Source organism: Stenotrophomonas sp. CASM110, assembly GCF_049384345.1.
GTDB lineage: Bacteria > Pseudomonadota > Gammaproteobacteria > Xanthomonadales > Xanthomonadaceae > Stenotrophomonas > Stenotrophomonas muris.
The window spans coordinates 1-56486 of the sequence record NZ_JBMRGI010000030.1 but is presented as its reverse complement, the minus strand read 5'-3'; the positions used below and the strand labels follow the sequence as shown (position 1 = coordinate 56486).

At 67.4% G+C, this 56486-nt stretch carries 46 protein-coding genes and 1 riboswitch; of the genes, 28 read left to right on the top strand and 18 right to left on the bottom strand.

Annotation, left to right across the window (positions count from 1 at the left end):
- Positions 1 to 168 precede the first annotated feature (168 nt).
- Positions 169 to 2217, top strand: a complete 2049-nt coding sequence (locus VG561_RS19705; RefSeq protein WP_423179912.1) for an ATP-dependent DNA helicase — start codon at positions 169 to 171, stop codon at positions 2215 to 2217.
- 9 nt (positions 2218 to 2226) lie between these two features.
- Entirely contained in the window at positions 2227 to 2940 is a 714-nt protein-coding gene (gene tsaB / locus VG561_RS19700) for a tRNA (adenosine(37)-N6)-threonylcarbamoyltransferase complex dimerization subunit type 1 TsaB (RefSeq protein ID WP_423179911.1), read from the top strand.
- A gap of 578 nt (positions 2941 to 3518) precedes the next feature.
- On the opposite strand, the gene VG561_RS19695 is transcribed toward tsaB, so the two are convergent.
- The gene (locus VG561_RS19695; protein WP_014648095.1) at positions 3519 to 4403 is read right to left on the bottom strand and encodes an energy transducer TonB family protein; all 885 of its coding nucleotides are present in this window, start codon (positions 4401 to 4403) and stop codon (positions 3519 to 3521) included.
- Complete coding sequence (gene gshB / locus VG561_RS19690; RefSeq protein WP_032959093.1) at positions 4403 to 5350, bottom strand: glutathione synthase; 948 nt, start codon at positions 5348 to 5350, stop codon at positions 4403 to 4405. Before gshB ends, VG561_RS19695 begins: the two co-directional genes overlap by 1 nt.
- A gap of 240 nt (positions 5351 to 5590) precedes the next feature.
- Between gshB and pilG the strand changes: the two genes are divergently transcribed.
- From pilG to VG561_RS19655, 7 genes are all read left to right on the top strand, one after another.
- Entirely contained in the window at positions 5591 to 5992 is a 402-nt protein-coding gene (pilG, locus tag VG561_RS19685) for a twitching motility response regulator PilG (RefSeq protein ID WP_005418455.1), read from the top strand.
- 18 nt (positions 5993 to 6010) lie between these two features.
- Entirely contained in the window at positions 6011 to 6373 is a 363-nt protein-coding gene (locus VG561_RS19680) for a response regulator (protein ID WP_005410717.1), read from the top strand.
- Positions 6373 to 6903 (top strand): chemotaxis protein CheW, encoded by a 531-nt coding sequence (locus VG561_RS19675; RefSeq protein WP_014648092.1) that lies wholly within the window; start codon positions 6373 to 6375, stop codon positions 6901 to 6903. Before VG561_RS19680 ends, VG561_RS19675 begins: the two co-directional genes overlap by 1 nt.
- A gap of 41 nt (positions 6904 to 6944) precedes the next feature.
- Positions 6945 to 8981 (top strand): methyl-accepting chemotaxis protein, encoded by a 2037-nt coding sequence (locus tag VG561_RS19670; protein ID WP_014038185.1) that lies wholly within the window; start codon positions 6945 to 6947, stop codon positions 8979 to 8981.
- A gap of 100 nt (positions 8982 to 9081) precedes the next feature.
- Positions 9082 to 15819, top strand: a complete 6738-nt coding sequence (locus VG561_RS19665; RefSeq protein ID WP_423179910.1) for an Hpt domain-containing protein — start codon at positions 9082 to 9084, stop codon at positions 15817 to 15819.
- On the top strand, positions 15806 to 17143 hold the full coding sequence (locus tag VG561_RS19660; RefSeq protein ID WP_049441322.1) for a chemotaxis protein CheB: 1338 nt from the start codon (positions 15806 to 15808) through the stop codon (positions 17141 to 17143). Before VG561_RS19665 ends, VG561_RS19660 begins: the two co-directional genes overlap by 14 nt.
- Positions 17140 to 17604 (top strand): chemotaxis protein CheW, encoded by a 465-nt coding sequence (locus VG561_RS19655; protein WP_014648089.1) that lies wholly within the window; start codon positions 17140 to 17142, stop codon positions 17602 to 17604. The genes VG561_RS19660 and VG561_RS19655 overlap by 4 nt, the downstream gene beginning before the upstream one ends.
- A 103-nt stretch (positions 17605 to 17707) precedes the next feature.
- Here VG561_RS19655 and VG561_RS19650 read toward each other — a convergent pair whose 3' ends face one another.
- Both VG561_RS19650 and bioA read right to left on the bottom strand, forming a co-directional pair.
- A complete protein-coding gene (locus tag VG561_RS19650) occupies positions 17708 to 18445 on the bottom strand; it encodes a 16S rRNA (uracil(1498)-N(3))-methyltransferase (protein ID WP_014648088.1) in 738 nt (245 codons plus the stop codon).
- Complete coding sequence (bioA, locus tag VG561_RS19645; protein WP_049441317.1) at positions 18436 to 19827, bottom strand: adenosylmethionine--8-amino-7-oxononanoate transaminase; 1392 nt, start codon at positions 19825 to 19827, stop codon at positions 18436 to 18438. The genes VG561_RS19650 and bioA overlap by 10 nt, the downstream gene beginning before the upstream one ends.
- A 77-nt stretch (positions 19828 to 19904) precedes the next feature.
- On the opposite strand from bioA, the gene nudE reads away from it, so the two are divergent.
- The 8 genes from nudE to VG561_RS19605 all read left to right on the top strand — a co-directional run bounded on the left by nudE (position 19905) and on the right by VG561_RS19605 (position 25997).
- Complete coding sequence (gene nudE / locus VG561_RS19640) at positions 19905 to 20468, top strand: ADP compounds hydrolase NudE (protein WP_005418435.1); 564 nt, start codon at positions 19905 to 19907, stop codon at positions 20466 to 20468.
- Positions 20465 to 21268, top strand: coding sequence for a 3'(2'),5'-bisphosphate nucleotidase CysQ (gene cysQ / locus VG561_RS19635; protein ID WP_014038179.1), 804 nt, complete (start codon positions 20465 to 20467; stop codon positions 21266 to 21268). Before nudE ends, cysQ begins: the two co-directional genes overlap by 4 nt.
- 13 nt (positions 21269 to 21281) lie before the next feature.
- Positions 21282 to 22121, top strand: a complete 840-nt coding sequence (mazG, locus tag VG561_RS19630; protein ID WP_014648086.1) for a nucleoside triphosphate pyrophosphohydrolase — start codon at positions 21282 to 21284, stop codon at positions 22119 to 22121.
- Positions 22118 to 22447 carry a YnfA family protein gene (locus VG561_RS19625; RefSeq protein ID WP_014648085.1) on the top strand — a complete coding sequence of 110 codons (330 nt, stop codon included), beginning with the start codon at positions 22118 to 22120 and terminating at the stop codon, positions 22445 to 22447. Before mazG ends, VG561_RS19625 begins: the two co-directional genes overlap by 4 nt.
- Positions 22448 to 22665: 218 nt before the next feature.
- Entirely contained in the window at positions 22666 to 22968 is a 303-nt protein-coding gene (locus VG561_RS19620) for a DUF962 domain-containing protein (RefSeq protein ID WP_014648084.1), read from the top strand.
- A gap of 157 nt (positions 22969 to 23125) precedes the next feature.
- A complete protein-coding gene (gene gcvT / locus VG561_RS19615; RefSeq protein ID WP_014648083.1) occupies positions 23126 to 24238 on the top strand; it encodes a glycine cleavage system aminomethyltransferase GcvT in 1113 nt (370 codons plus the stop codon).
- Positions 24239 to 24331: 93 nt separating this feature from the next.
- Positions 24332 to 24727, top strand: coding sequence for a glycine cleavage system protein GcvH (gcvH, locus tag VG561_RS19610; protein WP_014648082.1), 396 nt, complete (start codon positions 24332 to 24334; stop codon positions 24725 to 24727).
- 775 nt (positions 24728 to 25502) lie between these two features.
- Complete coding sequence (locus VG561_RS19605) at positions 25503 to 25997, top strand: hypothetical protein (RefSeq protein WP_014648081.1); 495 nt, start codon at positions 25503 to 25505, stop codon at positions 25995 to 25997.
- 124 nt (positions 25998 to 26121) lie between these two features.
- Here the strand turns inward: VG561_RS19605 and VG561_RS19600 are convergent, their stop codons facing one another.
- On the bottom strand, positions 26122 to 27015 hold the full coding sequence (locus tag VG561_RS19600; RefSeq protein WP_032960844.1) for a LysR family transcriptional regulator: 894 nt from the start codon (positions 27013 to 27015) through the stop codon (positions 26122 to 26124).
- A gap of 114 nt (positions 27016 to 27129) precedes the next feature.
- Between VG561_RS19600 and VG561_RS19595 the strand changes: the two genes are divergently transcribed.
- Entirely contained in the window at positions 27130 to 27888 is a 759-nt protein-coding gene (locus VG561_RS19595) for an SDR family NAD(P)-dependent oxidoreductase (RefSeq protein WP_197574648.1), read from the top strand.
- Positions 27889 to 27990: 102 nt separating this feature from the next.
- Here the strand turns inward: VG561_RS19595 and VG561_RS19590 are convergent, their stop codons facing one another.
- On the bottom strand, positions 27991 to 29391 hold the full coding sequence (locus VG561_RS19590) for a serine hydrolase domain-containing protein (RefSeq protein ID WP_126411272.1): 1401 nt from the start codon (positions 29389 to 29391) through the stop codon (positions 27991 to 27993).
- Positions 29392 to 29675: 284 nt separating this feature from the next.
- Here VG561_RS19590 and VG561_RS19585 point away from each other — a divergent pair, with 284 nt between their 5' ends.
- Entirely contained in the window at positions 29676 to 31004 is a 1329-nt protein-coding gene (locus VG561_RS19585; protein ID WP_197574649.1) for an NTP/NDP exchange transporter, read from the top strand.
- Between the two features lie 76 nt (positions 31005 to 31080).
- Positions 31081 to 31431 carry a DUF1304 domain-containing protein gene (locus VG561_RS19580; RefSeq protein WP_014648076.1) on the top strand — a complete coding sequence of 117 codons (351 nt, stop codon included), beginning with the start codon at positions 31081 to 31083 and terminating at the stop codon, positions 31429 to 31431.
- A 485-nt stretch (positions 31432 to 31916) separates the two neighbouring features.
- Here the strand turns inward: VG561_RS19580 and VG561_RS19575 are convergent, their stop codons facing one another.
- The 3 genes from VG561_RS19575 to VG561_RS19565 form a co-directional block, all read right to left on the bottom strand.
- On the bottom strand, positions 31917 to 32384 hold the full coding sequence (locus VG561_RS19575; protein WP_197574650.1) for a hotdog fold domain-containing protein: 468 nt from the start codon (positions 32382 to 32384) through the stop codon (positions 31917 to 31919).
- A gap of 75 nt (positions 32385 to 32459) precedes the next feature.
- Positions 32460 to 34937, bottom strand: coding sequence for an acyl-CoA dehydrogenase (locus VG561_RS19570; RefSeq protein WP_014648074.1), 2478 nt, complete (start codon positions 34935 to 34937; stop codon positions 32460 to 32462).
- A complete protein-coding gene (locus tag VG561_RS19565) occupies positions 34934 to 35851 on the bottom strand; it encodes an alpha/beta fold hydrolase (RefSeq protein WP_014648073.1) in 918 nt (305 codons plus the stop codon). The genes VG561_RS19570 and VG561_RS19565 overlap by 4 nt, the downstream gene beginning before the upstream one ends.
- Before the next feature lie 153 nt (positions 35852 to 36004).
- On the opposite strand from VG561_RS19565, the gene VG561_RS19560 reads away from it, so the two are divergent.
- The gene (locus VG561_RS19560; protein WP_005418411.1) at positions 36005 to 36607 is read left to right on the top strand and encodes a TetR/AcrR family transcriptional regulator; all 603 of its coding nucleotides are present in this window, start codon (positions 36005 to 36007) and stop codon (positions 36605 to 36607) included.
- 139 nt (positions 36608 to 36746) lie between these two features.
- Here VG561_RS19560 and VG561_RS19555 read toward each other — a convergent pair whose 3' ends face one another.
- The 3 genes from VG561_RS19555 to VG561_RS19545 all read right to left on the bottom strand — a co-directional run bounded on the left by VG561_RS19555 (position 36747) and on the right by VG561_RS19545 (position 41877).
- Positions 36747 to 39635 (bottom strand): TonB-dependent receptor plug domain-containing protein, encoded by a 2889-nt coding sequence (locus VG561_RS19555; RefSeq protein WP_053496147.1) that lies wholly within the window; start codon positions 39633 to 39635, stop codon positions 36747 to 36749.
- A gap of 383 nt (positions 39636 to 40018) precedes the next feature.
- The gene (locus VG561_RS19550) at positions 40019 to 40867 is read right to left on the bottom strand and encodes a hypothetical protein (protein ID WP_014648071.1); all 849 of its coding nucleotides are present in this window, start codon (positions 40865 to 40867) and stop codon (positions 40019 to 40021) included.
- Between the two features lie 116 nt (positions 40868 to 40983).
- Entirely contained in the window at positions 40984 to 41877 is an 894-nt protein-coding gene (locus VG561_RS19545) for an Hsp33 family molecular chaperone HslO (RefSeq protein WP_014648070.1), read from the bottom strand.
- A 77-nt stretch (positions 41878 to 41954) separates the two neighbouring features.
- Between VG561_RS19545 and mtgA the strand changes: the two genes are divergently transcribed.
- The 3 genes from mtgA (at position 41955) to VG561_RS19530 (ending at position 44179) form a co-directional block, all read left to right on the top strand.
- On the top strand, positions 41955 to 42704 hold the full coding sequence (gene mtgA, locus VG561_RS19540; RefSeq protein WP_049441304.1) for a monofunctional biosynthetic peptidoglycan transglycosylase: 750 nt from the start codon (positions 41955 to 41957) through the stop codon (positions 42702 to 42704).
- A 64-nt stretch (positions 42705 to 42768) separates the two neighbouring features.
- Positions 42769 to 43788 (top strand): glycosyltransferase family 2 protein, encoded by a 1020-nt coding sequence (locus VG561_RS19535; protein ID WP_014648068.1) that lies wholly within the window; start codon positions 42769 to 42771, stop codon positions 43786 to 43788.
- Complete coding sequence (locus VG561_RS19530) at positions 43748 to 44179, top strand: CBS domain-containing protein (protein WP_012511858.1); 432 nt, start codon at positions 43748 to 43750, stop codon at positions 44177 to 44179. The genes VG561_RS19535 and VG561_RS19530 overlap by 41 nt, the downstream gene beginning before the upstream one ends.
- Positions 44180 to 44350: 171 nt before the next feature.
- Here the strand turns inward: VG561_RS19530 and VG561_RS19525 are convergent, their stop codons facing one another.
- The 4 genes from VG561_RS19525 to VG561_RS19510 form a co-directional block, all read right to left on the bottom strand.
- A complete protein-coding gene (locus tag VG561_RS19525) occupies positions 44351 to 46324 on the bottom strand; it encodes an AsmA family protein (protein ID WP_075077174.1) in 1974 nt (657 codons plus the stop codon).
- An 82-nt stretch (positions 46325 to 46406) separates the two neighbouring features.
- Positions 46407 to 47045 (bottom strand): PAQR family membrane homeostasis protein TrhA, encoded by a 639-nt coding sequence (trhA, locus tag VG561_RS19520; protein WP_134809177.1) that lies wholly within the window; start codon positions 47043 to 47045, stop codon positions 46407 to 46409.
- Positions 47046 to 47204: 159 nt separating this feature from the next.
- Positions 47205 to 48809, bottom strand: a complete 1605-nt coding sequence (locus tag VG561_RS19515) for a peptide chain release factor 3 (RefSeq protein WP_014648065.1) — start codon at positions 48807 to 48809, stop codon at positions 47205 to 47207.
- 66 nt (positions 48810 to 48875) lie between these two features.
- Complete coding sequence (locus VG561_RS19510) at positions 48876 to 49760, bottom strand: M23 family metallopeptidase (RefSeq protein ID WP_046432023.1); 885 nt, start codon at positions 49758 to 49760, stop codon at positions 48876 to 48878.
- Positions 49761 to 49908: 148 nt separating this feature from the next.
- Positions 49909 to 50027: riboswitch (SAM riboswitch) on the top strand.
- Between the two features lie 77 nt (positions 50028 to 50104).
- Here VG561_RS19510 and metX point away from each other — a divergent pair.
- The 3 genes from metX to VG561_RS19495 are packed head-to-tail and all read left to right on the top strand — an operon-like array spanning position 50105 to position 53432.
- Entirely contained in the window at positions 50105 to 51136 is a 1032-nt protein-coding gene (gene metX, locus VG561_RS19505; protein WP_100450473.1) for a homoserine O-succinyltransferase MetX, read from the top strand.
- Entirely contained in the window at positions 51133 to 52368 is a 1236-nt protein-coding gene (locus VG561_RS19500; protein ID WP_046432019.1) for an O-succinylhomoserine (thiol)-lyase, read from the top strand. Before metX ends, VG561_RS19500 begins: the two co-directional genes overlap by 4 nt.
- A complete protein-coding gene (locus VG561_RS19495; RefSeq protein ID WP_423179909.1) occupies positions 52365 to 53432 on the top strand; it encodes a homoserine dehydrogenase in 1068 nt (355 codons plus the stop codon). Before VG561_RS19500 ends, VG561_RS19495 begins: the two co-directional genes overlap by 4 nt.
- A gap of 110 nt (positions 53433 to 53542) precedes the next feature.
- Here the strand turns inward: VG561_RS19495 and VG561_RS19490 are convergent, their stop codons facing one another.
- Positions 53543 to 54538: an alpha/beta fold hydrolase gene (locus VG561_RS19490; RefSeq protein ID WP_014648060.1), complete on the bottom strand. Its 996-nt coding sequence runs from the start codon at positions 54536 to 54538 to the stop codon at positions 53543 to 53545.
- A gap of 203 nt (positions 54539 to 54741) precedes the next feature.
- On the bottom strand, positions 54742 to 56124 hold the full coding sequence (locus VG561_RS19485; protein ID WP_134809179.1) for an L-serine ammonia-lyase: 1383 nt from the start codon (positions 56122 to 56124) through the stop codon (positions 54742 to 54744).
- A gap of 99 nt (positions 56125 to 56223) precedes the next feature.
- Here VG561_RS19485 and VG561_RS19480 point away from each other — a divergent pair, with 99 nt between their 5' ends.
- The gene (locus tag VG561_RS19480) at positions 56224 to 56454 is read left to right on the top strand and encodes a glutaredoxin family protein (protein ID WP_049441297.1); all 231 of its coding nucleotides are present in this window, start codon (positions 56224 to 56226) and stop codon (positions 56452 to 56454) included.
- Positions 56455 to 56486 lie beyond the last annotated feature (32 nt).

The following is a 56486-nucleotide window of genomic DNA, read 5'->3' as shown; positions in this document are numbered from 1 at the left end:
CCATGGATGGCGCCATCGAGCCCCCATGGATGGGTTTACGGCGTGTCCTGCCTGCCCCTCCCGGCCTGCCCAGTACGTAAAAATCCAGAGCCATGAACACCGCTGTTGCTGTTGCCCTGGCTTGAAACGGGTGCCGGGCAGCGCCCGGCCGGGTATCCTCTCCCTCTGATGTCCGACCTTGTCCATGCCAGCCGCGAAGCCCTCAGCGAAGGCGGCGCGCTCGCCTCGCATCTGGATGCCTTTGTCCCGCGTCCGGCACAGCTGCACCTGACCGACGCCATCGCCGAAGCGCTGCAGCAGCGCGACCTGCTGCTGGCCGAGGCCGGTACAGGCACCGGCAAGACCTTCGCCTATCTGGTGCCGGTGCTGCTGTCCGGGCTGCGCACCATCATCTCCACCGGTACCCGCGCGTTGCAGGACCAGCTCTACCACCGCGATCTGCCGCGCGTGCGCCAGGCACTGGGCGTTGGCCTGCGCAGCGCGCTGCTGAAGGGACGCGCGAATTACCTGTGCCGCTACCGCCTGCAGCAGGCGCGGGGCGAACCGCGTTTTTCCAGCCCGGAGCAGGCTGCGCAGTTCCAGCGCATCCTGGCCTGGTCCGGCCGTTCGGAGTTCGGTGACATCGCCGAACTGGAAGGCCTGGCCGATGACTCGCCGCTTCTGCCGATGGTCACTTCCACGGTCGACAACTGCCTGGGTACCGATTGCCCGTTCTGGGAAGACTGCTTCGTGGTGCGCGCGCGCCAACGTGCGCAGGCTGCCGACGTGGTGGTGGTCAACCACCACCTGCTGCTGGCCGACCTGGCACTGAAACAGGACGGCTTCGGTGAGTTGCTGCCGGGGGCGCAGGCCTTTGTCATCGACGAGGCGCATCAGCTGCCCGAGTTGGCCGCGCAGTTTTTCGGCGAAGGCTTTGGCATGCGCCCGTGGCAGGAACTCGGCCGCGACTGCCTGGCCGAGGCGCGCGGCGTAGGCGGCGCGCAGTCGGCCCTGCAGGAACCGGTCGACCAGTTGCAGCAGGCGTTGCTGGCGCTGCGCTCGGCGATGGAGGGGCTGCCGCCAAGGGGTACGCAGTGGCGTGCGCTGGCGATGCCACAGGTGCGCGATGGATTCGATACGGTGATGGCCGGCCTGGTGACGCTGGAGCAGGCACTGCAACCGCTGCGCGAGGCGGCGGCGGGTCTGGATGCCTGTCATGCGCGGGCACGCGAGGCGGTGTCGCGGCTGCAGCGCTGGCTGGGCGATGATGAGCCCACCCTCGATTTCGATACCGATCCGGCGGAGACCCCCCGTGCCGCCGATGTGCTCTGGTATGAGCTCACCCCGCGTGGTTTCCGCTGCCAGCGCACGCCGATGGATGTGTCCGGCCCGCTGCGCGAGCATCGCGAGCGCAGCCGCGCGGCATGGATCTTCACCTCGGCCACGCTGACCGTGGGCGGTGGCTTCGACCACATCGCCACGCGCCTGGGCCTGGACGATCCGCACACGCTGGTCCAGCCGAGCCCGTTCAACTGGCCCGAGCAGGCGTTGTGCTACCTGCCCGAAGGCCTGCCCGATCCGGCGGCGCGCGGGTTTGGCACCGCGCTGATCCAGACCTTGCGGCCGGTGTTGCAGGCCTCGCAGGGCAGGGCGTTCCTGTTGTTCGCCTCGCACCGTGCATTGCGCGAGGCCGCCGAGGCACTGCGCGACGGGCCGTGGCCGTTGTTCGTGCAGGGCGAGGCGCCACGCGCGGCGCTGCTGCAGCGTTTCCGCGAATCGGGCAATGGCGTGCTGCTGGGCTCGGCCAGTTTCCGCGAGGGCGTGGACGTGGTCGGCGAAGCGCTGAGCGTGGTAATGATCGACAAGCTGCCGTTCGCGGCACCGGATGACCCGGTATACGAGGCGCGGCTGGAGGCGATCCGCAGCCAGGGGGGCAACCCGTTCCGCGACGAGCAGCTGCCGCAGGCGGTGATCGCCCTGAAGCAGGGCGTTGGCCGCCTGATCCGCAGCGAAAGCGACCGGGGCGTGCTGGTCCTGTGCGATCCGCGCCTGCTCAACCGTGGCTATGGCCGGGTCTTTCTTGAGTCGCTGCCGCCGTTCCGGCGCACCCGCAGCCTGGCCGATGTGCAGGCCTTCTTTAGGCCACAATGGCTGCCCGTGGCCGATGATGCGGGTGCCCCGGCCGCCGTTGCGGCGGGCCCGGAGCCTGCTCCCGGTGCTACGTTCCCCTTGTTCTGACCTGATCCAATGAAACTGCTCGCCTTTGAAACCGCCACCGAAGCCTGTTCCGTTGCCCTGCATGTCGATGGGCAGGTCCTGGAACGCTTCGAGATCGCCCCGCGCCGGCACGCCGAGTTGAGCCTGCCGTGGGCCGAGGCGCTGCTGGCCGACGCCGGCGTCAGCCGTCGCCAGCTTGATGGCATCGCCCTCAGTCGCGGTCCGGGTGCGTTCACGGGCGTGCGCCTGGCGATTGCCATTGCCCAGGGCATCGCACTGGCACTGGACCGCCCGCTGCTGCCGGTCTCGACGCTGCAGGTGTTGGCGCTGCGCGCACCGGCGGAAGAAACGCAGATCCTGTCGGCGATCGATGCGCGGATGGGCGAACTCTACGTCGCCCGCTTCGAGCGCGTGGACGGCCTGCCGGTCGCGCGCGATGCCGAGCGCGTCTGCGCGCCGGCAGCGGTGGCGCTGCCGGAAGGGCTGTCGGCCTACGGTGTCGGTACCGGGTTCGCCGCAGCCGAGGGTGCGCTGGTCGCGCAGCTCGGTACAGGTTTGCGCGGATTCGACGCCACGGCATTGCCGCGTGCGTCGGACGTGCTCGCACTGGCGGTGCCGGCGTTCGCGCGCGGCGAAGCCATTGCACCGGAGAAGGTCGAGCCGGCCTACCTGCGCGACAACGTGGCACTGACCCTGGTCGAGCAGCAGGCCGCGCGCGAGGCGAAGGCGAAGGCCAACGGCTGAGCCCCTCGTGGCGGGATTGGTTGATCGCATAAACCCAAAGCCGCGCTTGGCCGGGCGGGGTGGGTTCGCGGGGGACGCCGTAAACCCCGCTCCGCGGTCCGGCCCAGCCGCTGGCGGCTGTGCGTTCGGGCGCTTGCGAAGCAGTGCTTCGCAAGCAAAGCGCCCTCACCCATGGGGGCTTGGCCGCGGCATCCATGCCGCGGACACCCCCGCGAACCCACCCCGCCCGACCTCTGACAGTTTCCGTGTGCGTCCGCCACGGAAAATCAAAAGAAAATCAAAGTCAACAGCGGATCGCTTCGCTCGCATCCACGCGTAGCGTGGATGTGTGTCGACCAAGGTCGACACCTACCAACAGCAATGATGCGTCGGGATCTGTCAGAGGCGGGGCGGTATGGGCTTGCAGGACCGTTGGCGCCATGGATGGCGCCATCGAGCCCCCAGGGATGGGTTTACGGCGTGTCCTGCAAGCCCATACCGCCCCGCCAAACCCAAAGCCCAACCGCAGCTCTTGTTCCTGCTGTTGCAGTTGCCTGGGCTTCCAGCGGGTCCCGGGCCGCAGGCCCGGGCAACAACCCCTACCGGTCGTCGTGCAGGGTGCCACCCGGCAGGAACACCCAGGTGCGGGTGACCTGCAGGATGTCGATCTCGTCCTCGGTCTTCGGCAGCGGCGGGAATGGCTGCGCAAGCTGCACCACCCGCAGCGCCGCCTCATCCAGCAACGGCGTCCCGCTTGAACGCAGGATCCGGCTGCTTTCCACGCTGCCATCGCGGCGCACGCCCACGCTGATCACCACCTGGCCGCCGAGCCGGCGCTGCCGGGCCTCGTCCGGGTAATTCAGGTTGCCGACGCGCTCGGCGCGGTCGACCCAGGCGCGCAGGTAATTGGCGTAGGCATATTCGCGCGTGCTGGCCGACACGAACTTGCGGTTCGGGCGCTTGGCGTACTGCGCCGAGCGCAGATGCACCTCGGCCGCCAGCCGTGCCATCTCGGCGTCGCGCTGTTCGCGCGCGGTCAGCGGTGCATCCGGTTCGGGCTGCTCCGGTGTCGGGCGTGCCTGCGCCTGGGCCACTGCCTCTTCGCCGTTGCGGCTGCTGACCACCCGCGCCTGCGGCGGGGGCGCCGGCGCGGCCGACTGCTGCTGTTGCGGCACCGGGCTCAGCCCGGCCTGGGCCTGCGGAACGATGCCGGCCTGGTTGTCGCGCGGGCGCTGCGCACGGTCGTGCTCGCCGCCACCTTCCTGGCTGGCGGCGGCAAGGAAATCGGCCTGCTTCGGGGTCAGTGCGGTGCGGGTCTGGCTGAAGATCACCTCCAGCGTCGGCACCAGTGGTGCGTCGCCTTTCACCGCAAAACCCACGCCCAGGATCAGCAGGGCGTGGACCACGATCGACAGCGCGATGGTCGCGCCCAGCCGTTGCGCTTCGCGCGCCGGCGGGGGCAGGACGGCAGGTGCGGCCGCCATCAGCGCAGGCCGGCCTCGAGCGCGTCGAACAGGGTGCCGGCGATGTTCAGGCCGTACTGCGCGTCGAGCTCGCGCACGCAGGTCGGGCTGGTCACGTTGACCTCGGTCAGGTAATCGCCGATCACGTCCAGGCCGACGAAGCGCATGCCACGGCGCTTCATCTCCGGGCCAACCTGGCCGGCGATCCAGCGGTCACGCTCGCTCAGCGGGCGCCCTTCGCCACGGCCGCCAGCCGCCAGGTTGCCGCGGAACTCGTCACCCTGGGGAATGCGCGCCAGGCAGTAGTCGACCGGTTCGCCGTCGACCAGCAGGATGCGCTTGTCGCCGGCCGTGATGTCGGGAATGAACTTCTGGGCCAGCGCCAGCTTGCGGCCGCCGTCGGTCAGGGTTTCCAGGATCACGTTCAGGTTCGGATCGCCCTGGCCGCTGCGGAAGATCGAGCGGCCGCCCATCCCATCCAGCGGCTTCAGCACGGCCTGGCCGTGCTCCAGCGCGAAGGCCTTCAATGCCTTGGCATCGCGGCTGACCAGGGTCGGCGGGCAGCACTGCGGGAACAGCAGGGCGGCCAGCTTCTCGTTGTAGTCGCGCAGGCCCTGCGGGTTGTTGACCACGCAGGCGCCGGCAGCGGCAGCCACGTCCAGCACCTGCGTGTCGTAGATGTACTCGGCGTCGACGGGCGGGTCCTTGCGCATCAGCACGATCTGGCCGGGACCGAACGCGGTACGGCTGAACGCGCCCAGCTCATACCAGCCGGCTGGGTCGTCGCGCACCTGCAGCGGTGCGGTCTGGGCCACCGCCACGCCACCTTCCAGGGCCAGCCCGCCGGGCCGCACGTAGTGCAGGGCATGGCCACGGCGCTGGGCTTCCAGCAACATGGCGAAGGTGGTGTCCTTGGCGATCTTGATGTGGGCGATGGGGTCCATCACCACGATGACGTTCAACGGCATGGGCGCACCTGTCAGGCAAGGCGTTGATGGTAGCGGCAACGCCGGCCGTGTGCCTCCCCGCCGTAGCGCAACGCAGCGTCCGCCTGCCGGCAGCGCAGTCATTGCGAACCCGGTCACGTTCAGCCCGGTGCTACCCCCTGCGCGGCAGGCCGGCCTTGAAGCGGGCGCGGGAAGTGCGATATAGATACGCTTTCGCAGCGGCTCCCGCCAGAGATTGGGCCGTGCGCTTGGGGATAGGCAATGACTGAAAACACGACTGCGGGCGGGGAACTCGCAGGACTCCGGGTGATGGTCATCGATGATTCGAAGACCATCCGCAGGACTGCGGAAACGCTGCTCAAGCGCGAAGGCTGCGAGGTGGTCACCGCCACCGACGGCTTCGAAGCGCTTGCCAAGATCGCAGACCAGCAGCCGCAGATCATCTTCGTCGACATCATGATGCCGCGCCTGGATGGCTACCAGACCTGTGCGCTGATCAAGGGCAACCAGCTGTTCAAGGCGACCCCGGTGATCATGCTGTCGTCCAAGGATGGTCTGTTCGACAAGGCGCGGGGGCGCATCGTCGGCTCGGAGCAATACCTGACCAAGCCTTTCACGCGCGAAGAACTGCTGGGTGCCATCCGCACATACGTCAACGCCTGACCAGGGGGGAAAGGCACAATGGCTCGTATCGTCCTGATCGAGGATTCACCGACCGACCGCGCGGTGTTCACCCAGTGGCTGCGCCGTGCCGGCCACGAGGTGCTGGAAGCGGACAATGCCGAGGATGGCCTGCAGCTGGTCCGCGACCAGGTGCCGCAGCTGGTGCTGATGGACGTGGTCCTGCCCGGCATGAGCGGGTTCCAGGCCACCCGGGCGATGGCCCGCGATGCGGCGATCAAGCACATCCCGGTGATCATCGTCAGCACCAAGGCGATGGAAACCGACAAGGCCTGGGGCCTGCGCCAGGGCGCAGCCGATTACATCGTCAAGCCGCCGCGCGAGGATGAACTGATCGCGCGGATCAACGAACTGGTGGCCTGATGCGCTCGCCCTTCGACATCCTTGAAGCCTACGAACGACGCAGCCTGGCCCATGCAGTGCAGCTGCCCGGGCGGCAGTTCGCCCAGGACCTGTGGCGTGGCGTCGGTTACCGCGTCGGCCAGCGCCGGCTGGTGTCCGATTTCCGCGAAGTGGTGGAAATCGTGCCGATGCCGCCGGTGACCCCGGTGCCCTGCGCGCAGCCCTGGCTGCTGGGCGTGGGCAACCTGCGTGGCAACCTGTTTCCGGTGGTCGACCTGAAGTACTTCCTGGAAGGCACGCGCACCGTGCAGCAGGAAGGCCAGCGCGTGCTGATCATGCGCCAGGCTGGCGGCGACGTCGCACTGACCATCGATGAACTGTTCGGCCAGCGCAGCTTCGAGCTGGACCAGCAGATCGACGCGGGCACGTTGGCCGAAGGCCGCTACGGCCATTTCGTTGACCGTGCCTTCCATGCCGACGGCCATGACTGGGGCGTGTTCTCGCTCTCGCTGCTGTCGCGCACCCCTGAATTCCGGCAAGCCGCGGCCTGAGGCCGGGCATCGCCCCCTGCATTGAAGATCGAGGTTGAACGATGAGTACTGCTTCGGACGCCACCAAGACCGGCAAGCTGCGGCTGGGCGGCAGCAACCTCTGGCTGTTCCTGCTGCTGGCATCGATGATCCTGTTCGGCGTCAACACCGGCGTCGCCACCTGGCAGGGCAGCCGCCTTGCCGACGCCGGCTCCAAGGCCGCCGACCTGCAGGTGCTGTCGCAGCAGCTGGCCAACCAGGGACGTGACGCGGTCGGCGGCAACGCCCAGGCCTTCACCGCCTTCAAGGCCACCCGCAACGCGATCGAACAGAACGTGTCGACGCTGCAGGGCCGCTATGGCAAGGAGCCGGGCGTGTCCGGCGCCATCGCCACCCTGGGCGAAACCTGGGCGCCGCTGGGCAAGCAGGCCGGGCAGCTGGTGGCCAGCGAGCCGGCGGTGCTGGCGCTGGCCGGCAATGCCAACAACTTCACCGGCGCGGTACCGGGCCTGCAGGCCCAGCTGAACGAGCTGGTGCGCGCGATGTCCGCCTCCGGCGCCCCCTCGTCGCAGGTGTACAGCGCACTGCAGCAGGTCGTGGTGGCCGGTTCGATGGCCCGTCGGGTGACCGAAATGCGTGCCGGTGGCAGCGCCGCAGCGACCTCCGGGGATGCGCTGGCGCGTGACATCACCGTGTTCTCGCAGGTGCTCGACGGCCTGCGCAACGGCAACGAGGAACTGGGCATCACCGCCGTGCGCGGTGCTGCCGCCGTGGCCGCACTGGAGCAGTCGCAGCAGAAGTGGGAAGCGATGAAGCAGGACGCCGATGCGATCCTGGCCAGCTCGCGCCAGCTGTTCGCGGCGCAGTCGGCGGCGACCGCGCTGGGCCAGGGCTCGGCCCACATGCTGGACGACAGCCGCAAGCTGTTCGATGCGTTCTCCTCGTTCGGCTCGGTGTCCGACACCCGCCTGTTCCCCAACTTCTGGATCGGCGTGGTGTCCGGCGCGCTGTCGCTGATCGCGATCATCGGCTTCGTCTCCACCAACGTGCGCAGCCGCTCGCGCGAGCAGGAACTGCGTTACCAGACCCAGGTGGAATTCAACAGCCGCAACCAGCAGGCGATCATGCGGCTGCTGGACGAAATCTCCTCGCTCGGTGAGGGTGACCTGACGGTGAAGGCCTCGGTGACCGAGGACATGACCGGCGCGATCGCCGACGCGATCAACTATGCGGTGGACGAGCTGCGCCACCTGGTGACCACCATCAACGACACCTCGGCCAAGGTCGCGATGTCCACCCAGGAAACCCAGGCCACCGCGATGCAGCTGGCAGAGGCGGCGGGCCACCAGGCCAACCAGATCACCTCCGCCTCGGACCGCATCGGTGAAATCGCAGCGAGCATCGAGCAGGTGTCGCGCAACTCGGCCGAGTCGGCCGACGTGGCACAGCGCTCGGTGGTGATCGCCGCCGAAGGCGCCGGCGTGGTGCGCGAGACCATCCAGGGCATGGACCAGATCCGCGACCAGATCCAGGAAACCTCCAAGCGCATCAAGCGCCTGGGCGAGTCGTCGCAGGAAATCGGCTCGATCGTGGAACTGATCAATGACATTTCCGAGCAGACCAACATCCTGGCGCTGAACGCGGCGGTGCAGGCGGCGTCGGCGGGTGAAGCGGGCCGCGGTTTCGCGGTCGTGGCCGACGAAGTGCAGCGCCTGGCAGAACGTACCTCGGGTGCAACCCGACGCATCGAAAACCTGGTCCAGGCCATTCAGGCCGATACCAACGAAGCGGTCACCTCGATGGAGCAGACCACGGCCGAAGTGGTGTCCGGTGCGCGCCTAGCCGAGGACGCCGGTACCGCGCTGACCGAGATCGAGCGCGTGTCCAACGCCCTCAATACCCTCATCAAGAACATCTCCATCGCCGCCCAGCAGCAGTCGGCCGCGGCCTCGGACATCACCCGCACCATGGGCGTGATCCGGCAGATCACCGGCCAGACCTCGCAGGGTGCCGGGCAGACCGCAGAGTCGATCGGCCACCTCGCGCAGCTGGCGGCGGACCTGCGCCGTTCGGTCGCCGACTTCAAGCTGCCGGCGTGACGCGGGCAGGGCGGCGAGCAAGGAACCAGTCGATGAAGCATTTCCATTCCCCACGCCAGAATCCGCGCGGCCACCGCGCGGCGGCGAACGGAGCGCGTCCATGAGCAGTCTGCGCGATGCGATGAGCCACGCAGCGCTGGGCTGGGTCAAGCCCGAGCTGGACGAGACCCTGCGCCAGGTGCGCAACGAGGTCGAGTACTACGCGGAAGACCCGAGCGATGCCAGCCGCATGCGCATCTGCGCCGGCTACCTGCACCAGGTGCAGGGCACCCTGCGCATGGTTGAACTGTATGCCCCGGCGATGGTGGCCGAAGAGCTGGAGCAGCTGGCCAATGCCATCGGCGCCGGCCAGGTGGCCGACCGGGATGAAGCCTGTGCGACCCTGATGCGTGGCAGCGTGCTGCTGCCGGACTATCTGGAGCGCCTGCAGAACGGCCATCGCGACATTCCGATCGTGCTGATGCCGCTGCTCAACGAGATCCGCGCGTCGCGTGGCGAAGAAGGCGTCAACGACAGCGTGCTGCTGGCCTTTGCGCCGGACAGCATCACCGCCACCGAGGCCGAACTGGACCATGCCCGGGGCAGCCTGAGCGGGCGCAACCGCGAGCTGCTCGATACCGTCGGCAGCGCAGTGAAGGAAGAACTGCTGCGCATCAAGGATGCGCTTGACCTGCACCTGCGCACCGGCGGTGCACCGGAACAGCTGCAGACCCAGGCCAACGAACTGGGCGCCGTGGCCGACACGCTGGGCATGATGGGCCTGGGCGTGGCCCGTGGCGTGGTCGTGCAGCAGCGCGACGCGCTGCGTGGCGTGGTCGAGGGGCGCCAGCAGATCGACGAGAACCTGCTGCTGGATATCGCCGGTGCGCTGCTGTACGTCGATGCCTCGCTGGACGACCAGGTTGCCCATCTGGGCGCCGGCGGCAGTGGCGAGGACGATCCGAGCGCGGTGGAGAACCGGCGCACGGTGGAAGTGCTGGCCCATGAAGCCATCGCCAACTTCGCTGCCGCCCGCGAGCATTTCGTCGCCTTCATCGAAACCAGCTGGAACCATGCCGAGCTGCAGGATGTACCGCGCCTGCTGGGCGATGTGTCCGGCGCGCTGCGCATGCTCGACCTGGGTACCGCCGCCGATTACCTGCGTGGCGTGCAGCAGTACATCGAGGCCGAGCTGATCGGCCGCCAGCGCGTGCCCAGCGGCCGCCAGCTGGACACCCTGGCCGATGCCATGGCCAGCCTGGAGTACTACCTGGAAGCCCTGCGCGATCGTCGCCCGGGCCGCGAAGACATCCTCGAAATCACCCGCAGCAGCCTCGAGGCACTGCGCTACTGGCCGCTGCCCGAACGCAACGCCGCCGCACCGGAAGCGCCGGCAGCGCTTGCGATCGAACGTGAGCCGCTGCCGGTGCAGGTCGAGCCGCTGCAGCCCGAGCGCATCGAGGTACCGGTGCAGCCTGCTGCGCCCGCGGCCGGCGACGTGCCGGTATCGCTGCCGGACTTCACCTTCGATCCGCCGCCGGCCACACCGGCACCGAGGGTGCCCGACAACAGCCTGATGTTCGGCGCGCTGGGCACCGCGGGCGTCGTGGCCGCCAGCCCGTTGGATGCTGGCGCCTCGCCGCTGCCAACACAGGATGATGCCGAGGCATCGCTGGTCTTCGCCGCGTCCAGCGCACCTGCGCCTGATGTCCCGCAGTGGGAGCTGGCGCCGTTCTACCCCGAAGCCGAGGCGGCCGCGCCCGCCGGCGACGAACGCGCGCCGACGTTCGCCAGTTTCGATCCCGTCAGCTTCGAACTGGCCGACAGCGATCATGCCGATGCACCGCAGTGGTCGCTGTCCGAGGCGCCGCAGGTGCTCGAGGAAAGCGCAGCGCCTGCGATCGACGAGACGACGGACAGCGTGGTTTCGCCCGTGACCGGATTCGATGCTGCGCCGGTGTTCGATCCGGTAGCGGCCGAACGGGGCGCGGTTGCCGAGGCCGACGACGTGGTGTTCCGCTTCGACGCCGATGCATTGGACAACGCTGACGATGTGCTGTCGCTGCACGCGATGGAAACGTTGTCGCTGGACGATGACGCCGGGTTGCATCCGTCGCTGGAGATCGTCGATGCCGTGGCGCCGCCGCTGGCCGATGCATCGCCTGCGGCGGAGGTCAGGGTGGACGAGGCTCCGGATGACCTGCCGGCATCGTCGATCACGCCGCCGTCGATCGAAGCGCCCGCCCCGGCAGCGGAAACGTCGGCGCCGGCCGTGTCGGTGATCGATATCGACACCATCGCGCCGATCGATTTCAGCGAAGCCGATGCCCAGTTCTTCGCCGAGCTGAGCGCAGCCGCTGCCGGCTTCAATCCGCAGGCGATGCCCACCGCGACGGCACCGGAGGCGGTCGTTGCGACCGGCGCCGACGCCAATGCCGACGCGACTACGGGCTTCGACGCCGGCTTCGACGACGACGCCGAGAACATCGACGAGGACATCCGCGAGGTGTTCCTGGAAGAGTTCGACGACGAGCTCGCCAATCTGGGCACGCTGCTGCCGGCGTGGCGCATGCAGCCGGACAACATGGACCGGCTGCGCCCGATCCGCCGCATCTTCCATACCCTCAAGGGCAGTGGCCGCCTGGTTGGCGCACGTACGCTGGGCGAGTTCGCGTGGAAGATCGAAGGCATGCTCAACCGCGTGCTGGATGGCAGCCGCGCCGCCTCGCCGGCGGTGCTGGCGATGGTCGACAACGCACATGCGGCGCTGCCACAGCTGAACGCAGCGCTGCGCCACGGCCAGCGCATCAGCGTCGACCTGCAGGCCATGCAGGCCATTGCCGATCGTGTCGGCGCAGGCGAGGAAACCTACTACGTACCGCTGCCGGGTGCGGCTGCGCCGGTTGTACCGGTTGCTGAAGCTGACGGCGAAGACGAGATCAGCCGCATTCTCGATGTGGAGGCTGCCGCCTCGGCGCCGGCCGATACCGACGTGGAGGCCGAAGTGGCCGGTACGCCGGCCAACATCGACAGCGTGCTGCGCGAGATTCTCGAGGCCGAGGTGGAAGTCCACCAGGCCACCCTGCAGGACTGGCTGCGTTCGGCGCAGCAGGCGCCGCAACCGGTCAGCGATGCACTGCTGCGCGCGGTGCACACCATGAACGGCGCCTTCGCGATGACCGAAGTGCCCGAGATCACGGCGGTGACCGGCGGCGCGGAGTCCTACATCAAGCGCGCACTGGCCGCCGAGGTGGTCCCGGGTGATGAAGGCGTAGCCGCCCTGGATGCGACTGCGCAGGCGATCACCGCCACCATGGAAGCGTTGCAGGCCGAACAGCCGCGCATCGCGCCGCAACAGGTACTCGCGCAGCGCCTGCAGGCGCTGGCTGGCGCGTTGCCGGAAGCGCGCTGGCCGATGGTGGGCCTGGAAGACGAAGAAGACGATCTGGCGCTGGATGACGAACCGCCGGTGGAACTGGACGCGGATGCATCGACAGCCGTCGCGCCTGAATCCGATGCGGTGCCGCATTCGTTTGCCGCACCGGAGCAGGACGCGGAAGCACGTGCCGATACTGTCGAAGCCCCGGTCCCCGACGTGGCGATCGAGGCCGGGCTGGAGGTCGGTGAGCTGACGGCCAGCGATGATCTTTCGCGCTACTTCGATGCCGGATGGCCGTCCGTACCGGGTGAGGAGGATGCGTCGCTGCCGGTGGTCGAATCGATCCAGGTGGCCGACGACGTTCCAGCCGTTGCCGTTGCCGTAGCCGGTGTCGAGGCGGAGGCCGAAGGCGTGCTGCGGTTGTCCGACGATGCCGGTTTGACCGTCGTGGATGATCTGTCGCCGTACCTGGATGCCAGTGCGCTGCCGGTTGACGACCGCGACGCCGAAGAGACTCCGGCCACTGTCGAAGCCGTCGCATCTGACCTGAATGCGCCCTCGGCCGATCACGCGCACGTCGCTGATGCCACGGCGTTCGAAATGCCTGCTGCACTGCCACTCGACAGCGAGCTGTCGAGCCTGCAGGATGAAATGGCTGCGCCGGGGTTTGCAGAACCGGTCTCGCTGGAAGCCGCGCTCGAGGCCGGCCTGCACGTGATCGACGAAGAGCAGCCCCTGGCCGACGACGGGCAATGGCCCGTGCTCGGCCTGCAGGCCAGCGAACTCGCGCCGGGCGAGGCGGAAGCCTTTGCCGAGGATGCGGACGTCGGCGGGGAGGCGGCGATCGGTGAAGGAGAGAGCGCCGATCAGCCGTCCCCGGCGACGGTGAATGAGGAGATCGCGGAGGCCGCAGCGCAGGCCACCGCCGAACCGGTACGCTTCTTCGAACTGGAAGACGCGCCGGGCCAGGCGGAGGTCCACGCCGAAGCTGCCGGCGTCGACGCGGTTGCGGTGTCGGATGCCGTGGCAGCCAGCGCGCCCGAAGCCGACGTGCCTGAAACCGTGACACCTGACATCCTTGCCATGCCGGTGCCGGAAGACAGCACCGATACGCTCGACTTCAGCGTCTACGATCGCGAGCTGGTCGACATCTTCGTCGAGGAAGGCAAGGACCTGCTCGACCACTGCGATGGCCTGATCAGCGAGCTGCGTGATGCACCGCAGGACCGCGAGGTGCTGGCCGGCCTGCAGCGTGACCTGCACACCCTGAAGGGTGGCGCACGCATGGCCGGCATCAACGCCATCGGTGATCTCGGCCACAGCATCGAATCGTTGCTGGAGGCGGTCGCCGCCGGTCGCACCGAGATCGAACGCCGCGATGTGCAGTTGCTGGAGCGCGGATTCGATCGCCTGCACCAGTTGCTGACCCGCACCGGTAACCACCGCGTGGTGGAACCGGCGCAGGATCTGGTCGATGCGTTCGAAGTGCGTACCACCACCGATATTGCCGCAGCAGCAGCGGCTGCCGCAGGCGCAGCGGACGTGGCGAGCGTTGCAGAAACCGCGTCGGCAGCGGTCGCCGGCCCTGCGCCGGCACTGCTCGATGCGCCGTTGTCGGCACCGCTGCCGGCCGAAGGCGTGATCGATGAAGATCCGCTGGCGCGCCCGCAGCAGGAACAGGTGCGCGTGCGCGCGGATCTGCTCGACCGCCTGGTCAACCATGCCGGTGAAGTGGCGATCTACCGCTCGCGCCTGGAACAGCAGCTTGGTGCCTTCCGCGGCGCGATGGGCGAGCTGGAGCGCACCAATGCGCGACTGCGCGACCAGCTGCGCCGACTCGACCTGGAAACCGAGGCGCAGATCGTCGCCCGCTACCAGCGTGAGCAGGACCAGGCCGATCAGAAGTTCGATCCGCTGGAACTGGACCGCTTCTCCACGCTGCAGCAGCTCAGCCGTGCACTGAACGAGTCGGCGGCCGATCTCGGGGGCCTGCAGGGCGTGCTCGACGATCTGTCACGCCAGTACGATTCGTTGCTGCAACAGCAGTCGCGCGTCAGCTCCGAGCTGCAGGATGGCCTGATGCGCGCGCGCATGGTGCCGTTCGATGGCCTGGTGCCGCGCCTGCGCCGCGTGGTCCGCCAGTCCGGAATGGATACCGGCAAGCAGGTGCACCTGACCCTGGAGGGCACCCACGGCGAACTGGACCGCAATGTCCTCGATCGCATGGTCGCGCCGCTCGAACACATGCTGCGCAACTCCGTGGCCCACGGCCTGGAGGCGCCGGAACAGCGTCGCGCAGCCGGCAAGCCGGAGGAGGGCGAAGTCGCCATCCGCCTGCACCGTGAAGGCTCGGAAATCGTGCTGGAAGTGGCCGATGACGGTGCTGGCCTGGACCGCGAAGCGATCCGCCGCCGCGCCATCGATCGTGGCCTGTTGGCCGCCGATGCGCAGCCCAGCGAGCAGGAACTGGACAACCTGATCTTCGCCTCCGGTTTCTCCACCGCCGACCAGGTCAGCCAGCTGGCGGGTCGTGGCGTGGGCATGGACGTGGTGCGCAACGAAGTGCGCCAGCTCGGCGGCTCGGTCGACATCCAGTCGGTGCGTGGCCAGGGCGTGCGCTTCACCTTGCGCCTGCCGCAGACGCTGGCCGTCACCCAGGCGGTGTTCGTGCAGATCGGTGAAACCACCTTCGCCGTGCCGGTGGCCTCGGTCAGTGGTATCGGCCGCCTGTCACGCGAACGCTTCGAGGCCGCCGACAGCAGCTACCGCTACAGCGGCGAAGACTATCCGCTGTATGACCTCGGCAGCCTGGTCGGGCAGGCCCCGGCACGCGCCGATGGCCAGGACCAGGTGCCGCTGCTGCTGGTGCGTGCCGGTGACCTGCGCGCTGCCGTGGCGATCGACCAGGTGCTGGGCAACCGCGAAATCGTGGTCAAGCCGGTCGGCCTGCAGATCGCATCGGTACCGGGCATCTACGGTGCCACCATCACCGGCGATGGCCGCGTGGTGGTGATCCTGGACGTCGCGCCGCTGGTGCGCCGTTTCCTCGCCAATCCGACCGCACCGGTGCTGGCCAATGCACCGCGCGACGAACGCCAGGTGCCGCTGGTGATGGTGGTCGATGACTCGCTGACCATGCGCAAAGTGACCGGACGCATCCTGGAACGCCACAACTTCGAAGTCAGTGTTGCCCGTGACGGCGTGGAAGCACTGGAGCGGCTGGAAGAGCGCGTGCCGGACCTGATGCTGCTGGATATCGAGATGCCGCGCATGGACGGCTACGAGCTGGCCACGGCGATGCGCGCCGACCCGCGCTACAAGGATGTGCCGATCGTGATGATCACCTCGCGCAGCGGCGACAAGCACCGCCAGCGCGCCTTCGAGATCGGTGTCCAGCGTTACCTGGGCAAGCCGTACCAGGAACTGGACCTGATGCGTAACGTGTACGACCTGCTGGGGATCGCCCGTGTCCGTGAGTGAAACCCATCCGGCCCCGGCCGTCGCCCTGCTGGCCCGCCCCGGTGCGGCGCGCGAACGCCTGCGCGAGGCGCTGTCGCATGCAGATGTGCAGCTGGTTCTGGAAGATGACCCGAACGGCTTGGAGCCACAGGTCCTGCAGGCTGCGGATCCGCAGTTCGTGGTGATCGCGCTGGAAGCGGCCATCGAGGACGCACTGGAACGGCTGGACGCCGCGCTCTCGGCACCGGGGCTGACCCTGGTGTTCGATGAGGCCGAGCTGGCCGCGCGCCGCGACGGCTGGGAGGCGCAGCGTTGGGGGCGCCATCTGGCGGCCAAGCTGCACGGCCACCAGCAGGTGTTGCCGCCGGGTGCCGAGGAAGAGCCCAGCCTGCAGCTGGAGCCCGGCCATCCGGCGCCCGCGCCGGCACCGCAGGAAGAAGCCCTGCAGCCGCATCTGGCGCAGGCGCTGAGCTGGGCCGATGACGTTCCGGCCGACGGTCTGTATTCGCCGCCGGCACACCTGCACGAACCGATCGCGCTGGAGCAGGCCCTGGCGGCACTGCAGCCGGACGTGCCCGAACCACGGGATCCGCCTTCGCCGCCGCAAGCGCCGGCCGAACCGGCGGCGCCTGCGGCACCGCCGATCTCCTTCGATCACACCGCCTGGTCGCTGGTCGAGGAATCGATCGAAGCGCCGGCACCGGCAGAAGTGGCGGCGCCGGCCGCTGCGCCGCAGCCCTCCTTCGATACCGATCATTTGACCCTGGTCGATCTGGATGCCGCCGCCCCGGCCGGTGCGCGCGCCGCATCAGTGCTGGTGCTGGCCGGCATCGGTGGCCCGGATGCGTTGCGTCGCCTGCTCGGCGCACTGCCCGCGTCGTTGAGCGTGCCGGTCCTGGTGCACATGCGCCTGGACGGTGGCCGCTACGGCAACCTGGTCAAGCAGATGTCGCGTGTTTCGCCGTTGCCGGTGCAGCTGGCCGAGGCCGGCCAGCGCGCCGCGCCGGGCGAGGTCCACGTGCTGGCTGATGATATCGGCGTGCGCGCGGCCAGCGATGGCCTGCATTTCCAGAGCGATGCCACCGGTATTTCGCTCGCTGCATTGCCGGCCGCACACACTGCGCTGGTGCTGCTCAGCGGTGCCGACCTGGCCCATGTCGGCCCGGCGCTGGACCTGGCGGCCGCCGGTGCGTGGGTGGCCGGGCAGGTAGGCGAGGGCTGCTACGACCCGGCTGCGGCCACCGCCGTGGTTGCTGCCGGCATGGTGGCCGGTGAACCGCAGGAGCTGGCGCAGGCAATTGCCGCGCGCTGGGGTGAGCAGGACGACAACGGAGAGGCACCATGAGCTACGCCAGCAACGACGAAATCCGCGGCGTCCTGATCCAGGCCGGCAACGAGCGCGTACTGCTGCCCAATGCCACCGTGGCCGAAATGATGTCGCGCGTACCGGTGCAGCCGGTCTCCGATGCGCCGCGCTGGCTGGTTGGCGAGATCGGCTGGCACGGCTGGCAGGTGCCGCTGGTGTCGTTCGCACGCCTTTCCGGGCTGGGCGAAGAGACGGTGGCCGGCCACAACAAGGTGGTGGTACTGAAGTCCCTCAGCGGCAACGCGCAGCGCCCGTACTACGCGCTGCTGACGCAGAACTTCCCGCAGCTGATCTCGGTGCCGCGCGACGGCCTGCTGGCCGACGCCTCCGAAGAAACCCTGCCGCAGATCGTGCACATGCGCGTGCTGCTGGGTGAGCAGAGCGCGCTGCTGCCGAACCTGGATGCACTGGAAGCGGCGCTGGATTCGCTGGCGGCCTGATCGGCAATCCGCCGGTCGGGTAGCTGGTAGTGCCGGCCGCTGGCCGGCAACCTCATGATCCCGTGGATGCCGGCCAGCGGGCCGGCACTACCACGAATCAGCCTCACCCCAGATCGCCCAACCGCGCCTGCAACGCCGCGATCGCGGCCAGTCCGGCCGTTTCCGTGCGCAGGATCCGCGGCCCCAGTTGCAGCCCCTGGAACCCTGCTGCGGCCAGTTGATCGCGGTCGCGTGGCGACCAGCCGCCTTCCGGGCCGATTGCAATCACGATGCCGCCAGCGGGAGCGGCTTCCAGCGTCGACAGGCGATGTGCTCCGTGCGGATCCAGGGTCAGGCGCAGCGAATCGGCTGGCAGCGCCGCCGCAGCCTGCGCCAGCGACAGCGGCGATCCTACCGGCGGAATGCGCGCGCGCCCGGACTGGCCGCAGGCCGAGGTCACCACGTTGTTCCAGTGCGCCACGCGCTTTTCCGCCCGTGCCGCGTCCAGCTTCACCTCGGTGCGCTCGGCGTTGACCGGAATGATCGCGACCACGCCCAGCTCGGTGGCCTTCTGCAGGATCAGGTCCATCTTCTCGCCACGGGCGATGCCCTGCAGCAGGGTGATCGCCAGCGGGGATTCATTGTCGATGGCCTGCACGGCGTCGATGCGGACCTGCACCTCGCGCTTGCCGGCCACGGTCAGCGTCGCGCTGTAGTCGTGGCCATCGCCGTTGAACAGCACGCAGGTATCGCCTTCGCGCAGGCGCATCACCCGCACCAGGTGGTTGGCGGTCTCTTCCGGCAGGGTCACGGTCTGGCCGCTGTGCAGCGCCAGGTCGATGGGGCAGCGGGTCACGCGCATGCAATCGCCTCGTCGATGGCCGCCAGCGTAGTGTGCGCCAGCAGCTCCAGTTGTTCGTCGTCCACGCAGTAGGGTGGCATCCAGTACAGCACGTCGCCCAGCGGGCGCAGCACCACGCCGCGCTTGAGGGCGGCCTTGTAGGCCTGCAGGCCCAGCCGCAGGCCCGGGTCGAACGGCGTGCGCTTGTTGCCGTCGCGCGACAGCTCGAACGCCACCACCATGCCGGCCTGGCGCACGTCGGCCACGTGCGGGTGGTCGGCAAACGGTGCCGCCAGCGTGCCCATCACCGAGGCGATGCCCCGGTTGCGCGCGATCACATCGTCGTCGCGGAAGATGTCCAGCGTCGCCAGCGCCGCGGCGCAGGCCAGCGGGTTGCCGGTGTAACTGTGCGAATGCAGGAAGGCGCGCTCGCGCGAGTCGTCGAGGAAGGCGTCATACAGCGCCTGCGTCGCCAGTACGGCGGCCAGGGGCAGGAAGCCGCCGGTCAGGCCCTTGGACAGGCACATCAGGTCCGGCATCACCCCGGCCTGCTCGCAGGCGAACAGGGTGCCGGTGCGGCCGAAGCCGGTGGCGATCTCGTCGGCGATCATGAACGCGCCATGGGCATCGCACAGTTCGCGCACGCGCTGCAGGTAGACCGGGTCATGCATGCGCATGCCGCCGGCACACTGCAGGCGCGGTTCCAGGATCACCGCGCAGACCTCGCCCGGGTGCTGGTCGAACAGCGTGGCCAGGCCATCGGCCGCCTGCCGTGCGCGATCGGCCGCGCTCTGGCCCGGTTCGGCCAGGTAGGCATCGGGAGACGGCGCGAACAGGCCCTCGGCCAGCAGCGGCGCATAGACGCGGCGGTACAGCGGAATGTCACCCAGCGCCAGCGCGCCCAGGGTTTCGCCGTGGTAGCCGTTCTCGAGCGCGATGAAGCGCGTGCGTCGGGGCTCTCCGCGGTTCTGGAAGTACTGGAAGGCCATCTTCAGCGCCACTTCCACGCCGGCGGACCCGTTGTCGGCGTAGAACACCTTGGCCAGCGGTTCGCGGCCGGCCTGGCGTGGCGCCAGTGCCAGCAGGCGTTCGGCCAGGGTGATCGCCGGCTCGTGGCCGAAACCGGCGAGCATCACCTGTTCCAGCTGCCCGGCCTGGGCAGCGATGGCACCACCGATGCGCGGTTCGGCATGACCGAACAGATTGGTCCACCAGCTGCTGACCGCGTCCAGATAGCGGTTGCCGTCGTGGTCGATCAGCCATGCGCCTTCGCCACGGGAAATCGGTACCAGCGGCAGGGTGTCCGGATGCTCACGCATCTGCGTGCACGGGTGCCACAGCACCTGCAGGTCGCGCTGCCGCCAGTGGCGGGCCAGCGGGGAGGGGGTTGGGTCTGCTAGCATTTCGGGCTCATGAACATGTTGCTGCCTGCACATTCTATCGGCCCCGGCGCAGCCGCCGGTCGCCGCGGAGATTCCGCATGAACGATGACCGTGCCGGCCGTCGCTTGCCGATCATCCATCGGATCACCGATGAGGAGAACGGCCCCTTCCAGCGCCAGCACCTGGACCTGGAGTTCTCCAACGGCGAACGCCGCCGCTTCGAGCGCCTGGTCAGCCGTGGGCACGGTGCGGTGGTGGTGGTGCCGATGCTCGACGACGAAACCGTGCTGCTGGTACGTGAATACGCCGCTGGCATGCACCGTTACGAACTGGGGCTGGTGAAGGGCCGGATCGATGCCGGCGAGACGCCCGAGCAGGCGGCCGACCGCGAACTGAAGGAAGAGGCCGGTTATGGTGCGCGCCGGGTCGACGTGCTGCGCGCGATGACCCTGGCCCCGACCTACATGAGCCACCAGTCGTGGCTGGTGGTGGCGCGCGACCTGTACCCGGAAAAACTGGCCGGCGACGAGCCGGAGGAGCTGGAAGTGGTGCCGTGGAAGCTGGCCGAACTGGACCAGCTGATGCTGCGCGAGGACTTCTCAGAGGGACGCTCGCTGGCGGCGCTGTTCATTGCCCGCCAGTGGCTGCAGGGAACGCGATGATCAAGCTGACGACGGACCTGCGCGAGACCGCCATCGCCATCGCCCAGGAAGCCGGACAGGCCATCATGCAGGTGTATGCCGATGGCTTCGACGTGCAGATCAAGGACGACAACAGCCCGGTCACCGCAGCTGACCTGGCCGCCAACCAGGTCATTGAACTGGGCCTGCGCCAGCTGACCCCGGACCTGCCGATCCTGTCCGAGGAATCGGCGCAGGTGGGCTGGGAGCAGCGCCGCCACTGGGGCGCCTACTGGCTGGTGGACCCGCTCGACGGCACCCGCGAGTTCGTCAAGCGCAACGGTGAGTTCAGCGTCAACATTGCCTTGATCTACCAGGGCGCACCGGCATTCGGCGTGGTGCTGGCGCCGGTCACCGGCATTGTCTGGCATGCCATGCGCGGGGAACTGGCCTATCGGCGGCAGGGTCTGCACGACACCGTGCTGCGCACCCGCACGCCGGCCACTGCTCCGCTGCGCGTCGCCGCCAGCCGATCGCACCGTTCGCCGGAAACCGAGGCGCTGCTGGCGCGCATGGGCCGCATCGAGACCATCGCGCAGGGATCGTCGCTGAAATTCTGCCGGATCGCCGAAGGCGGCCTGGATGTCTATCCGCGGCTCGGCCCGACCTCTGAATGGGATACCGCCGCCGGCCAGTGCGTGCTGCATGCGGCGGGTGGCGCGGTGCTGTCGGCCGCGACCGGCAAGCCGTTCCGCTACAACCGCCGCGAAACGCTGTTGAACGGCGATTTCATTGCCCTTGGTGATACCAGCCTGCCGTGGCGCGACTGGTTGTCCGACTGAACCTGGAGGCCGCATGAGCGCGCACGACACCCCTGCCACCGGCAGCGAGGCAAGCCATCAACTGGAACGCCTGCTGGTCATCATGGCGCGCCTGCGCGACCCGCAGGGAGGTTGCCCATGGGACCTGGAGCAGGACTTCTCGACCATTGCCCCGTACACCATCGAGGAAGCCTACGAGGTTGCCGATGCGATCGACCGCGGCGACCTCGACGATCTCTGCGACGAGCTCGGCGACCTGCTGCTGCAGGTGGTGTTCCACGCACGCATGGCCGAGGAGCAGGGGGCATTTGCCTTCGCCGATGTCGCACGTGCGATCAGCGACAAGATGCAGCGCCGTCACCCGCATGTGTTTGCCGATGTCAGCGTCGACGATGCCGACGGGGTGATGCGCAACTGGGACGCGATCAAGCGCGCCGAGCGTGCCGCCAAGGGCGAGCAGGACACCTCCGCACTGGCCGGTATCTCGCGTGGCCTGCCGGAATGGCAGCGCGCCGTGAAGCTCCAGTCGCGCGCGGCCAGGGTCGGTTTCGACTGGCCGGGCCCGCTGCCTGTGCTGGACAAGGCGGCCGAGGAGCTGCAGGAGCTGCGAGAGGAATTCGAGCGCGGCGATATCGCGGGCAACAAGGCGCGCCTGCAGGAAGAACTGGGCGACCTGCTGTTCGTCTGCGCCAACCTGGCCCGGCACGCCGATATCGATCTGGGCGCCGCACTGCGCGGGGCCAACCACAAGTTCGAGCGGCGCTTCCGCGCGATGGAAGCGCAGGCCGAGGCGCAGGGGGAGGCGTTGGCGGCACTGGACCTGGATGCGCAGGAAGCGCTGTGGCAGCACGCCAAGGCAGCAGAAAAAGCGTGAAGACGCTTGGCCTGTTCCTGCTGACCGCGCTGGCCGAGATCGTCGGCTGTTACCTGCCATGGTTGTGGCTGCGCAAGGGAGGCAGCGTCTGGTTGCTGCTGCCGGCCGCGGCCAGCCTGGCCCTGTTCGCCTGGCTGCTGACTCTGCACCCGACTGCCAGTGGACGGGTCTATGCCGCCTACGGTGGCGTGTACATCGGCACCGCGCTGTTCTGGTTGTGGCTGGTCGACGGCATCCGCCCCAGCCGCTGGGACCTGTTCGGTGCAGCCCTGTGCCTGGCCGGCATGGCGGTGATCATGTTCGGTCCGCGCACGCCCCCGGTGTAGCGTCGAGCCAGGCTCGACCGCGCCCACCCTTTTGTAGAGCCGAGCCATGCTCGGCTGCTTCTCCGGGGAGCAGTCGAGCGAGCTTGGCGCTACAAAGGCCAAGGCAGCCGAGCATGGCTCGGCTCTACAACGGCCGCCGGGCCATGCCCCGCAAGCGCGCAGCGCTGCATCCCGGTAAGGCGCATGATGGCAGTGACCACGGCCCCCGGAGCATGCGCATGTCCCGCTTCGCCAGCTTCCGCGAGTTCTATCCGTTCTATCTCAGCGAGCACCGCCACCCGGTCTCGCGGCGCCTGCATTTCATCGGCAGCTGCGGGGTGCTGCTGCTGGCTGCGGCTGCCGTGTTGCGCGGCCAGCCGACGCTCCTGCTGGCCGCGCTGTTCTGCGGTTATGGATTCGCCTGGGTCGGCCACTTCTTCTTCGAGAAGAATCGCCCGGCCACCTTCCGGCATCCGCTGTATTCATTCATGGGTGACTGGGTGATGTTCGTCGACATCCTGCGTGGGCGGGTGCGCCTGTAACAGGCGGTTGCGGGGAGCGCAGCCATTGCCTCGCCCGAAAGGGAAAGGGCGCGGCGGGCCGCGCTTCCGCTTCCACGAACCGCTGCGCTGCGGCACGCCTGCGGGCGACCGATCTGGGATAATGGGAATTCCTGTTTCCTCTGCTGCCGGACCGGTCATGACCCAGAAGACGCTGCTCAACGATACCCACCGCGCCCTTGGCGCCAAGATGGTCGATTTCGGGGGTTGGGACATGCCCATCCACTACGGCTCGCAGCTGGACGAACACCACCTGGTGCGTCGCGAAGCCGGCGTGTTCGACGTCAGTCACATGACCGTGGTCGACCTGCGCGGTGACCAGGTCAAGCCGTTCCTGCGCCGCCTGCTGGCCAATTCGATCGACAAACTGAAGGTGACCGGCAAGGCCCTGTACTCGTGCATGCTGAATCCGCGCGGCGGCGTCATCGACGACCTGATCGTCTACTACCTGGGCGACGATTTCTTCCGCATGGTGGTCAATGCCTCCACCCGCGAAAAGGACCTGGCCTGGCTGCGTGAGCAGGCGGCACCGTTCGGTGTTTCCGTCGAGCAGCGCCCGGACCTGGCCATCCTCGCCGTGCAGGGCCCGCAGGCGCGCGACATCGTGATCGGCCTGGCCCGCGAAGCCGACCGTGCAGCACTGACCAAGCTGGGCCGCTTCGCCGCCCTGCAGGCGCAGTCCGACGACGGCGTCGAGTTGTTTGTCGCCCGCACCGGCTACACCGGTGAAGACGGTTTCGAGATCCTGCTGCCGCAGGATGCCGTGGTCGCCTTCTGGAACCGCCTGCTGGCGGCAGGCGTGAAGCCGGCCGGCCTCGGTGCGCGCGACACCCTGCGCCTGGAGGCCGGCATGAACCTGTACGGCCAGGACATGGACGAAGAGATCAGCCCGTATGAAGCGGCACTGGCCTGGACCGTGTCGCTGGACGAAGGCCGCGACTTCATCGGCCGCGACGTGCTGGAGGCGCAGAAGGCCGCCGGCACCGCGCGCCAGATGATCGGCCTGGTGATGGACGAGAAGGGCGTGCTGCGCCACGGCCAGGCGGTGACCACCGCTGGCGGCCAGGGCGAGATCCTGTCCGGCACCTTCTCGCCGACCCTGGCCAAGGGCATCGCCTTCGCCCGCGTGCCGGCCGGTGAACTCGGCGAGGTCACCGTCGACATCCGCGGCCGGCAGGTGCCGGTGCGCGTGGTCAAGTTCCCGTTCGTGCGCGAAGGCCAGGCCCAGCCCGGCGTGCTCGCCGACGCCTGATCCGAACGTGCCGGTCGTCACTGACAGCAGTGGCGGCCGGTTGGTTACACTAGCCCCGTTTTTTCCACCCCTGCATATCTCTGGAGCAGTCCCATGAGCGAGATCCCCGGCGACCTCAAGTTCCTCAAGTCCCATGAGTGGGCCCGTGTCGAAGGCAATGGCCGCGTCACCGTCGGTATTTCCGACCACGCCCAGGGCCTGCTGGGTGACCTGGTCTACGTCGAACTGCCGGAAGTCGGCGCCGACGCCAAGGCCGGCGAACAGATCGCCGTCGTCGAGTCGGTGAAGGCCGCCTCGGACGTCTACAGCCCGATCAGCGGCAAGGTCGTCGAGGTCAACTCGGCCCTGTCCGACAAGCCGGAAACCATCAACGAAGATGCCTACGGCGAAGGCTGGATGTTCGTGATCGAACTGACCAACGCCGAAGAGGTCAACGAGCTGCTGGACCCGGACGCGTACGCCGAAGCCCTGGAGAACGACGACCACTGAGTCGTCGTTTCCGGATTCTGGAACGGCCACCTTCGGGTGGCCGTTTTTGTTTTGGCGACCGCGTCGGACTCATGACGCGGGGTTCGCTGTGCACCCTCGGCGTGGCATCAGCCGACAGGCGAACGGTGCCGATGGGCGTGCGCAGTTTTGCGCAAATCCGCGTTTCAGCCCCGCGCCGAAGCGTTCGAATGTGAAAACTTTTCGCCCCCCGTTGCGGCGCCGTTGTGCTGGCGTTGGCGGCGGTGCCGGTGACCACCGACGATGCGCGTACGCCGTTGTGCCTTGCCTGCGCCTGTCTACGCGGAGTGCTTATTTCAAGTGTTTTTTGATCAACGCCTGCATTGGCATCGATGCAGGCAACGTGCGTGCGCGCCGCTTCCACCGTCGTTGCAGGCCGTGCAGAGTGGTGGCGCCGGCGGCGCCCGGGAAGGCGCGGATGTGAAAATTTTTCGCGGGGGTTGTTGACAGTAAAAAAAACCGTGATTAGGTTTCGCCTCAGCAGACCTTGCCTGCCCAACCGAGTGCGCAGAATCAATCGTCCGATGCGAAGCAGCCCCTTCAAGACCACCGCGACCCTGATGACGGTGGACATGGCCCCGCTTCCCCCGGAGAAATGCAAGGCAACTCCCGTTCCGATGCCCGCTCCGCCGATCGAGGCGGGCATTGCCGCATCCGTAACGGCGCGCCTGACGCGCCGGCGGTCCCCGCACGCAGCATCCGCGGGTTTGATCCAACTGGGCGTTTCAACTCCCTATCACTGACGAGGAGCCATCCCATGGCAACCAAGAAAGCTGCGAAGAAGAAGCCCGCCGCCAAGAAAGCGGTGAAGAAGGTCGCGAAGAAGGCCGCTGCCAAGAAGGCAGTGAAGAAGGTCGCGAAGAAGGCAACCGCCAAGAAGGCAGTGAAGAAGGCTGCGAAGAAGGTCGCCAAGAAGACCACTGCGAAGAAGGCAGTGAAGAAGGCGGCGAAGAAGGTAGCCAAGAAGTCCGCTGCCAAGAAGGCCACCAAGAAGGTTGCCAAGAAGGCCACCAAGAAGACTGCCAAGAAGGCCGCGGCGCGCAAGCCGGCCAAGAAGGTCGCGAAGAAGGCCACTGCCAAGAAGGCCGTCAAGAAGACCGCCAAGAAGGCAGTGAAGAAGACCGCGAAGAAGGCCACCAAGAAGGCTGCCCCGAAGAAGGCAGCGAAGAAGGTTGCCAAGCGCAAGCCGGCCGCCCGCAAGAAGAAGGCCGCTCCGGTCGCTCTGCCGGCAACCCCGGCGCCGCTGATCTAAGTACTTCCCGATAGCCGCATCCTGAAACCCCCTTCCCTGGCTGCCCAGCGGGGAGGGGGTTTTTTTATGGGCCACTTGTAGCGTCGAGTCGAGCCAGGCTCGACCGCTTTGCTGACGGTCGGCGCTAGCCGTGCGGCGCCGCTGGAAAGCGCTCCATCAGGAAGTCGAGGAAGCTGCGCAGGCGGGTGGAGTGGTAACGGTCGTGCGCATAGACCACGTGCATCGGCCGACCGGCCTGACCGTATTCCGGGAACAGCTGCACCAGACGCCCCGCCTCGACATCGGCGGCCAGCAGCAGCGTCGATTGCAGGACGATGCCAAGGCCGTGCAGCGCCGCCGAACGCAGCGCTTCGCCATTGTTGATCTGCAGTCGGCCGTCGGGCACGTGGTCGAGCTCGCCAGCGTCGTCCTGCAGCCACTGGGCAAGCGCACTCGGTTCGAACGACAGGCATTGATGGCCGGCAAGTGCGTGCACGCTGCGTGGCGTGCCATGCCTGGCCAGATACGCCGGCGAGGCGCACATCATCAAGCGATAGGGGGCCAGTGCTCGTGCCACCAGCACGCTGCTGTCGGCCAGCGTGCCGATGCGCAGTGCCGCCTCGAAGCCCTCTTCGGCCAGGTCGACCACACGATCGGTCAGCGTGGCTTCGACCCGGACATCCGGATGACGGGCCATGTACTCGGCCAGCGCCGGTACCAGCGCGTGTGTACCGAAGATCACCGGTGCGCTGATGCGCAGCGTGCCCGCCGGTGAGAGCTGCTGGTGCTGCGCCTGCGCGTCGGTTTCCTCCACCAGGCGCAGGATCTCCTTGCAGCGCGCGTAGTAGTCCTCGCCGAACGGTGTCATGTGCTGGCGCCGGGTGGTACGGCTCAACAGCTGCATGCCCAGCCGGGCTTCCAATGCGCGCAGGTGCTTGCCGGCCATCGTTGCCGAGATATCCATCGCCGCGGCTGCCGCACTGAGGCTGCCCTTGTCCACGATCAGCACGTAGACCTGCATGCTCTCCAGCAGGTTCATCTGACACCCCGGGTGTTGAATGCTGAAACCTGCGTGGAGTTTATCAATCAGGGGTGATCAAACAGCATGTCGTGCACGGACCGGATTCGCCGGCCACGCTGACAGGAGAACACCATGGACTTGAATCTTGCTGGTCGTACCGCGTTGGTGACGGGCGCGGCCAGCGGCATCGGTGCCGCCGTCGCCAGGCAGCTGGCGGCCCAGGGCGTGCGCATTGCCATCACGTCGCGGCAGCGGGCACCGTTGCAGGCGCTGGCGGCGCGGATCGAAGCCGAAGGCAGCGCCGCACCGGTCATCGTGGCCGGCGATGTCACGGTTGCCGGCGACCTCCGGTACATCGCGGACGCATCCCGTGAGGCATTGCAGCGTGTCGACATCCTGGTCAATGCCGCAGGCGGTTCCCGGCCGACCACGGTCGATGCCGATGACGATATCTGGGAGGAAGCGATCGCCCTGAACTTCTCCGCCGCACGACGGCTGACCCAGGCGCTGTTGCCCGGCATGCAGGCGCAGGCATGGGGACGGGTGATCAACTTCAGCGGTTCGATGGAACCGCGCGCGGTGAACGCGGCCACCGCGGCGAAGGCGGCATTGCACCTGTGGAGCAAGGGCCTTTCGTCGGAGGTGGCGGGGCAGGGCATCACGGTGAACGCGATTGCACCGGGGCGCATCAACAGCGCGCAGATCCTGGACCGCCTGCACCCCACCGAGGAAAGCAGACGCGCGTTCATTGCCCGCAACATCCCGATCGGACGCTTTGGTGAACCGGAGGAAGTGGCGCCGCTGGTGGCGTTCCTGGCCTCGCCGCTGGCGGGTTACATCACCGGTGCGGTGATTCCAGTGGACGGCGGCATGCACTACTTCGCGCACTAGCGCTGCGGAACTGCAGAGCCGAGCATGGGCTCGACGCTGCAACGGCCAACAAAAAGGGCGACCGATGGGCCGCCCTTCGCACACACGGTCGAGCCCGCCTGGTCAGCGCGGCGAAGCCACTGCGCGGTTGCCCGAGGCGCCCTTGCCCTTGCGCTTGTCCTGCTGCGCCGGGCTTGCGCCCTCGGCCATCAGGTTGTCGCTGCCGAAGTCGGTGTCCACGTCCAGCCAGCGCTGCGCCGGCAGGCCGAGCGCCGAGTCGAGCACGGTCGGCAGCAGGCCGCTGGGCAGGCCGCTTTCGCCATTCCAGAGGATGGCGATGCCGAGGTCGCGTTCCGGCACCAGCGCGACCAGGCCGCGATAGCCCTGCACGGCACCTGCATGGAACACCACGTCGTGGCCGGCGTAGTCGAAGGTACGCCAACCCAATGCGTAGCCCGCCGAGTGCAGGCGCTCACGGCGCCAGCCTGAACGCATCTCGCCCGGCGTGTTGATCAGGCTCGAATGCAGGGTGGCCAGCAGCGGTGCCGGCAGCACGTCGGGGCGATGGCCGGTGTGGGCCAGCAGCCACTGCGCCATGTCGCTGGCGCTGGCGTTGACGCCAGCCGCCGGAGCGACGCGGTAATAGGTGGGCTTGGGCGTCAGCGAGACCCAGCCGTTGCGGCTGCGCACGTGCGGACGCGCCCAGCGCGAGCTGGCCTGGATGCCGGCCAGGCCGAGGCTGGCATCATTCATGCCCAGCGGCTTGAAGATGCGGCGCTCGACCGACTGCTCGTAGAAGCTGCCCGAGGCCGCATAGACCACGTCGCCGATCAGGCTGAAGGCCACGTTCTGGTAGGCGTAGCACTCGCCCGGCAGGCATTTCAGGCTGGTGTTGGCCAGCTTCTGGGTCAGCGCGTAGTACTCGGCGTTGCCTTCGATGTCGCGGTCGTAGGCGTTGTACGGCAGGCCGACGCGATGGCTGAGCACGTCGGCCACGGTCAGGCGGTCGGTGGCTTCGGGCGAATTGAGGCGGAAGCCCGGCACGTAGTCGGTGACCTTGCTGTCCCAGCGCAGCGTGCCGTCGTTGACCAGCAGGCCGGCCATGGTGCCGGCGAAGGCCTTGGACAGCGAGGCCAGGCGGAACACGGTGTGCGCATCGACCGGCAGCGGGTTGTTGACGTCGGTGACGCCATAGCCACGCGCGCTGAGAATGCGGCCGCCCTGCACGATCGCCACCGCCATGCCTGGCACGCGCTCGCCATAGGTCAGCTGCTGCGCCATCGATTCGATGTTGGCGACGTTGAAGCCAGCCGCCGGCGCCTGGACGCGCGGCACCAGACCGGTGCGGTAGGCCGCAGGCTGGGTGTGGGCGACGGTGGCAGCCGTCGCGGATTCGATGTTGGTCGGCATCGGCGGCAACGCCGGCGGTGTCTGCGCGGTGGTGGACAAGGCAACGGGCATCAACATGCCCAGCAAACCGGTGGCCGCCGAACGGATCGGACGACGCAGGCTGTTCTTTTTCATCGGTTGGACCCGTGCGCGACTGCTGATGGCGATTCTAGCGCCGCTTTTCCCCTGTGCACAAACAGAGCGAAGATGAATGCGCATCTTGTTGAAAAAGTTGGAATTTTGACGCCCCGAAAGTGTGTATCGGAACGTGTCGTCCAGGCCGGTCGTCGCGTCCGTCCGCAGGCGCGAGGGCGCGTCACGCTGGCGATGTTGCAGTGCATTGGCTAACGTACGCGCTTCACCGCCCCGGAGCCTGCCATGCTGCTGTCCAACCGCCGTCTGAGGGCGAGGGGCGCTGCATGAGCGCTGCATCGGGCAAGGGGCCGCTGCAGGGCCTGGCGGCGGCGCTGCGCGAGTCGCCGGCGCTGTGGTGGTCGTTCCTGTACTTCTTCTGCCTGCTCAGCGGCTACTACGTGCTGCGCCCGGTGCGTGAGGCCATGGCCGCCTCGGCGGACCTGGAAACGGTGTTCCCGCCCGTGCTGATCACCTGGTTCGCCAGCCATGGCATCGCGTTGAAGGACTTCGTCCTGCAGTTCCTGTTCTCCTGCGTGTTCGTGATCATGCTGGTGCTGCAGCCGGTGTACGGCTGGCTGGTCAGCCGCTTCCCGCGCCGTGTGTTCCTTCCCGTGGTGTACGGCTTCTTCATCGTCACCCTGCTGGGGTTCTACGCACTGTTCGACAGTCACGTGCCAGGGCGGGGCATGGCCTTCTTCCTCTGGGTGATGGTCTTCAACCTGTTCGCGGTGGCGGTGTTCTGGAGCTTCATGGCCGACGTGTTCTCCAACGCACAGGCGCGTGCCTACTACGGCTACATCGGTGCGGCCGGCACCGTTGGCGCGTTCCTCGGCCCGTTGATCACCAGCGCGCTGGCCCAGCGCGTGGGCATCGCCAACCTGATGCTGGTCTCGGCAGCATTCCTGGTCGTGTGCCTGTTGTGCATCTGGCGGCTGCGGCATTGGGCGGTGCTGCGCGAACGCGAGCAGCAACTGGTGTCCGGCGAGCAACCGATGGGCGGCAGCGTGCTGGACGGCCTGAAACTGATCGTGCGCGAGCCGCTGCTGCGCTGGCTGGCGGTGATGGTGGTGTTCGGCGTGGGCGTCGGCACGCTGCTGTACAACCAGCAGGCCAGCATCGTGCGCGCGGCGTTTACCGACCCGGCGGACAGTACCGCGTTCTTCTCGCGCATCGACCTGGCGGTGAACGCGCTGGCGCTGCTGATGCAGGTGGGCCTGACCCGCTGGCTGCTGTCGCGCCACGGCATCGCGCCGGCGCTGCTGATTCCCGGTTTCGCGATCCTGATCGGCTTCTCGGTGCTGGCAGCCTCGCCGATGCCGTTGATGGTCGCGGTGGTGCAGGTGATGACCCGCGCCAGCGAATTCGCACTGGCCAAGCCGGCGCGCGAGACCATCTACACGCGCGTGGACCGGCAGTGGCGCTACAAGGCCGGCGCGGCGATCGACACCGTGGTGTACCGCGGCGCGGACCTGGGGTTCACCTGGATCCACAAGGCACTGACCCTGTTCGGTTCGCACGTGGTGTTCATCGGCGGCGTACTGGTGGCCGGCTTCATGACCCTGGCTGCGTTCGGCGTGCTGCGCGAAGAAAAGAAGCTGCCGCGCGACCGTTGATTTGCCGGGGTCAGGGCCCTTTCCCGCGGGGAAAGGGCGCTGACCCCATTCTCCTTCCCTGTCCAAGGAACCGCACATGTACTGGATCGCACTCGCCCTGACCTTGCTGGTCGCACTGCTGCACGTCTATTTCCTGGTGCTGGAGATGTTCCTGTGGACCCGCCCGCTGGGCCTGAAGACCTTCCGCAACACGCCGGAGAAGGCCGGGGCCACGCGCGTGCTGGCGGCCAACCAGGGCCTGTACAACGGCTTCCTGGCGGCAGGCATCGTGGTGGGGCTGGTGATCGATCAGCCGGTGCTGGTGACGTTCTCGCTGGCCTGCGTGGTGGTGGCGGGGTGCTACGGCGCGTACAGCGTGAGCCGCCGTATTTTCATGATCCAGGCGGTGCCGGCGATCCTGGCGTTGGTGTTTCGCGCGCTGGCGTAGTTTCCAGCCAACGGCGCAGCCCCTCGTGGGTTGGTCGCGTGGAGCGGGTCATGTGTTGGGTGTGGCGGGTGGGCCGTGCAGGGGACGCTGCAAGTACGTCCATGTAAGCTCGATGGCGCCATCCATGGCGCCAACGCCCCTGAACGGCCCACCCGCCACACCCCTGACAGTTTCAGGGCGCGGCCAGCCCACGGAGAAGAAAAAGAAGTTCAAGAGCAACAGCAACAGCAACAGCAAAAAGCGGCCGGTGGGCCGCTTTTGCTTTTGCTTCTGCCCTTCTTTTTTCTCTTGCGTGGGTGGACGCCGCAGAGATGCGTCCGAGGCTGGGGGCGGTGGGTTCGCGGGGATGTCCGCGGCATGGATGCCGCGGCCAAGTCCCCAGGGATGGGTTCACGGCGTCCCCCGCGAACCCACCGTCCCCAGCCTAACCAGGGCTTTCCGCGATCAACCGTCCACCCACGAGGGGCTGCGCCGTTCGCGGGAACCTACTTCGCCGGCGACAACCACATGTCGATCACCGCGCTGAACACCTCCGTGCCCGCACGGTCGCGCACGCTCACCGTCACCGGCAGGGCATAGCCCTCGGCCGCGACGACAATCGGCTGTGCCGGCAACGCCACCGCCTGCAGCGTGCCACGTGCCTTGGCCAGGTACTGCACCTGCATCCCCTTCGGGATCCAGCGCATGCCCTCCGGCAGCGATGCATCGACCATCAACCCGGCGGTCAGTTCGGCCAGGTTGCACATCGCGATCGCGTGCACCGTGCCGATGTGGTTGCGCACCCTGCGGCGGTCGGCCAGCGTGCCTTCGCAGCGGCCGTGTTCCAGGCGGGTGATGCGTGGCGCGATGCTGGCGAAGTAGGGCGCCTTGAAGCACACCGCGCGCGAGAACAGCCAGGTGCCGGCGGGCCAGCGCTGCAGCCGGTGGTAAAGCGAGAGCAGGGGCGTGGACATGGTGGGTATTCCGGTCGGCGGATAAAGCGACGGCGGGCCGAGGCCCGCCGTCGAAGCAACGCGTGTCGCGGGCGATCAGGCTGCCTGCGAATGCGGGTCCTTGTGCTGGCGGTCGTAGTAGCTGGCCGCGCGCAGTTCGTGGGTGTCGAAGTCGTCCACGCTGATGGTGTCCAGGGTCAGCGTGCGCAGCTCTTCCAGCAGGCTGCGCTCATCCTGGGTGATCACGCCCTCGGCCACGGCTTCGTCCAGCTGCGCCTTGAAGTCCAGCGCCTCGATGCCCTTGCTCTTCAGCGCCTTCAGGAACTTGCGCTCCACCGGCTCGGCCATGATCGCCTTGCTCAGGTAGCTGTTGATACGGCCGCCCGGGTTGTTCTCGCACGGGGTCAGGAACACGCCACTGGCCAGACGGTCGCGGGCTTCATTCGGCGCCATCAGCAGGGCGGCGACACGACGGCTCAGGCGATCGCCCGGAGCCTCGGCACGACGGCCCAGCGGGAAGATCAGTGCCCACATCAGCCAGCCGATCGGACGGATCGGGAAGTTGCGCAGTGCGGCCGACAGCGACTCTTCGATCTTGTGCACGCTGTCATGGAAGGCCCAGGCCAGCAGCGGCTGGTCGGCCTGCGGTGCGCCTTCGTCGTGGTAGCGCTTGAGCATGGCGCTGGTCATGTAGACGTGGCTCAGCACATCGCCCAGGCGGCCGGACAGCGATTCCTTGAACTTCAGCTTGCCGCCGAGGGTCATCATCGAGATGTCGGCCATCAGCGCCAGGTTGGCCGAGTAGCGGTCCAGCTTGCGGAAGTAGCGGCGGGTATAGGCGTCGCCCGGGGCGGCACCGAAGCGCGCGCCGGTCAGGCCGAACCAGAACGAACGCACGGCATTGGAGATGCCGAAGCGGATGTGGCCGAACAGGCTGCGGTCGAAATCCTGCAGGCCGGCGCGGGTATCCGGATCCTGCGCGGCCTTCATTTCCTTCAGCACCCACGGGTGGCACAGGATCGCACCCTGGCCGAAGATCAGCAGGCTGCGGGTCATGATGTTGGCGCCTTCCACGGTGATCGCGATCGGCGCGGCCTGCCAGCTGCGGCCAGCGAAGTTGCGCGGCCCCAGGATGATGCCCTTGCCGCCGATCACGTCCATCATGTCCGAGATCACTTCGCGACTCATGGTGGTGCAGTGGTACTTGGCGATCGCCGACGGCACCGACGGCACGTCGCCACGGTCAACCGCGGCGGCGGTGGCCTGCGACAGCGCACTGATCTTGTACGCCTTGCCGCCGATGCGGGCCAGCGCTTCTTCCACGCCCTCGAAGCGGCCGACCGACAGGCCGAACTGCTTGCGGATGCGCGCATAGGCGCCGGTCACCGCGGCACCGGCCTTGGCACCACCACTGGCGGTGGACGGCAGGGTGATCGAGCGGCCCACGGCCAGGCACTCGTTGAGCATGTTCCAGCCCTTGCCGGCCATCGCCGCGCCACCGATCAGCTGGGTCAGCGGAATGAACACGTCCTTGCCGCGGATCGGGCCGTTCTGGAACGTCGAGTTCAGCGGGAAGTGGCGACGGCCGATTTCAACGCCGGCGGTGTCGCGCGGCAGCAGGCCCAGGGTGATGCCGATGTCGCGGGTATCGCCGATCAGGCCATCCGGGTCGTACATGCGGAACGCCAGGCCGATCAGCGAAGCGACCGGGGCCAGGGTGATGTAGCGCTTGTCGAAGGTAAGCTTGACGCCGAGCACCTGCTCGCCGTTCCACTCGCCCTTGCAGACGATGCCGTAGTCCGGGATCGAGGTGGCGTCGGAGCCGGCGAACGGACCGGTCAGGCCGAAGCAGGGCACTTCGCGGCCATCGGCCAGGCGCGGCAGGTACTGGTCCTTCTGTTCCTGGGTGCCGTAATGCACCAGCAGTTCACCCGGGCCCAGCGAGTTGGGCACGCCGACGGTGGAGCTGACCACCGAAGACACCGACGCCAGCTTCTGGATCACCTTGTGGTGGGCCAGTGCGGAGAAGCCCAGCCCGCCATATTCCTTCGGGATGATCATGCCGAAGAACTTGTTCTTCTTGATGAAGGCCCATAGTTCCGGCGGCAGGTCCGCATGGACATGGGTGATTTCCCAGTCGTTGACCATCGCACACAGCTCTTCCACCGGGCCATCGAGGAAGGCCTGTTCCTCGGCGGTCAGCTGCGGCTTGGGATAGTTGAGCAGGATGTTCCAGTCCGGATCACCGGTGAACAGTTCGCCCTCGAAACCGACCGAACCGGTTTCCAGTGCGATGCGCTCGGTCTGCGACAGCGGCGGCAGCACCTTGCGGAACACCTTCATCATCGGGCCGGTCAGCAGCGGCTTGCGGATGAACGGCAGCAGCAGCGGCACGGCGATGACGGCCAACACGGCGGCCGCGACGATCGTGGCGGTCTGGTTGACGTAGGGAATGAACCAGCAGGCGGCCAGCAGGGCCACGCTGATCAGCGTCCAGGTAACCAGCCGCATGCGGTGGTAGGCGACGAACGCGCCTGCCAGCAGCAGGGCGAGGAAGGGAAGAACGATGCTCATGAGCGTGCTCCGGTGACGTGCTCGTTTGTGGCGGACGAAGCCGCAGCGTCCGCTGCGGGCAACACGTCCAGATAGTCCAACACAGTAGCGGTAAAGGCGTCGTTGTCATCGCCGGCGACCATATGGGTGGCCTGCGGCAGCTGCACATGGCGCGCATGCGGCGCCAACGCCAGGAACTCGGCCACGGTCTGCGGCGTGACCAGGTCGCTGCGTCCGCCGCTGACCAGCAGCAGCGGGCACTTCACCTGGCGCGCGGCCTCGGCCAGTGCGTCCTGGTGCTGTTCGCTGTCGCGGGCCAGTTCGGCCACCAGGCGCGGATCCCAGTGCCAGCGCCAGCGGCCGCGGCCGTCCTCGCGCAGCAGCGCACGCAGCGACTGCTCGGATTTGCGCGGACGGTGCGGCATGTACGCCGAGATCACGTCGGCGGCCTGGGCCAGCGAAGCGAAGCCGTCGGGATGGGCGGTCATGAAGGCGAGGATGCGCTCGACGCCGGCGGTATCCCAGCGCGGGGTGATGTCGACCAGCACCATCGCCGAGAACAGGCCGGGCCAGCGCGACTCGGCCAGCAGGCCGAACAGCCCGCCCATCGATGCGGCAACCAGTACCGGCGGGCGCGGCTGCTCGCCGGCCAGCACGATCAGGTCATCGGCGAACTGTTCGCCGTGATAGGGCAGGTTGGCGGCATTCCAGTCCGAATCGCCGTGGCCGCGGGCGTCGTAGGCGAGCGTCTGCAGGCCGGCGGCATTCAGTGCGCGGGCAGTGGCATTCCAGGCGTGGCGGGTCTGGCCGAAGCCATGCGCGAACAGCACCCGGCCGCGCCGGCCATGGTCGCTGGCGGTGGCGGCCAGGCGGGCGCCATGGGCGGCGTCCAGGCGCAGGTCATGGAACGCAGCGGGAGGTGGGGACGTAACCATACTTGCTAGTATGGATCGGTTCGGGGGGAAGTCAATACTGCACGGTATGGTGCGCTGCGGAAGTCCCCTGAATGGACCTCGCCTGGGAGGCTGCGACGGTTTCGACCGCAACCGCGTACTGCAACGAACCCCGGCGTATGGTTAAATCAGCCCATGAATCAACCTGACGCTTCCGCCGGCGAACCGCGCGCCGGCCGCAACAGCCGCCTGAGTGCCGAAGACTGGGCCCAGGCGGCCCTCGATCTGATTGCTGAACAAGGTGTCGGCGCCGTCGCGGTGGAGCCGCTGGCACGGCGGCTCGGCGTTACCAAGGGCAGTTTCTACTGGCATTTCCCTTCGCGCGATGCATTGCTGCAGGCGGCGCTGGAGCGCTGGGAACTGTTCGAACAGGAACAGGTGTTCGGCAGCCTGGAAGACGTGCCGGATCCGCGCGTGCGCCTGCGCCAGCTGTTCCAGATGGTGGCGCATGAAGTGCAGCCGCACATCATCTACAGCGAGCTGCTGAAGGCACTGGATCATCCGATGGTGCGGCCGGTGATCGACCGCGTCTCGCAGCGCCGCCTCGATTATCTGGTCGCCTCGTTCCGCCAGGCGGGCCTCAGCTCGACCGATGCGCGTCATCGGGCACGCCTTGCCTACGCCGCGTATGTCGGCTTCCTGCAGTTGTCGTTGCAGCTGCAGCAGCCCAAGCAGGCGCGCGAGGATTTCGAAGCGTACGTCGAGCATCTGATCGAGACGCTGATTCCGAACGGATGAGCACCCGGGAATGATGTTGAAGCAAGGCCGCGGCGACACCGCGGCCTTTTTTGTTGTGCCTGGCCAGCTGTTTCCATGCGACACAAAGAGCAACGGCCCCTTGCGGGGCCGTTGCTGCATCAGCTGATCAGAGTGCCGATCAGAACTTCTGCTTGTACTGCATGTACATGAAGCGACCGATGTCGTAGCCACCGTAGTAGGAGTACTGCGAGTTCGGCGCCGAGTACATCTGCGGGCCGTAATGATCGAACACGTTACGCGCGCCCACGGCGATGGTTGCATTCCACGGTGCGTTCCAGGAGACCTGGACGTCGTGGAAGGTGGTGGCGCCACGGCGGTTCATCGGCTGGTCGCGTGCCGGATCCGGCGAGCCGAAGTCAGGCAGGCTGCACTCGGTCGAGAAGTAGCACTGTTCCTTCACGCTGGAGAAGTAGCGCGTACCCCAGGTAATGCCCCAATCGCCGTATTCCCAGCCCAGCACCAGGTTCGAACGCAGGCGGAAGTTGCTGCTGAAGCCGTTGAGGATCGACACCGGCACCTGCTGCGCGTTGGTGGTCTTCAGCACGTTCTTGCTGACGTAGGTGTTCTGCAGGTTGGCGTTGAAGCTGCCCCAGCTGCTGGTTTCGAAGCGATAGGCCACATCGAAGTCGAAGCCTTCGGTTTCCTGGTAACCGGCATTACGTGGTGCGTAGGTCAGGTTGGTCACGATGCCACGGGTTGCGTCGCGGGTGAACGAGTTGCAGCGGTCGGCGATGCCGAGTACGTAGCAGTCGTTGAGCTGGGTGGTCGGATCGTCGGTGACGATGGTGTTGGTGATCTTGATGTTCCACCAGTCCAGGCTCATGTTCAGGCCCTGGGCAAAGGTCGGGCTCCACACCAGGCCGACGGTCTTGGACTTGGACTTTTCCGGAGTCAGGTTCGGGTTGGAGACGGCGTTGAACGGCACCGGGCTCTGCTCATCCTGACCTTCCGCCGGGACGTAACCCTGCTTCAGCTGGCGGAAATTCGGGGCCAGCGCGCCCAGAGCGGCGGCGCAACGCTGGGCGGTGGCCGGATCGCTGGCAGCCAGGCCGAAATCGGTATCGCACGGATCGGTGAAGTAGGCGAAGGTCTGCGAGCTGCCACCGTACAGATTATCGATGGTCGGTGCGCGGAAGCCCTCGGCATAGGTGGCACGCACCAGCAACTGGTCGATCGGCTTCCACTTGAGGCCGAACTTGTTGTTGGTGGTGTTGCCGAAGGTGTTGTACTTCGAGTAGCGCGATGCGGCGTTGAAGCTCAGTTCCTTGGCACCCGGCAGGTCGGCCAGGATCGGAACATTCAGCTCCAGATACACTTCGTTGACGTTGTAGCCACCACCGGTCGGGCCGGCCGCCAGATCGGTCGAGTAGCCCGACTGTGACAGCGCATCCGGGACGTAGGTGCCCTTGTCTTCGCGGTACTCGTAACCCAGCGCGAAGCCCAGGTCGCCGGCGGGCAGGGTGAACAGGCTGCCGGCGATGTTCGCGTAGTAGGTTTTGGTGGTGACTTCACCGGTGTTCTTGGTGGTCGGGAACAGGAACTGCTGCAGGGCAGGATTGCCGGTCAGGCCGCCGTCGCCGGTACGGCCGTACGGAATGGCCGGATTCCACGGAATGCAGCCGCCCGGGCCCGGGCCATAGATCGGGTTGGTGCCCGCGGCCAGGCCGGCGGCCGTGCCGCACTCGACGCGGCCGGTGGCCGGGTTGAGGAACGACGCGCCGGTGGCCTGGGTGACCGCCAGCATGTTGTAGTTGCCGGTCTGGGTCTGCAGGTTCTCCGAGTTCTGGTAGATGTAGCCGGCTTCCCAGTCGAAGTACTTGTCATTGAACTGGAAGCTGCCCTGCAGGGCGCCAGTGAAGCGGAAGGTGGTCAGCTTGTTGGTCGACAGGCGCGGCACTTCCCAGCCACGGCGGATGAAGCCCATGTCGGTGCCGAACGGGTTGTAGTAGCTGTCCTGCGAGAGCACGGTACCCAGCTGACGCTCATAGTCGGCCGACTGCAGCGGATAACCGGCGACCTGGGCCTGCGACTCGCGACGGGTGTACAGCAGGTCGGAGACGAAGCGGATGTTGTCGGTCAGGTCGTACTGTACGTTGGCGAACACCGAACGACGCTTGGTCGGCGTCAGCAGGTGCATCTGCTCGTTGGAGTTGCTGACGTCACCGGTGATCGGGGTGAGGTCGGTCTCGTGATAGGCGTTCGGATCGAACGGATTTCCACCACGGTTCAGCGTCAGCAACGGTGCATTCGGATCATTGACGTCATAGACCGCGCCCCACTGGCTGACCGGGGTCCAGCCGCGGTCCGGGTGGCGATCCGTGCGCTGCGACTTGCTGAACCAGCGATTCTTGGCCCAGACGGCCTTTTCTTCGGCGTATTCCGCACCGATGGTGACCGAACCACGATCACCGGTGAAGCCGGCCACGAAGTCGAAGCTGCTCTTCTGGCCGTCGCCTTCGCCGTACTGGCCGACGTAGGCGTTGGCTTCCAGGCCCTGGAAGTTCTTGCGGGTGATGATGTTGATCACGCCGGCGATCGCGTCGGAGCCGTAGATCGACGAGGCGCCGTCCTTCAGGACGTCGATGCGCTCGACGATGGCCGACGGGATCTGCGACACGTCCTGCAGGCCGCTGACGCTGGCGCCGAGGCGCTTGCCGTCGACCAGCACCAGGGTGCGTTCGGCGCCGAGGTTGCGCAGGTCGATGTAGAAGCCACCGACGGCTTCGCCGGAGGACAGCGGCTCGGAACGGCTGATGGCCGGGCTGCCAGCGGCAGAGATGTTCTGCAGGACGTCGGCAACTGTCTTGAAACCGCTCTTCTCGATCGAAGCGCGGCTGATGCTCAGAACGGGCTGGGCGGTTTCGGTATCGACCTGACGGATGCGCGAACCGGTGACCTCGATGCGGTCGAGGTTGGTGGCTTCCTGGGCGTGGGCCGTCGCGGTGGTGGCACCGGCGACAAGCGCGATCACAACTGCGTCACGCAGCTGGCTGGACTTGAGTTTCATTGGCTCTCTCTCTCCAAGAAATCTTGGCTGGGGTTAATGCCCGGCGGGGGAGCGAAAAAGCGCTCCCAAATCGCGAGGCTGACCCGATAGTAACGGGCGTTCGCCAAGAATTAAAGCTGTGTTAATCAAGCCTGTGATTTTGGTAAAGATGCGCTTTTTCGATGCCACTCAATAGTTTACCGGCATGGTCAGGGCGCTCTGCCTCGTTTGTTAACGCAGAATGATGAAAAAAGTTTCGATTGAAATGTATCTCACTATGTCGGTGCGCAGCGTTTCATCGCCCAGCGGCGATACCGGTTACGCAAGTGCGCGGCAGGCTTGCACATGCAAAAGGCGCCTTTCGGCGCCTTTGGGAATATCGTTGCTGAGCCTGTTTACCGGGATCAGAGATCCTGTTCGTAACGCACATACGGCACGGTGCCGTCGTCGTTGCTTTCGTTGCGCGGGGAGAACGGATTCTTGCCGCGGCTGATCACATTCTCGGCGCCGACGGTGAGCTGGCCGGACCACGGGGTACGCCAGGTCAGGCCGATGCCCAGGCCTTCCCACTTGCCGGGCTTGCCCGGGACGTCGACCACGCGGCCGATGATGCTGCCGGTGAAGTTGCCGTAACCGGCGCCGATGCTCAGGCTCTTGCTGTCCCAGCGATCGACGATGGCCGGCGAGGCGTCGGCCAGCGGAACCAGGCGCGCCTTGGCGTAGGTACCGGCAATGGAGACGAAGCCTTCGCGACCGATGTTCTTCTGCGCGAACACGGTCAGATCGTTCTGCTCGGCACGCAGCGAGGGCGTCTTGTTCGGGCCCGACAACCAGGCGGGCAGGGTTTCACGGCCAGTGCCGGCGGTGATGCCCAGGCGGCTGTTGCCGCGGTTCAGCGCGGCGGTACCGCTGAAACGACGGCTGTTCAGATCATCCTCGTCGCCCAGGCTGGCCAGCATGCAATGGCTGGCCAGACCGCTGATGCTGGTGCCGCTGCTGCTGTTGCAGAGCAGGCCCAGCGAATCGCCGGAGGACAGGCCAAAGGCCGCGTCCAGCGAGTTGCGGCCGAAATGCCAGCGGGCGCCGGCCGCCTGTTCGCCGGTCGGCTCAAGGTACAGCAGCGCCTCGACCTTGCCGCTGCCCTTGTTCCAGACCGGCAGCACGGTGCGGGTGTCCTTGCTCTGCGCATGCACGCCCGTGATCGCGCCGAGGGCGATCAGCAGGGCCAGCGGTAGACGCAGGAAGGTACGCATCGGACCAGTTCAGACAGGGACAGACAACGGAAGTTCCCGTGGGGACGGGAACTCGATCCTAGGGTGTTTATGAATTCTTAACAAGCCTTGATCCTCCCCAGGTACAAGACTGCCGTTCACTGAAGTCGTTCAGGCGCCGGTACAGCCCCCTGGGCGCCGTGGAACAGTATGCCGAACTCCGTCAATGGAAAGTGATACTCGCGTCCGCAGAATTCGCAACGCACCTCGACGGCGCCAGTGTCCTCGGCGGCCGCTCGGGCCTCCTCTTCCCCCAGCGACTGCAGCATGCCGGCCACCCGCTCGCGCGAGCAGGAGCAGGCGAAGGAGAGCGGCTTTTCACCCAGCAGCTCCGGCCGCTCCTCGTGGAACAGGCGGTGCAGCAGCTGCTCGGCCGGGGTCGCCAGCAGTTCGGCCTTGCCCAGGGTCTCGAACAGGGCGCTGGCGCGCGCCCAGCCATCTTCGTCGCCTTCGTCGCCCGGCAGTTTCTGCAGCAGCAGGCCGGCGGCACCGTTGCGGTCGGCCGCCAGCAGCAGGCGGGTGGGCAGCTGCTCCGACTGGCGGAAGTAGTCCTCGAAGGCCTCGTCCAGTTCCGGCGCGGTCAGCGCGACCAGGCTCTGGTAGCGCTGCGGCTCGCGCGGGTCCAGGCCGGGGTTCTCGATGGTGATGGCGAGGATGGCGTCATCGCCGAGGCTGGACAGGTCACGCGGCGCGTCGGCGCCTTCGCTGAGCTGGGCGATGCCACGCAGGGTGCCGCCCGCGGTGCATTCGGCGAACAGGGTGCGCAGGGCAGTGCTGCTGCGCAGCTGCACTGACAGGCGGCCGTCAATCTTGGTGTGGCCGGTGAACAGGGCCGAGGCGACACAGGCCTCGCCGAGCAGCTCGGCAGCGGCGTCCGGGTACACGGCGTGGGACAGGATTTCCTGCCAGGTGGCCTGCAGGTGCACATGCACGCCGCGGACGCCGGCGTCGGGGAGCAGGAAACGGATCAGGGAATCGGAGTTGGCGGTCATCGGCTCACATCGCGCGTAAACGGGGGCGGTTGCCGGATAATGCGCCGACAACCAGACAGAAGAAGGATGCACCAGTAATGGGGGCAGCGGGAGAGCAGCACAAGGTAGTGGCGGAGGTGGCCGCGCCGCGCCGGCGGCGCTGGCGCTGGAGGCGGCTGCTGTGGCTGCCGGTGCTGCTGGCTGCCTTCAGCTGCCTGCAGGTGCTGGTGCTGCGCTTCATCGACCCGCCGGTGTCCACGGTGATGCTGTGGCGCTACGGCGAGGCGCTGGGCGAGGCGGACTGGTCCTATCGGCTGCATTACCAGTGGCGCGACCTCGACCAGATGGCGCCGAGCCTGCCGATCTCGCTGGTGGCGGCCGAGGACCAGCGCTTCCCCGACCACAATGGCTTCGATCTGCAGGCCATCGAAAAGGCCCGCGACCATAACGCCAGGGGAGGGCGCCTGCGTGGCGCCAGCACGATCAGCCAGCAGGTGGCCAAGAACCTGTTCCTGTGGCAGGGCCGCAGCTGGATCCGCAAGGGCCTGGAAGTCTGGTACACGGTGCTGATCGAGGCGCTGTGGCCGAAGGAGCGCATCCTGGAGATGTACGCCAACATCGCCGAGTTCGGTGATGGTGTGTACGGTGCGCAGGCGGCAGCCCAGAAATACTGGGGCAAGGACGCGGCCCGGTTGAGCCCGGCCGAGAGTGCGCGACTGGCGGCGGTACTGCCGGCACCGCGACGCTACAACGCGGCCGCACCGGGGCCGTATGTGCAGCGGCGCGCCGCATGGATCCAGCGCCAGGCGCGCCAGCTGGGAGGCGCGTCATACTTGTCGGAGGACTGAGGCAGGCGTGGCGTGAGCGGCGGGCGACGGGTCGTGCGCCTGGCCGGCAATGTACAATCCGGGCATGACCCGCGAACGGCTCACTTTTGTCATCGCCGCCTACAACGAGGCCCTGGCATTACCGCTGCTGCATCCACGGCTGTGCGCGGTGCTGGACGGCATGCCCGACATCGACGGCCACATCCTCTATGTGGATGACGGCAGTCATGACCGCACATGGGAGGTGATCGCGGGGTTGGCCCAGGCTGATGCGCGCGTCTCGGCGCTGAAGCTGTCGCGCAACTTCGGCAAGGAGGCGGCGCTGACCGCAGGCCTGGATCTGGTGCACGAGGGGGCAGCGATGATCCTAGATGCCGACGGCCAGGACCCGCCGGAGCTGGTGCCGCAATTCGTCGCGCGCTGGCGCGAGGGCCATGACAACGTCTACGGCACGCGCATGGCCCGCGATGGCGAGTCCTGGATCAAGCGCGCCACGGCAGCGATGTTCTACCGGGTGATGGGTCGCCTGTCGCGTACGCCGATTCCGGCCGATACCGGAGATTTCCGCCTGCTGTCCCCGCGCGCGCTGAGCGCCCTGCGCGGGATGCGTGAGCGCCACCGTTTCATGAAGGGGCTTTTCAGCTGGGTAGGCTTCAAGCGGATTGCCGTGCCCTATCACCGCCACGCGCGCGTGGCCGGCACCAGCAAATTCAGCCTGTGGCGGCTGTGGAATTTCGCCCTCGAAGGCATCACCGGCTTCTCGACTGTGCCGCTGCGGGCTGCCACCTACCTGGGACTGGCAACCGCCGCAGTCGCGTTCGTGTTCGGCCTGTGGGTGATCGTGAAGGCGGCGCTGTATGGCGACCGGGTGGCGGGTTGGCCGACGATGATGGCGGTGATCCTGTTCCTGGGGGGAGTGCAGTTGATCGCGCTGGGGCTGGTGGGAGAGTACCTGGGGCGGCTGTACGAAGAGTCCAAGCAGCGGCCGTTGTACCTGGTTGACGCGTGGCTAGCATCCGCCGTGGCAGACTCGGCCCTGCAACCCACCCTCGGAGGGCAGGCAGATGACGACGGTACGGCAACTGTTGGATGGCAAGTCTCCTGAAGTACATGCGGTCGCGCCGGACGCGGCGGTGATCGATGCGATCCGGTTGATGGCGGAAAAGGGCATCGGTGCGGTACTGGTGATGGACGGGCCGCGGCTGGTCGGGATCCTGTCCGAGCGTGACTACGCGCGCAAGATCGTGCTGCGTGATCGTTCATCGCGCGATACCGCGGTGGCGGAGATCATGACGGCGCAGGTGGTGACGGTGTCGCCCGGTGAGCAGGTGGAGCATTGCCTGCAACTGGTGACCGACTACCGCATCCGCCATCTGCCGGTGGTGGAGGGCGCGCAGGTGCTGGGGGTGATCTCCATCGGTGACCTGGTGAAGTCGGTGATTGATGCGCAGCGGCGCGAGCTGGACCAGCTGCAGCAGTACATCGTGGCGGGGTGAGGTGTTCGCTGGCGGGCCTGCGGCCCGCCGGCCCGCCAACAGCAAGTGCAGAAGCAGAAGCGGCGCCTTCCTGATACGTCGGAGAGGCGGAGGGCATGGGCGTGTCCTGCCTGCGTCACCCGTCCCCCTCAAGCCACCATCAATGCAGGCGCCGCGAACAACGCTGTAACCCTACTTCGCATACTGCCCCCCGCAGTCGGCATCCTTGCCCGGCCCCAGTTCGATGGTTGCCAGCAATGCCGCCGGCGGGGCGATGCTGCCCAGTGCCAGGGCCACCGCGCCGCGGATGCCCAGCGCCTTGAAGTCCGGGCGGAACGACGGGTCCTTGAAAGTGCCGGCGATGTGCAGTGGCGAGCGCAGCACCAGGATGCTCTTGTCCTTCGGGCGTGGCTTCAACAGCAGGTCCAGGCTCTCGTCGCGCAGGCTGACCGTGCCTTCGCCGATGAGGATCGTGTCGGTGGTATCCACCGCCAGCGCCTGGCTGGTCATCAGGCCGTCGCGCACGCCGAAGTCGGCGAAGGCGCAACGCAGGGGAATCTGCTTGTCGCCGGTCACCAGGAATTTCAGCGACTCGGTGATGTCCAGGCCGGCCAGTTCCATCACCAGGTTGCCGACATGGCCACGGCCCATTGCCAGGCCGACCTTGCCGCTGCTGCTGCCGAGCATCGCGGCGATCGAATTGCCGCGGCCACTCAGGTCCACCTCGCCGCCGATGCCGCCCTTGGCCTGTTCGGCCAGCTTGGCGTCGGGGAACAACTGGCCAAGCTGCACGCCGCGCACACTGGCCTTCAGCGCGGTACTGATCTGCGGCTGGCGCGCGTCCATGCGGATCGTGCTGCGGATGTCGCCGCCGGCGACGCCGAAGTTCAGTGGGTCCAGCCGCAGCACACCGTCATCCAGCAACAGGTGTGCATCCATGTCGTCCAATGGCAATGACGGCGCGTTGATGCGGTGGGCTTTCCAACGCACGTCGGCATCCATCGCACGCAGCTTGCCGAGGTTGTAGGGCGTGTCCGGCAACACACGCGCACGCGCGGCGACCCGTGCGGCCTCGGCCTTCTGCTCTGCATTGGCGGTTTCGCCGCCGCCGGTCTTCGGTGGCGCACCGACGAAGCCGGCCAGGTCATCGAAGTCCAGGCGTCTGGATTCCAGCGTGGCGGTCAGTCGCGGGCGCGCGCCTCCCACTTCGAACTGCAGGTTGCCACCGAGGTCGCTGTCGCCGACCTTGCCGGTGAACTGCTCGTAACGCCAGAGGTCGTGGTCACGCTTGAGCCGACCATTCAACGCGTAGGGCGGGGACGGCGGAATGGCGATGCCGAGCAAGGGGTAGAGGTCGGCCAGGTCCTGGCCGCTGAGCGCGAACTGCAGGTCGAACACGCGCAGCTGGAAGGGATTGGTCAATGTGCCGCTGGCGACGGCGTGGGTGGCGCCAGCGCGACCGTCGAGGTGGATGCGGAACGGGTGGCCGCTGTCGGTCAGCTCCAGCGGTGATTCAGTACCACCGCGCAGGGTGAACGGATTGCCCTGCCAGCGTCCCTTGCCCTGCACCAGCAGCGGTGGCGCCGCGTCGGCCTGTTTCGGCTGGCCGCTGCGCACGTCCACGCGGATATCGGTGCGGCCGAGCGCATCGAGGAACTGCAGGCGACCGTCATCGACGCGCAGCCGTTTGAGCTGGGGGCTGGTCCCGCCGGCGCTGTCACCGAGGAAATCCCAGTTGCCCGGTTCGCCTTTGCGCGGGGCGGTTTCCAGCAGCACGTCCGGCCGGGTCAGGCGCACTTCGGGCAGCTGCACGCTGCCGCGCAGCAGGGGCCAGACCCGCACGTCGATCTCGACGCGGTCGGCGCTGGCCATATCGGGTTGTTTCGCCCAGCTGGCATTGGCGAAGGTGACCGCATCGGCGCGGATCGTGCTGGTGCGGCCGAGGTCGACATCAAGGTTCCCGATGTGCAGCACGCGGCCGGTGCGTGCCTGCACCGCGCGCTCCACCGGCCCCTTGAACCAGTTCCAGTCCCACAACGCGATCAGTACCAGGATCGCCGCCAGCAGGAAGATCAGGATCGTGAGCCAGCGCCGGCCTCGTGGGCCGGGGCGGCGGAGGCGCCAGCGGGGCGTGCGCTTTGCGGCAGGGGAGGCGGCAGCATTCACGCTGCCATGGTTGCCCCCTCTTCGTGGACAGGGCGCGAAGCGACCATGTGCATGGTGTGCACGCGCTGCCGTCGAGCGGCCGTTACAGCACCTGCTTGGTGACCGCGACGAAGTGGCAGACGCTGCCGCCGATCACGAACAGGTGCCAGATGGCATGCGAGTACGGGATCGATTCACGGTGGTAGAAATAGGTCCCCAGCGTGTACGACAGGCCGCCGGCGAACAGCCAGGTGAGGGTGCCGCCATCGATCGAGGCCCACATCGGCTTGATCGCCACGACCACCAGCCAGCCCATGGCGATGTAGATCACCGTTGAGAGCACCTTGAAGCGGCCGGTGTAGAACAGCTTGAACACCACGCCGCCCAGCGCCAGCGCCCAGATCGCGGTGAACAGGCCCCAGCCCCACGGACCGCGCAGGCCGATCAGGGTGAACGGGGTATAGGTGCCCGCGATCAGCACATAGATCGCGCAATGGTCGAACACCTTCAACCGGCCCTTGGCGACCGGATGCTGGATGGCGTGGTACAGCGTGGAGGCGGTGTACAGCAGCAACAGCGCGATACCGAATACGATCGCGCTGGCCAGCTGCCAGCCGTCGCCGTAGATCGCCGCCAGGGTGATCAACACCGCGCTGGCTGCCAGGGCGAATACCGCGCCCAGGCCATGGGTCAGGGCGCTGGCGATTTCTTCACGGATCGAAGCAATGGACGTCGTGGACATGGCGTAGGCATTGTTCGCGGGGAGGGGACCCGCACCCCCCTATCATCGCCGCGATGGGCGATGCGTGCACGCCTGTCACCGTATGGTGGGTGAATGTCTGCCTTGCGTTGGCTGGGGTCAGAGCCCTTTCCTGCCGGAAAGGGATCCGACCCCGTGGCATCAGCCTGCCGAAACGGTATGCGCCGCTTCGCGGGTGGCAGAGAAGCGCACGTCCGGCGAGCGTTCCTGGGCCAGCTGCAGGTTGACCCGGGTCGGCGCCAGGTAGACCAGGTGCCCGGCGGCATCCAGCGCCAGGTTCAGCGCGTTCTTCTCGCGGAACTCTTCCAGCTTCTTCTCGTTGCTGCAGTGGACCCAGCGCGCAGTGGTCACACTCACCGGCTCGAAGGTGGCTTCCACGCCGTACTCGTCCTTCAGGCGGTAGGCGGCCACGTCGAACTGCAGCACGCCGACGGCACCCAGGATCAGGTCGTTGCTGGTGAGCGGGCGGAAGAACTGGGTCGCGCCTTCCTCGGACAGCTGGGCCAGGCCCTTCTGCAGCTGCTTGAGCTTGAGTGGATCGCGCAGGCGGGCGCGGCGGAACAGTTCCGGGGCGAAGTTGGGGATCCCGGTGAAGGTGACCGCTTCGCCTTCGGTGAAGGTATCGCCAATGGAGATGGTGCCGTGGTTGTGGATGCCGATCACATCGCCCGGCCACGCCTCGGCGGCGATTTCGCGGTCGCTGGCCATGAAGGTCAGCGCGTTGGCCAGCTTCATTTCCTTGCCGGTACGCACGTGGAAGGTCTTCATGCCGGCGCTGAAGCGGCCCGAGCAGACCCGCATGAAGGCCACGCGGTCGCGGTGCTGCGGGTCCATGTTGGCCTGGATCTTGAACACGAAGCCGGTCAGCTTGTTTTCTTCCGGGGCGATCTCGCGGCCGGTGGTGGAGCGCGCCTGCGGTGCGGGTGCGTGTTCGACGAAGAAGTCCAGCAGCGGCTGCACGCCGAAGTTGTTGACGCCCGAGCCGAAGAACACCGGCGTCTGCTTGCCCTCGCGGTAGGCCTGCAGGTCGAACGGGTGGCTGGCGCCCTGCACCAGTTCCAGCTCGTCGCGCAGGTCGGCCAGCATCTGTGCACCGATCTTCTCGGCCAGGCCGGGAGCATCGATGGACGGGAAAATGGTCGAGTCCTGGCGGGTGAAGTTGCGGCCCGGTTCGTACAGGTGCACTTCGCCGGTCAGCAGGTGGACCACGCCCTTCAGGCGCTGGCCCATGCCGATCGGCCAGGTGACCGGCGCGCACTGGATGCCGAGCACGGTTTCCACTTCATCCAGCAGCTCGATCGGGTCCTTGCCCTCGCGGTCGAGCTTGTTGATGAAGGTCATGATCGGGGTGTCGCGCAGGCGGCACACTTCCATCAGCTTGATGGTGCGCTCTTCCACGCCCTTGGCCACGTCGATCACCATCAGCGCCGAGTCCACCGCGGTCAGCACGCGGTAGGTGTCTTCGCCGAAGTCGGCGTGGCCGGGGGTGTCGAGCAGGTTGACGATCTTGCCTTCATACGGGAACTGCATCACCGAGGAGGTGACGGAGATGCCGCGCTCCTTTTCCAGCGCCATCCAGTCGGAGGTGGCGTGGCGGGCAGCCTTGCGGCCCTTGACCGAACCGGCCATCTGGATCGCGCCCCCGAACAGCAGCAGCTTTTCGGTCAGCGTGGTCTTGCCGGCGTCAGGGTGGGAAATGATGGCGAAGGTGCGGCGACGCGACGCTTCGTTGGCGACTTCGGACATGGCAGTGGCGCCCGCCCGGGGCGCTTTTCAAAGAGATAAGCGCCCGATTATACCGGCCGGGGGCGGTCAGCGCCCGGTACCGCCTTCGGCCTCGCCCTGGCGGGCGAACTGCAGCTGGCCCTGCTCGGCGAAGATGCGCACCGGCACCGAGCGCAGGCCCATGCCGCGATTGACCTGCACCACGAAGTGCAGGTGCGGGGCACTGCTATAGCCGCTGTTGCCAGACAGGCCGATCGGCTGTCCGGCCCCTATCGCCTGGCCACGACGCACGCGCATGCCGCCGGCCTGCAGGTGGCCGTACAGCGCCATGCTGCCGTCGCTGTGCAGCACGCGGATGAAGTTGGCGCGGGCACCATCGCGTTCGCGGTCCTGGCCGTTGCCACGGAAGCCATCCTGGATCTGCATCACCGTACCCTCGCGCGCGGCCAGCACCAGGGTGCCCTCCGGCAGTGCGAAGTCGACCGCGTCGCGGTTCTCCTCGTCGTCATGGCTGAATCGTCCCTGCGGCGCCTGGTCCACGCGCAGGCGCGCCGCATCGAATGGCAGGCGGTAGGCGACATCTTCGGCCTGTGCGGCCGGGTTGCCCGGCACCGACTGCAGGCGCAGATCCAGCATGCGGCCATCGATCGGGGCGGGCAGGTGGCCGACTACCAGGCTGCTGTCGCCCTGGATCAGCGACTCGACCGGGAGGCCTTCGACCGGGTGCCCGGGGGCGGCGCGCAGCTGGATCTGCAGCGGCCCTGCCAGCCCGTTGTCGATCCGGGCCTGCCATTGCGTACCGACCGGCTGCAGGCGCAATTGGGCCATGGGGGCGGCGCCCTCGGCACTGCCTGCGCGGGTGGCCGGGGCGGAAGGGGGAGCCAGTCCCCAGCCCTGGCGCCAGTCGCCGGCGTGTGCGGTCGCGCTCGCCAGCAGAGGCAGCAGCAGGCAGGACAGGGGCAGGCGCGACATCGGCGTTTCCAGCGGAATGGACCGCCCGGACTGTACCCGATCCTGAACAGGGCGACCGGGACGGCCTTCGCATAGCTGTCCCAAGAATATTCATCGCTTTATCCGCATGAAGGGATTGACAGTGCCGGAAAGGGCTGGCATCGTGGCCCCACCATCGAGACCGGCAGAGGGACAGGCCCTTTGAAGCCGGGGCAGCCCGCAGGCGCGCAAGCGTCTGCGTAGGTGCCAAATCCTGCGGGGACCGTGGCGTCCACCGAAAGATGGTTCGAACCATGCACCACACGTGCATCTCGAACGCGGGCCCCGCGAAGGCTCGATGGCCGATTCCCCAACCGGATCCCGCCATGAGCTTCGCCGCCAGTACCGCCATTCGCCCCGAACCCTTTGTCCCCGTCAGCGTGCCGGTCGAAGACCGCGTGCATGCCGAGCGCGGTGAGTTCGCCGCGGTGCTGTCGATGCGCCACGCCGGCCCCAGCCCGGTGCGCCTGCGCTATGAGTGGGTCGGTCCGGCCAATGCACCGGTGGTGGTGCTGGCCGGCGGCATTTCCGCCCATCGCCACGTGGCGTCCAACACGCAGTTCAGCGAGAAGGGCTGGGCCGAAGACCTGGTGGGCAGCGGCCGCGCGCTGGATCCGCAGCAGCTGCGCGTGCTGGCCTTCGACTTCATCGGCGCCGACGGTGCACTGGATGTGCCGATCGATACCGCCGACCAGGCCGATGCCTTGGCGCTGCTGCTGGACCATCTCGGCATCCGCACGCTGAAGGCCTTCGTTGGCTATTCGTATGGCGCGCTGGTCGGCCAGCAGTTCGCGATCCGTCATCGTGCCCGCGTGCGCCAGCTGGTGCTGGCCAGCGGTGCGCACCGACCGCATCCGTATGCCGCCGCCTGGCGCGCATTGCAGCGCCGCGCGGTCGCGCTGGGCCAGCTGCAGTGCGGCGAAGACCACGGCCTGGCCCTGGCCCGGCAGTTCGCCATGCTCAGCTACCGCACCCCGGAAGAGTTCGGCGAGCGCTTTGATGCTGCGCCGGAGGTCATCAATGGCCGCGTGCGCGTGGCTGCCGAAGACTATCTCGACGCGGCCGGTGCGCAGTACGTCGCGCGCACGCCGGTGACCGCTTACCTGCGCCTGTCCGAATCAATCGACCTGCACCGCGTCGATCCCACCGCGATCCTGCCGCCGACCGTGGTGGTGGCCGTGGAGGGCGACCGCCTGGTGCCGCTGGCCGACCTGGTCGGCCTGGTCGAAGGGCTGGGCCCGCGCGGCAGCCTGCGCGTGCTGCGCTCGCCCTATGGCCACGATGCCTTCCTCAAAGAAACCGATCGCATCGATGCGATCCTCGCCACCGCCTTCCGCACTTCTGGAGAGTCCGCATGAGCCTGCACGCCAACGAGCCGTCCTGTAGTCGTACCACTGCCGCCGTCCGTGCCGGCATCGATCGGGACACCGCGCATGGCGCGGTCACGCCGCCGATCGTGCTGTCGTCGAACTTCAGTTTTGAAGGCTTCGGCAACAAGCGCCAGTACGATTACACGCGCAGTGGCAACCCGACCCGCGACCTGCTGGGTGAAGCGCTGGCGGAACTGGAAGGCGGCGCCGGCGGCGTCATCACCGCGACCGGCATGGGCGCGATCAACCTGGTGCTGAACGCGCTGCTGCAGCCGGGCGACACCCTGGTGGTGCCGCACGATGCCTACGGCGGCAGCTGGCGGCTGTTCAACGCGTTGGCAAAGAAGGGGCACTTCGAACTGGTCACCGCCGACCTGACCGATCCGCGAGCGCTGGCGCAGGCGCTGGCCACGCAGCCAAAGCTGGTGCTGGTGGAAACCCCGTCCAACCCGCTGCTGCGCATCACCGACCTGCGCTTCGTCATCGATGCCGCGCACAAGGCCGGTGCCCTCGTGGTGGTCGACAACACCTTCCTGTCACCGGCGCTGCAGCAGCCGCTGTCGTTTGGTGCGGACCTGGTGCTGCATTCCACCACCAAGTACATCAATGGCCACAGCGATGTGGTGGGTGGGGCGGTGGTCGCGCGCGATCCGGCGCTGCACGAGCAGCTGGTGTGGTGGGGCAACGCGCTGGGCCTGACCGGTTCGCCGTTCGATGCCTTCCTGACCCTGCGCGGCCTGCGCACGCTGGATGCGCGCCTGCGCGTGCACCAGGAAAACACGGCGTCGATCGTTGCCCTGCTGGACCAGCATCCGGCGGTCGGCGCGGTGTACTACCCGGGCCTGGCCGATCACCCGGGCCACGCCATCGCCGCGCGCCAGCAGAATGGCTTCGGCGCGATGCTGTCATTCGAACTGGCGCACTGCGCCGGTGATGATCCGCATGCGGCGGTGCGTGCATTTGTGGACGGGCTACGCTGTTTCACCCTGGCCGAATCGCTGGGTGGCGTCGAAAGCCTGATCGCACATCCGGCCACGATGACTCATGCGGCGATGACCGCCGAAGCGCGTGCAGCCGCCGGCATCAGCGAAGGGCTGCTGCGCCTGTCGGTCGGCATCGAGGCCGAGCGTGACCTGCTGGCCGATCTCGGCGCCGCGCTGCAGCGCGCCGAAGCGGTGATCGATGCGGCCGCCCGCCGCAAACAGGTGGTGGACGCATGAGCGCACTCGCCGCTGACATTCCTGCGCTGGGGGCGGGACGCCTGGCGCTGCTCGGTACGGGCACGGTCGGTTCGGCCTTCGTACAGCGCTACCAGGCGCTGCAGGCACGCGGGTTGGAACTGCCCAGCGTGCAATGGCTGGCCAACTCGCGCACCGCGCTGGAGATCGATCGCGACCTGGCGCTGCCCTTGGAACTGGCACGTCGAGCCCCCCGCGACGGCCACAGTTCGCCACCATGGGCGAGCGCCGAAGGGCTGGAGCGTGGCGACGTGGTGGTCGATGCCACGGCCAGTGAAGACGTGGCCGCCCGTCACGTGCAATGGCTGGCGCGCGGCGTGCATGTGGTGACCGCCAACAAGCTGGGCCGGGGCGCGCAGCTCGCCCGCGCGCAGGCCATTGCCGAAAGCTGTGCCGACAGTGGCGCGCGTTATGGCGACAGTGCCACCGTTGGTGCCGGGCTGCCGCTGTTGAGCAGCCTGCGCGCGCTGGTGGCCGGTGGCGATCACATCCATGCCATCGAGGGCGTGCTGTCCGGCTCGCTGGCGTGGCTGTTCCATCGCTATGACGGCCAGTCGCCGTTCTCGGCGGCGGTGCGCGAGGCGCTGGCGGCCGGTTATACCGAGCCAGACCCGCGTGTGGACCTGTCCGGCGAGGACGTGCGCCGCAAGCTGCTGATCCTGGCGCGCAGCAGCGGGCTGGCGCTGGATGCGTCGCAGGTACAGGTGGATTCACTGGTGCCTGAAGCGCTGGCAGCGTTGCCGCTGGAGGATGCCGTGGCTGCCTTGGAGCAGCTGGATGCGCCGCTGCAGGCGCGTTGGCAGCAGGCACGTGACAACGGCCGCGTGCTGCGTTTCGTTGGCCGTGTTGACAGCGAAGGTGCGCAGGTGGGCCTGCGCGAACTGCCGGCCGATCATCCGCTGGCGCAGGGTGCCGGCACCGACAACCGCGTGGCCATCCACAGCGATCGCTACCGCCACCAACCCTTGTTGATCCAGGGGCCGGGTGCCGGCGCGGAAGTCACTGCGGCTGCGTTGCTGGATGACGTGCTGCGGATCGTGGGTTGATCGCATTGTTCCTGTAGCGCCGAGCCCACGCTCGGCTGCTCCTGACAGAACCCCGGTCCTGCCGCATGAGCCGAGCGTGGGCTCGGCTCTACAGAGGGCACGCCTGCCGGTCAGCGGGACTTCAGGGCCTTCAACAACGCGCTGTTGAACTGCTTGGGGTCCTGCACCTGCGGCGAATGGCCCAGTTCGGCGAACTCGACCAGCGTCGCGCCGGGAATCGCTGCGGCCGCTGCTTTGCCCAGCACCGGATAATTGCCCAGCGTCGCCTTCACCGCAGGCGGCGCCAGGTCGCGCCCGATCGCGGTGCGGTCCTTCTGGCCGATGAACAGCGTGGTCGGCACCTGCACGTGCTTCAGTTCGTAGACCACCGGCTGGTTGAACACCATGTCCGAGGCCAGCGCCTGGCTCCATGCAACGGCCTGCTTGCCCGGGCCTTCGTACATGCCCGACTGCATCCGCGCCCACGGTTCGTAGGCCGGTTTCCATTTGCCGTCGTAGTACACCTCCAGCTGGTAGCGGCGGATGCTGTCATAGCTGATGTTCATTTCGCCGGCGTACCACGCGTCGACGCTGCGCCAGGGGACGCCCAGCGCCTTCCAGTCCTCCAGCCCGATCGGATTGACCAGCGACAGGCTGCGCAGGTCCTGCGGGAACATCAGCGCGTAGCGCACCGCCAGCATGCCGCCCATCGAATGACCGACCAGGTGCACCGGGACGTCACCCAGTTGCAGCTGTTGCAGCAGGGCATGGGTGTTGGCGGCCAGCTGCGCGAACGAATACTGGTAACGCTCGGGCTTGCTGGATTTGCAGAAGCCCACCTGGTCCGGGGCGATCACCCGATAGCCGGCGGCGACCAGTGGCTTGATCGATTCCTTCCAGGTGGCGGCACAGAAGTTCTTGCCGTGCAGCAGCACCACCACGCCGATGGGTGCCTTCTTCGGCGCGATGTCCAGGTAGGCCATCTCCAGCGGCTGCCGCTGCGATTCCAGCGCGAAGGTCTTCACCGGATAGCCGTAGTCGAAACCCTCCAGCCGAGGCCCGTAGGTGGGGGCGGCCAGGGCGGCCAGCGGAAGGCAGGCAAGCAGGGCGGCAGCGATCACGCGCATGGGGCAATCCGGGGTGGGGAAGCCCCGAGCCTAACCGGAACGCGGTGACGGTGTCGCCCGTTCGGGCAAGGGTGACCGGGTAGAGTCGACTGTTGGTCGACTGCTCTTCCCTCAGGCCGCGGAAATCCCGCGCTGCGCGCGATGGTCGACTGACAGTCGACTCTACCTGTGGCCCGTCGCCATCGCGCCGGAGCCGGTCGCCCTCAGCACTCGATGACGTTCACCGCCAAGCCACCGCGGCTGGTTTCCTTGTACTTGTCCTGCATGTCGCGGCCGGTATCGCGCATGGTCTTGATGACCTTGTCCAGCGACACCTTGTGCTTGCCGTCGCCACGCATCGCCATGCGCGAGGCATTGATCGCCTTCACCGCGCCCATTGCATTGCGCTCGATGCAGGGAATCTGCACCAGGCCGCCGATCGGGTCGCAGGTCAGGCCCAGGTTGTGTTCCATGCCGATTTCCGCGGCGTTCTCGATCTGGCTCGGGTTGCCCCCCAGCGCCGCGACCAGGCCACCGGCCGCCATCGAGCAGGCCACGCCCACTTCGCCCTGGCAGCCCACTTCGGCACCGGAAATCGAAGCATTTTCCTTGTACAGGATGCCGATCGCCGCCGAGGTCAGCAGGAAATCGAACACGCGCTGTTCGTTGGCGCCGGGGCAGAAGCGGTCGAAGTAATGCAGCACCGCCGGCAGTACGCCGGCCGCACCGTTGGTCGGTGCGGTCACCACGCGGCCACCGGCAGCGTTCTCTTCGTTCACTGCCAGTGCGTACAGGTTGACCCAGTCCAGCGTCGTCAGCGGATCGCGCATCGCCGCTTCCGGCTTCGACGACAGCTCGCGGTACAGCGCCGGTGCACGACGGCCGACCTTCAGGCCACCCGGCAGCACGCCCTCCTCGCGGATGCCGCGGGTGACGCACGACTGCATCGCGCTCCAGATCTCGCGCAGCTGGGCGCGGATCTCGTCTTCGCTGCGCCAGCACTTTTCGTTCTCGAACATCAGCTGGGCGATGCTCAGGCCGCTGCGTGCGGTCTGTGCCAGCAGCTCGTCGCCGCTCTTGAACGGGTAGGGCAGCGGGGTTTCATCGGGCACGATGCGGTCATCGGCTGCGTCGTCCTGGTTGACCACGAAGCCACCACCGACCGAGTAGTAATCGCGGGTGGCGATCACTTCGTCGTCGGCGTTGTACGCGGTGAAGCGCATGCCGTTGGTGTGGTAGGGCAGCTTCTGGCGCTTGTTCATGCCGAGATCGCGCTTCTCGTCGAAGGTGATCTCGTGCTGGCCCATCAGCTGGATGCGCTTGCTGCTGCGGATGCGCTCCAGGGTGGCCGGAATGATGTCCGGGTCGATCAGGTTAGGCCGTTGGCCTTCCAGGCCCAGCAGGATCGCCTTGTCGGTGCCATGGCCGCGGCCGGTCAAGGCCAGCGAGCCGTAGACATCGGCGCGGATGCGCGCGACCTCGTGCAGGCGACCCGGGTCGAGCAGCCAGCGATGGATGAATCGCTCGGCGGCCTTCATCGGTCCGACGGTGTGCGAGGAGCTCGGGCCAATGCCGATCTTGAAAACGTCGAACGTGCTGACAGCCATGGATGCCAAACTGCGGGTACCGGACAAGCGGCTATTCTAGCGGCTTGCCGGGCCATCCGATGGCTGCGGCGCAGCATTTCCGCCACGGGAGCCTGACTGGTGCTGACCCTGATCCAGCGTGACGATTGCCACCTGTGCGACCTGGCCCTGGCCGAGCTGGCCAAGGCGCGGGCGCCGGAGTTCGAATCGGTGTTCCTGGATGACCAGCCGGCGCTGGAAGCGCGCTATGGCACGCGCGTGCCGGTGCTGCGCGACGAGCGCGGCGAGCGCGAGCTGGACTGGCCGTTCGATGCGGCCACGGTGCAGGCCTGGTTGGCCGTCGATCGGTAGTGCCGGCCGCTGGCCGGCAACCCCTCTGTTCC

Bases quoted from the DNA above. Each gene is read 5' to 3' on its own strand.
- gshB (WP_032959093.1), bottom strand. From the start codon at position 5,350: ATGCCGTTGAACGTCATCGTGGTGATGGACCCCATCGCCCACATCAAG.
- VG561_RS19495 (WP_423179909.1), top strand. From the start codon at position 52,365: ATGAGCGCACTCGCCGCTGACATTCCTGCGCTGGGGGCGGGACGCCTG.
- VG561_RS19560 (WP_005418411.1), top strand. From the start codon at position 36,005: ATGAATCAACCTGACGCTTCCGCCGGCGAACCGCGCGCCGGCCGCAAC.
- nudE (WP_005418435.1), top strand. From the start codon at position 19,905: ATGAACGATGACCGTGCCGGCCGTCGCTTGCCGATCATCCATCGGATC.
- VG561_RS19655 (WP_014648089.1), top strand. From the start codon at position 17,140: ATGAGCTACGCCAGCAACGACGAAATCCGCGGCGTCCTGATCCAGGCC.
- VG561_RS19670 (WP_014038185.1), top strand. From the start codon at position 6,945: ATGAGTACTGCTTCGGACGCCACCAAGACCGGCAAGCTGCGGCTGGGC.
- VG561_RS19565 (WP_014648073.1), bottom strand. From the start codon at position 35,851: ATGGTTACGTCCCCACCTCCCGCTGCGTTCCATGACCTGCGCCTGGAC.
- VG561_RS19600 (WP_032960844.1), bottom strand. From the start codon at position 27,015: ATGAACCTGCTGGAGAGCATGCAGGTCTACGTGCTGATCGTGGACAAG.
- VG561_RS19675 (WP_014648092.1), top strand. From the start codon at position 6,373: ATGCGCTCGCCCTTCGACATCCTTGAAGCCTACGAACGACGCAGCCTG.
- mazG (WP_014648086.1), top strand. From the start codon at position 21,282: ATGAGCGCGCACGACACCCCTGCCACCGGCAGCGAGGCAAGCCATCAA.
- gcvH (WP_014648082.1), top strand. From the start codon at position 24,332: ATGAGCGAGATCCCCGGCGACCTCAAGTTCCTCAAGTCCCATGAGTGG.
- VG561_RS19590 (WP_126411272.1), bottom strand. From the start codon at position 29,391: ATGAAAAAGAACAGCCTGCGTCGTCCGATCCGTTCGGCGGCCACCGGT.
- VG561_RS19510 (WP_046432023.1), bottom strand. From the start codon at position 49,760: ATGTCGCGCCTGCCCCTGTCCTGCCTGCTGCTGCCTCTGCTGGCGAGC.
- trhA (WP_134809177.1), bottom strand. From the start codon at position 47,045: ATGTCCACGACGTCCATTGCTTCGATCCGTGAAGAAATCGCCAGCGCC.
- VG561_RS19680 (WP_005410717.1), top strand. From the start codon at position 6,011: ATGGCTCGTATCGTCCTGATCGAGGATTCACCGACCGACCGCGCGGTG.
- VG561_RS19485 (WP_134809179.1), bottom strand. From the start codon at position 56,124: ATGGCTGTCAGCACGTTCGACGTTTTCAAGATCGGCATTGGCCCGAGC.
- cysQ (WP_014038179.1), top strand. From the start codon at position 20,465: ATGATCAAGCTGACGACGGACCTGCGCGAGACCGCCATCGCCATCGCC.
- VG561_RS19500 (WP_046432019.1), top strand. From the start codon at position 51,133: ATGAGCCTGCACGCCAACGAGCCGTCCTGTAGTCGTACCACTGCCGCC.
- VG561_RS19585 (WP_197574649.1), top strand. From the start codon at position 29,676: ATGAGCGCTGCATCGGGCAAGGGGCCGCTGCAGGGCCTGGCGGCGGCG.
- VG561_RS19605 (WP_014648081.1), top strand. From the start codon at position 25,503: ATGGCAACCAAGAAAGCTGCGAAGAAGAAGCCCGCCGCCAAGAAAGCG.
- VG561_RS19550 (WP_014648071.1), bottom strand. From the start codon at position 40,867: ATGCGTACCTTCCTGCGTCTACCGCTGGCCCTGCTGATCGCCCTCGGC.
- VG561_RS19650 (WP_014648088.1), bottom strand. From the start codon at position 18,445: ATGCGCGTGACCCGCTGCCCCATCGACCTGGCGCTGCACAGCGGCCAG.
- VG561_RS19580 (WP_014648076.1), top strand. From the start codon at position 31,081: ATGTACTGGATCGCACTCGCCCTGACCTTGCTGGTCGCACTGCTGCAC.
- VG561_RS19570 (WP_014648074.1), bottom strand. From the start codon at position 34,937: ATGAGCATCGTTCTTCCCTTCCTCGCCCTGCTGCTGGCAGGCGCGTTC.
- VG561_RS19620 (WP_014648084.1), top strand. From the start codon at position 22,666: ATGTCCCGCTTCGCCAGCTTCCGCGAGTTCTATCCGTTCTATCTCAGC.
- VG561_RS19665 (WP_423179910.1), top strand. From the start codon at position 9,082: ATGAGCAGTCTGCGCGATGCGATGAGCCACGCAGCGCTGGGCTGGGTC.
- VG561_RS19535 (WP_014648068.1), top strand. From the start codon at position 42,769: ATGACCCGCGAACGGCTCACTTTTGTCATCGCCGCCTACAACGAGGCC.
- tsaB (WP_423179911.1), top strand. From the start codon at position 2,227: ATGAAACTGCTCGCCTTTGAAACCGCCACCGAAGCCTGTTCCGTTGCC.
- metX (WP_100450473.1), top strand. From the start codon at position 50,105: ATGAGCTTCGCCGCCAGTACCGCCATTCGCCCCGAACCCTTTGTCCCC.
- mtgA (WP_049441304.1), top strand. From the start codon at position 41,955: ATGGGGGCAGCGGGAGAGCAGCACAAGGTAGTGGCGGAGGTGGCCGCG.
- VG561_RS19555 (WP_053496147.1), bottom strand. From the start codon at position 39,635: ATGAAACTCAAGTCCAGCCAGCTGCGTGACGCAGTTGTGATCGCGCTT.
- bioA (WP_049441317.1), bottom strand. From the start codon at position 19,827: ATGCTAGCAGACCCAACCCCCTCCCCGCTGGCCCGCCACTGGCGGCAG.
- gcvT (WP_014648083.1), top strand. From the start codon at position 23,126: ATGACCCAGAAGACGCTGCTCAACGATACCCACCGCGCCCTTGGCGCC.
- VG561_RS19695 (WP_014648095.1), bottom strand. From the start codon at position 4,403: ATGGCGGCCGCACCTGCCGTCCTGCCCCCGCCGGCGCGCGAAGCGCAA.
- VG561_RS19490 (WP_014648060.1), bottom strand. From the start codon at position 54,538: ATGCGCGTGATCGCTGCCGCCCTGCTTGCCTGCCTTCCGCTGGCCGCC.
- VG561_RS19530 (WP_012511858.1), top strand. From the start codon at position 43,748: ATGACGACGGTACGGCAACTGTTGGATGGCAAGTCTCCTGAAGTACAT.
- VG561_RS19515 (WP_014648065.1), bottom strand. From the start codon at position 48,809: ATGTCCGAAGTCGCCAACGAAGCGTCGCGTCGCCGCACCTTCGCCATC.
- VG561_RS19705 (WP_423179912.1), top strand. From the start codon at position 169: ATGTCCGACCTTGTCCATGCCAGCCGCGAAGCCCTCAGCGAAGGCGGC.
- VG561_RS19595 (WP_197574648.1), top strand. From the start codon at position 27,130: ATGGACTTGAATCTTGCTGGTCGTACCGCGTTGGTGACGGGCGCGGCC.
- VG561_RS19575 (WP_197574650.1), bottom strand. From the start codon at position 32,384: ATGTCCACGCCCCTGCTCTCGCTTTACCACCGGCTGCAGCGCTGGCCC.
- VG561_RS19545 (WP_014648070.1), bottom strand. From the start codon at position 41,877: ATGACCGCCAACTCCGATTCCCTGATCCGTTTCCTGCTCCCCGACGCC.
- pilG (WP_005418455.1), top strand. From the start codon at position 5,591: ATGACTGAAAACACGACTGCGGGCGGGGAACTCGCAGGACTCCGGGTG.